This is a genomic window from Tumebacillus algifaecis (assembly GCF_002243515.1).
In the GTDB taxonomy this organism is placed as follows: Bacteria; Bacillota; Bacilli; order Tumebacillales; family Tumebacillaceae; genus Tumebacillus_A; species Tumebacillus_A algifaecis.
Genome location: NZ_CP022657.1, coordinates 1643358 through 1701028 on the forward strand (window position 1 = coordinate 1643358; position 57671 = coordinate 1701028).

57 protein-coding genes and 1 pseudogene (2 of these 58 cut by a window edge) are annotated in these 57671 nt (G+C 50.5%); 43 read left to right on the forward strand and 15 right to left on the reverse strand.

Features of this window, described 5'->3' with window-relative positions; translation table 11 throughout:
• The 5 genes from CIG75_RS07170 to CIG75_RS07190 all read left to right on the forward strand — a co-directional run.
• Positions 1–775, forward strand: partial view of an AAA family ATPase gene (locus CIG75_RS07170; RefSeq protein ID WP_094236028.1) — the 3' portion only. The gene continues 194 nt to the left of window position 1, outside the view; the window shows 775 of its 969 coding nt (coding positions 195–969); its start codon lies beyond the left edge, outside the window; its stop codon occupies positions 773–775.
• Positions 772–1929: a DUF58 domain-containing protein gene (locus CIG75_RS07175; protein WP_094236029.1), complete on the forward strand. Its 1158-nt coding sequence runs from the start codon at positions 772–774 to the stop codon at positions 1927–1929. Before CIG75_RS07170 ends, CIG75_RS07175 begins: the two co-directional genes overlap by 4 nt.
• Positions 1926–3203, forward strand: coding sequence for a DUF4129 domain-containing protein (locus tag CIG75_RS07180; RefSeq protein ID WP_094236030.1), 1278 nt, complete (start codon positions 1926–1928; stop codon positions 3201–3203). The genes CIG75_RS07175 and CIG75_RS07180 overlap by 4 nt, the downstream gene beginning before the upstream one ends.
• Positions 3204–3306: 103 nt before the next feature.
• On the forward strand, positions 3307–3810 hold the full coding sequence (locus CIG75_RS07185) for a GNAT family N-acetyltransferase (protein ID WP_094236031.1): 504 nt from the start codon (positions 3307–3309) through the stop codon (positions 3808–3810).
• 120 nt (positions 3811–3930) lie between these two features.
• Entirely contained in the window at positions 3931–5112 is a 1182-nt protein-coding gene (locus CIG75_RS07190) for a thiolase family protein (RefSeq protein ID WP_094236032.1), read from the forward strand.
• A 242-nt stretch (positions 5113–5354) separates the two neighbouring features.
• Here CIG75_RS07190 and CIG75_RS07195 read toward each other — a convergent pair whose 3' ends face one another.
• Entirely contained in the window at positions 5355–6080 is a 726-nt protein-coding gene (locus tag CIG75_RS07195; protein ID WP_094236033.1) for a hypothetical protein, read from the reverse strand.
• Between the two features lie 113 nt (positions 6081–6193).
• Here CIG75_RS07195 and CIG75_RS07200 point away from each other — a divergent pair.
• A pseudogene (locus CIG75_RS07200) lies at positions 6194–6717 on the forward strand (D-glycero-alpha-D-manno-heptose-1,7-bisphosphate 7-phosphatase).
• Positions 6714–8105 carry a class II fumarate hydratase gene (locus CIG75_RS07205; protein ID WP_094236034.1) on the forward strand — a complete coding sequence of 464 codons (1392 nt, stop codon included), beginning with the start codon at positions 6714–6716 and terminating at the stop codon, positions 8103–8105. The pseudogene CIG75_RS07200 and the gene CIG75_RS07205 overlap by 4 nt, the downstream one beginning before the upstream one ends.
• A 67-nt stretch (positions 8106–8172) precedes the next feature.
• On the opposite strand, the gene CIG75_RS07210 is transcribed toward CIG75_RS07205, so the two are convergent.
• Complete coding sequence (locus CIG75_RS07210; protein WP_322348605.1) at positions 8173–9096, reverse strand: proline dehydrogenase family protein; 924 nt, start codon at positions 9094–9096, stop codon at positions 8173–8175.
• Between the two features lie 219 nt (positions 9097–9315).
• Between CIG75_RS07210 and CIG75_RS07215 the strand changes: the two genes are divergently transcribed.
• From CIG75_RS07215 to CIG75_RS20645, 6 genes are all read left to right on the forward strand, one after another.
• A complete protein-coding gene (locus tag CIG75_RS07215; RefSeq protein WP_094236035.1) occupies positions 9316–9654 on the forward strand; it encodes a hypothetical protein in 339 nt (112 codons plus the stop codon).
• 102 nt (positions 9655–9756) lie between these two features.
• The gene (gene pruA / locus CIG75_RS07220; RefSeq protein ID WP_094236036.1) at positions 9757–11307 is read left to right on the forward strand and encodes an L-glutamate gamma-semialdehyde dehydrogenase; all 1551 of its coding nucleotides are present in this window, start codon (positions 9757–9759) and stop codon (positions 11305–11307) included.
• 219 nt (positions 11308–11526) lie between these two features.
• Positions 11527–12570, forward strand: a complete 1044-nt coding sequence (hemE, locus tag CIG75_RS07225) for a uroporphyrinogen decarboxylase (protein WP_094236037.1) — start codon at positions 11527–11529, stop codon at positions 12568–12570.
• A complete protein-coding gene (gene hemH / locus CIG75_RS07230) occupies positions 12567–13502 on the forward strand; it encodes a ferrochelatase (protein ID WP_094236038.1) in 936 nt (311 codons plus the stop codon). Before hemE ends, hemH begins: the two co-directional genes overlap by 4 nt.
• A 6-nt stretch (positions 13503–13508) precedes the next feature.
• Positions 13509–14969: a protoporphyrinogen oxidase gene (hemY, locus tag CIG75_RS07235; protein ID WP_094236039.1), complete on the forward strand. Its 1461-nt coding sequence runs from the start codon at positions 13509–13511 to the stop codon at positions 14967–14969.
• Between the two features lie 211 nt (positions 14970–15180).
• Positions 15181–15345 (forward strand): hypothetical protein, encoded by a 165-nt coding sequence (locus CIG75_RS20645; protein WP_157729435.1) that lies wholly within the window; start codon positions 15181–15183, stop codon positions 15343–15345.
• A gap of 259 nt (positions 15346–15604) precedes the next feature.
• On the opposite strand, the gene CIG75_RS07240 is transcribed toward CIG75_RS20645, so the two are convergent.
• A complete protein-coding gene (locus CIG75_RS07240) occupies positions 15605–16402 on the reverse strand; it encodes a carbon-nitrogen family hydrolase (RefSeq protein WP_094236040.1) in 798 nt (265 codons plus the stop codon).
• Between the two features lie 233 nt (positions 16403–16635).
• Here CIG75_RS07240 and CIG75_RS07245 point away from each other — a divergent pair, with 233 nt between their 5' ends.
• Positions 16636–17319 (forward strand): DUF421 domain-containing protein, encoded by a 684-nt coding sequence (locus CIG75_RS07245; RefSeq protein ID WP_227874418.1) that lies wholly within the window; start codon positions 16636–16638, stop codon positions 17317–17319.
• A 43-nt stretch (positions 17320–17362) separates the two neighbouring features.
• On the opposite strand, the gene CIG75_RS07250 is transcribed toward CIG75_RS07245, so the two are convergent.
• From CIG75_RS07250 to CIG75_RS07260, 3 genes are all read right to left on the reverse strand, one after another.
• On the reverse strand, positions 17363–18025 hold the full coding sequence (locus tag CIG75_RS07250) for an oxidoreductase (protein WP_094236042.1): 663 nt from the start codon (positions 18023–18025) through the stop codon (positions 17363–17365).
• A gap of 64 nt (positions 18026–18089) precedes the next feature.
• Positions 18090–18965 (reverse strand): metal-dependent hydrolase, encoded by an 876-nt coding sequence (locus CIG75_RS07255; protein WP_094236043.1) that lies wholly within the window; start codon positions 18963–18965, stop codon positions 18090–18092.
• 359 nt (positions 18966–19324) lie between these two features.
• Positions 19325–20284 carry a restriction endonuclease PLD domain-containing protein gene (locus CIG75_RS07260; RefSeq protein WP_094236044.1) on the reverse strand — a complete coding sequence of 320 codons (960 nt, stop codon included), beginning with the start codon at positions 20282–20284 and terminating at the stop codon, positions 19325–19327.
• A gap of 618 nt (positions 20285–20902) precedes the next feature.
• Here CIG75_RS07260 and CIG75_RS07265 point away from each other — a divergent pair.
• Positions 20903–22018 (forward strand): DNA cytosine methyltransferase, encoded by a 1116-nt coding sequence (locus CIG75_RS07265; protein WP_094236045.1) that lies wholly within the window; start codon positions 20903–20905, stop codon positions 22016–22018.
• Between the two features lie 42 nt (positions 22019–22060).
• On the opposite strand, the gene CIG75_RS07270 is transcribed toward CIG75_RS07265, so the two are convergent.
• From CIG75_RS07270 to CIG75_RS07290, 4 genes are all read right to left on the reverse strand, one after another.
• Positions 22061–23677 (reverse strand): AlwI family type II restriction endonuclease, encoded by a 1617-nt coding sequence (locus CIG75_RS07270; protein WP_094236046.1) that lies wholly within the window; start codon positions 23675–23677, stop codon positions 22061–22063.
• Entirely contained in the window at positions 23670–24167 is a 498-nt protein-coding gene (locus CIG75_RS07275; RefSeq protein WP_094236047.1) for a hypothetical protein, read from the reverse strand. The genes CIG75_RS07270 and CIG75_RS07275 overlap by 8 nt, the downstream gene beginning before the upstream one ends.
• Positions 24168–24945: 778 nt before the next feature.
• Entirely contained in the window at positions 24946–26976 is a 2031-nt protein-coding gene (locus CIG75_RS07285; RefSeq protein ID WP_094236049.1) for a Z1 domain-containing protein, read from the reverse strand.
• A gap of 21 nt (positions 26977–26997) precedes the next feature.
• Positions 26998–27438, reverse strand: coding sequence for a hypothetical protein (locus CIG75_RS07290; protein WP_157729436.1), 441 nt, complete (start codon positions 27436–27438; stop codon positions 26998–27000).
• Positions 27439–27977: 539 nt separating this feature from the next.
• On the opposite strand from CIG75_RS07290, the gene CIG75_RS07295 reads away from it, so the two are divergent.
• The 6 genes from CIG75_RS07295 (at position 27978) to CIG75_RS07320 (ending at position 35633) form a co-directional block, all read left to right on the forward strand.
• Positions 27978–29885: a hypothetical protein gene (locus CIG75_RS07295; protein ID WP_094236051.1), complete on the forward strand. Its 1908-nt coding sequence runs from the start codon at positions 27978–27980 to the stop codon at positions 29883–29885.
• Positions 29875–30732 carry a hypothetical protein gene (locus CIG75_RS07300; RefSeq protein WP_094236052.1) on the forward strand — a complete coding sequence of 286 codons (858 nt, stop codon included), beginning with the start codon at positions 29875–29877 and terminating at the stop codon, positions 30730–30732. Before CIG75_RS07295 ends, CIG75_RS07300 begins: the two co-directional genes overlap by 11 nt.
• Positions 30732–31529 (forward strand): DUF6339 family protein, encoded by a 798-nt coding sequence (locus CIG75_RS07305; RefSeq protein ID WP_094236053.1) that lies wholly within the window; start codon positions 30732–30734, stop codon positions 31527–31529. The genes CIG75_RS07300 and CIG75_RS07305 overlap by 1 nt, the downstream gene beginning before the upstream one ends.
• 897 nt (positions 31530–32426) lie before the next feature.
• Entirely contained in the window at positions 32427–33158 is a 732-nt protein-coding gene (locus CIG75_RS07310) for an HNH endonuclease (protein WP_094236054.1), read from the forward strand.
• Positions 33159–33584: 426 nt separating this feature from the next.
• Complete coding sequence (locus tag CIG75_RS07315; RefSeq protein WP_094236055.1) at positions 33585–34901, forward strand: helix-turn-helix domain-containing protein; 1317 nt, start codon at positions 33585–33587, stop codon at positions 34899–34901.
• A gap of 219 nt (positions 34902–35120) precedes the next feature.
• A complete protein-coding gene (locus CIG75_RS07320) occupies positions 35121–35633 on the forward strand; it encodes a hypothetical protein (RefSeq protein ID WP_094236056.1) in 513 nt (170 codons plus the stop codon).
• Positions 35634–35920: 287 nt separating this feature from the next.
• On the opposite strand, the gene CIG75_RS07325 is transcribed toward CIG75_RS07320, so the two are convergent.
• Positions 35921–36907, reverse strand: a complete 987-nt coding sequence (locus CIG75_RS07325; RefSeq protein WP_094236057.1) for a CobW family GTP-binding protein — start codon at positions 36905–36907, stop codon at positions 35921–35923.
• A 159-nt stretch (positions 36908–37066) separates the two neighbouring features.
• Here CIG75_RS07325 and CIG75_RS07330 point away from each other — a divergent pair, with 159 nt between their 5' ends.
• Together CIG75_RS07330 and CIG75_RS07335 are read left to right on the forward strand one after the other, a co-directional pair.
• Complete coding sequence (locus CIG75_RS07330) at positions 37067–37426, forward strand: DUF6864 domain-containing function (RefSeq protein ID WP_094236058.1); 360 nt, start codon at positions 37067–37069, stop codon at positions 37424–37426.
• Between the two features lie 166 nt (positions 37427–37592).
• The gene (locus tag CIG75_RS07335; protein ID WP_094236059.1) at positions 37593–38303 is read left to right on the forward strand and encodes a hypothetical protein; all 711 of its coding nucleotides are present in this window, start codon (positions 37593–37595) and stop codon (positions 38301–38303) included.
• A gap of 250 nt (positions 38304–38553) precedes the next feature.
• On the opposite strand, the gene CIG75_RS07340 is transcribed toward CIG75_RS07335, so the two are convergent.
• Positions 38554–38994, reverse strand: a complete 441-nt coding sequence (locus CIG75_RS07340) for a peptidylprolyl isomerase (RefSeq protein WP_094238366.1) — start codon at positions 38992–38994, stop codon at positions 38554–38556.
• A gap of 191 nt (positions 38995–39185) precedes the next feature.
• Between CIG75_RS07340 and CIG75_RS07345 the strand changes: the two genes are divergently transcribed.
• The 10 genes from CIG75_RS07345 (at position 39186) to CIG75_RS20655 (ending at position 47332) form a co-directional block, all read left to right on the forward strand.
• Positions 39186–40157 (forward strand): S-layer homology domain-containing protein, encoded by a 972-nt coding sequence (locus CIG75_RS07345; RefSeq protein ID WP_094236060.1) that lies wholly within the window; start codon positions 39186–39188, stop codon positions 40155–40157.
• A gap of 303 nt (positions 40158–40460) precedes the next feature.
• Positions 40461–40766, forward strand: a complete 306-nt coding sequence (locus tag CIG75_RS07350) for a 2Fe-2S iron-sulfur cluster-binding protein (RefSeq protein ID WP_094236061.1) — start codon at positions 40461–40463, stop codon at positions 40764–40766.
• An 89-nt stretch (positions 40767–40855) separates the two neighbouring features.
• A complete protein-coding gene (locus CIG75_RS07355; protein ID WP_094236062.1) occupies positions 40856–41272 on the forward strand; it encodes a hypothetical protein in 417 nt (138 codons plus the stop codon).
• A complete protein-coding gene (locus CIG75_RS07360) occupies positions 41253–41717 on the forward strand; it encodes an SRPBCC family protein (protein ID WP_094236063.1) in 465 nt (154 codons plus the stop codon). Before CIG75_RS07355 ends, CIG75_RS07360 begins: the two co-directional genes overlap by 20 nt.
• Before the next feature lie 80 nt (positions 41718–41797).
• A complete protein-coding gene (gene megL / locus CIG75_RS07365; protein ID WP_094236064.1) occupies positions 41798–42988 on the forward strand; it encodes a methionine gamma-lyase in 1191 nt (396 codons plus the stop codon).
• A 193-nt stretch (positions 42989–43181) separates the two neighbouring features.
• Complete coding sequence (locus tag CIG75_RS07370; protein ID WP_157729437.1) at positions 43182–43739, forward strand: GNAT family N-acetyltransferase; 558 nt, start codon at positions 43182–43184, stop codon at positions 43737–43739.
• Between the two features lie 242 nt (positions 43740–43981).
• Positions 43982–45844: an ABC transporter ATP-binding protein gene (locus CIG75_RS07375; RefSeq protein WP_094236066.1), complete on the forward strand. Its 1863-nt coding sequence runs from the start codon at positions 43982–43984 to the stop codon at positions 45842–45844.
• Positions 45831–46514, forward strand: coding sequence for a sulfite oxidase-like oxidoreductase (locus CIG75_RS07380; protein WP_094236067.1), 684 nt, complete (start codon positions 45831–45833; stop codon positions 46512–46514). Before CIG75_RS07375 ends, CIG75_RS07380 begins: the two co-directional genes overlap by 14 nt.
• Before the next feature lie 175 nt (positions 46515–46689).
• Positions 46690–46845 carry a hypothetical protein gene (locus CIG75_RS20650; RefSeq protein WP_157729438.1) on the forward strand — a complete coding sequence of 52 codons (156 nt, stop codon included), beginning with the start codon at positions 46690–46692 and terminating at the stop codon, positions 46843–46845.
• 307 nt (positions 46846–47152) lie between these two features.
• Positions 47153–47332, forward strand: coding sequence for a hypothetical protein (locus CIG75_RS20655; RefSeq protein WP_157729439.1), 180 nt, complete (start codon positions 47153–47155; stop codon positions 47330–47332).
• Between the two features lie 112 nt (positions 47333–47444).
• Here CIG75_RS20655 and CIG75_RS07385 read toward each other — a convergent pair whose 3' ends face one another.
• On the reverse strand, positions 47445–47759 hold the full coding sequence (locus CIG75_RS07385; RefSeq protein WP_094236068.1) for a YolD-like family protein: 315 nt from the start codon (positions 47757–47759) through the stop codon (positions 47445–47447).
• Positions 47760–47961: 202 nt separating this feature from the next.
• Between CIG75_RS07385 and CIG75_RS07390 the strand changes: the two genes are divergently transcribed.
• On the forward strand, positions 47962–48633 hold the full coding sequence (locus tag CIG75_RS07390) for a DUF2225 domain-containing protein (RefSeq protein ID WP_094236069.1): 672 nt from the start codon (positions 47962–47964) through the stop codon (positions 48631–48633).
• A gap of 43 nt (positions 48634–48676) precedes the next feature.
• Here CIG75_RS07390 and gabT read toward each other — a convergent pair whose 3' ends face one another.
• Positions 48677–50035, reverse strand: coding sequence for a 4-aminobutyrate--2-oxoglutarate transaminase (gene gabT / locus CIG75_RS07395; RefSeq protein ID WP_227874378.1), 1359 nt, complete (start codon positions 50033–50035; stop codon positions 48677–48679).
• A 279-nt stretch (positions 50036–50314) separates the two neighbouring features.
• On the opposite strand from gabT, the gene CIG75_RS07400 reads away from it, so the two are divergent.
• From CIG75_RS07400 to CIG75_RS07425, 6 genes are all read left to right on the forward strand, one after another.
• Positions 50315–51187: a DUF72 domain-containing protein gene (locus CIG75_RS07400; RefSeq protein WP_094236070.1), complete on the forward strand. Its 873-nt coding sequence runs from the start codon at positions 50315–50317 to the stop codon at positions 51185–51187.
• 21 nt (positions 51188–51208) lie between these two features.
• Positions 51209–51469 (forward strand): hypothetical protein, encoded by a 261-nt coding sequence (locus tag CIG75_RS07405; RefSeq protein ID WP_094236071.1) that lies wholly within the window; start codon positions 51209–51211, stop codon positions 51467–51469.
• Positions 51470–51679: 210 nt separating this feature from the next.
• Positions 51680–52132, forward strand: a complete 453-nt coding sequence (locus CIG75_RS07410; RefSeq protein WP_094236072.1) for an RrF2 family transcriptional regulator — start codon at positions 51680–51682, stop codon at positions 52130–52132.
• 48 nt (positions 52133–52180) lie between these two features.
• The gene (gene nifS / locus CIG75_RS07415) at positions 52181–53365 is read left to right on the forward strand and encodes a cysteine desulfurase NifS (protein ID WP_094236073.1); all 1185 of its coding nucleotides are present in this window, start codon (positions 52181–52183) and stop codon (positions 53363–53365) included.
• Between the two features lie 47 nt (positions 53366–53412).
• Positions 53413–53835 (forward strand): Fe-S cluster assembly scaffold protein NifU, encoded by a 423-nt coding sequence (nifU, locus tag CIG75_RS07420; protein ID WP_094236074.1) that lies wholly within the window; start codon positions 53413–53415, stop codon positions 53833–53835.
• A gap of 60 nt (positions 53836–53895) precedes the next feature.
• Positions 53896–54261 (forward strand): hypothetical protein, encoded by a 366-nt coding sequence (locus tag CIG75_RS07425; RefSeq protein WP_094236075.1) that lies wholly within the window; start codon positions 53896–53898, stop codon positions 54259–54261.
• A 292-nt stretch (positions 54262–54553) separates the two neighbouring features.
• On the opposite strand, the gene CIG75_RS07430 is transcribed toward CIG75_RS07425, so the two are convergent.
• The gene (locus tag CIG75_RS07430) at positions 54554–54973 is read right to left on the reverse strand and encodes a hypothetical protein (RefSeq protein ID WP_227874419.1); all 420 of its coding nucleotides are present in this window, start codon (positions 54971–54973) and stop codon (positions 54554–54556) included.
• Between the two features lie 226 nt (positions 54974–55199).
• On the opposite strand from CIG75_RS07430, the gene CIG75_RS07435 reads away from it, so the two are divergent.
• The 3 genes from CIG75_RS07435 to CIG75_RS07445 all read left to right on the forward strand — a co-directional run.
• Positions 55200–55394, forward strand: a complete 195-nt coding sequence (locus tag CIG75_RS07435) for a hypothetical protein (RefSeq protein ID WP_094236077.1) — start codon at positions 55200–55202, stop codon at positions 55392–55394.
• 106 nt (positions 55395–55500) lie between these two features.
• On the forward strand, positions 55501–56283 hold the full coding sequence (locus tag CIG75_RS07440; RefSeq protein ID WP_094236078.1) for an enoyl-CoA hydratase/isomerase family protein: 783 nt from the start codon (positions 55501–55503) through the stop codon (positions 56281–56283).
• Between the two features lie 95 nt (positions 56284–56378).
• Positions 56379–57671, forward strand: partial view of a long-chain-fatty-acid--CoA ligase gene (locus CIG75_RS07445; RefSeq protein WP_094236079.1) — the 5' portion only. The gene runs 228 nt beyond the window's last position; only the first 1293 of its 1521 coding nucleotides appear in the window; its start codon is at positions 56379–56381; the stop codon falls past the right edge of the window.

The following is a 57671-nucleotide window of genomic DNA, read 5'->3' on the forward strand; positions in this document are numbered from 1 at the left end:
TACCCGCATTCAGTGCACGCCAGACCTCTTGCCGTCCGATGTGGTTGGGACGACCGTGTTCAACCAAAAGAGCGGCGAGTTCGAGTTCCGCGAAGGGCCGTTGTTCTCGCAGTTGGTGCTGGCCGATGAGATCAATCGCGCGATCCCGCGCACCCAGTCGGCCTTGCTGGAAGCGATGGCAGAAGGCCAGATCACGTCGGACGGTGTATCGCGCAGACTGGACCGCCCATTTTTTGTGATCGCCACGCAAAATCCGATCGAATCGCATGGCACGTTCCCACTGCCGGAAGCACAGCTTGACCGCTTCCTGATGCGCATTTCGCTTGGCTACCCGACGCACGAAGAAGAGCGCACCATCTTCCGCCTGTCCCGTCAAGAAGCGTCCCGCACCGCGATGGAAGCGGTGGTGACGCCAGAAGATGTGATCGAAGTGCAAGACGAAGTGCGCCTCGTCCACATGAATCAAGAGGTGGAAGACTATCTGATTCAGCTGATTCGCAAAACGCGCAACTGGGAAGGCGTCGCCTTAGGCGTTTCGCCGCGCGGTCTGATCGCACTTGGGGCAGCTGCGCAAGCGCTCGCTGTGATTCGCGGCCGCGACTACGTATTGCCCGATGATATTAAATACCTTGCACCAAAAGTCCTCGCCCATCGCCTCGTCTTGGATTCGTCGATGCGGATGAAGCAAAAGACTGCCCACGATGTGCTGGAGGAAATTTTGAACGACGCCTCGGTGCCGGTCGAAGATGATGCGGCACAGGCTGCGGCAAGATGAGCGCCCTGCTTTGGGTCGTGGCACTGGTCGCTGTCATCTACGGCTACTCCAAACTGTGGGAGCGCTACACGGCAGGCAAGATCAAGCTCACGATCCGAATTGACGAAGAGATCATCTATGACGGAGAAGAGGTCGAAGTCTGGACGGTGCTGGAAAATGAGTCTTGGCTACCGATCCCTTGGCTCGAACTGCTGATGGGACTGCCCTCTTCCTTGCGGGTCATCGAAGGGGCAGAGGAAAAAGAAGAGATCGCCTATCGCACGTTTCTCCTGCCGAGACAGCGGGTGCAACGGATGCACAAAGTACGCGTCAAACGCGGCACGCACCGCTTGGTCAACGCGGAAATTCAATATGGTGATGGCATCGGCTTGAAAGGGATGTTCGAACAACTTCATCTGTTTGGCCGCATCCAGGTCCGCCCTCGCGTCGCTGAAGAATTTGACATCGATCTGCGCTTGCAGGAGTTGGTCGGGGAAAAATCGGTCGTGCGCTGGTACCAAGAGGACAGTTCGCGGCTGATCGGCATCCGCTCCTATATGCAGGGCGACCCGTACAAAGCGATCCATTGGCGCGCGACCGCGCGGACGGGGGAGTTGATGGTCAAGCAATTCGACACCACGTCAGAGACCGATTTTTACGTCGTGATGAACGTGCAGTTTTTCGCTACCTATTGGTGGGGCACGATCAAAGAGGTGGTCGAGCAACAGTGCCGCATTGCCGCGAAACTTTTCCAGCGTGCGGAAGAGCAGGCGTTTCCTTTCGGCCTCTATACCAACGCTTCTTGGTCGGGAGCAGGCTCCTTGCATATTCCGTTGCAAAGCCTCCCCGGACAGATGGATGCGGTGTTGGCCGCACTGGGCGACTTGTCATACAAACCGAATTCGCCTTTTGAAGACATCTTGCGCAACTTGCGCGGGCGCTTGCACAATCGCTCGACGCTGGTTGTGATCACCCCGTACTGGGATGACCGCATCGCGAGGGAGGTCGAGATGTTGCGCTCGGAGGGCCATCAACTGCTGCTGATCGCGAGTGATCACATCGCCGATCAACTGCCCGGCCTGTCGCCATCGATCCCGGTCGTGCCCCTGCATGTTGAAAACGCCGAAGTGGAGCAACTGGAAGGGCAAGGCGGAAGCGAGGAGGTGCCAGCATGAACAAAGCGATTCGCAAGGTGATCTTGTTCGGTCTGGCCAGCCAAGCGTTTGCCGTGACGACGATGTTCACCATCTTGAGTGGTCTGCTCGAACACGGTACGCGCTACATTCCAGCCTTTGCCGGGACGGCGGTCGCGCTGATTCTCGTCGCTATGCTCGTCTATCGTCGCAACAACCTCACGGAGCGTCGGACCTTTCTGATTGCAGGCATGGTGACGATGGGGCTTGGTGTGGCTGGGATGGCCTGGATCGACTCCGCCCAGCTGCTCTTCCCGTTGCTGATCTTTGGCGGCCTGGGCGCGTTCATGCTCCTGCGGATGAGCCAAACGATCGACGACATGCGCTACATCCGGCAGTCCCTGCTCGACCAATACAAGCTCGATCTCCAGTTGATCTTCGCCTTTATCGTCTTCACGATCTTTTTCCAAGATGACTCCACTTGGCAGACGAAAATGGTGCCCTTTTTTGTCATCTTCCTGTTCCTGCGAATGACGGCGCTTTCGATGGCCTCTCGCCTGCAACGTGGCGTCAAAGGAAACACGACGCGGCTGGAAACCCTGCAAAACAATCTGCCCGCCCTCTTTGTCGGTGTCATCCTGATCGCCGCGTGGGTACTGAACACGATCGGCGTTCCCGTTTTCAGATGGTTCGTCGGCATCGCCATGACTGTGTTAGGACCGATCTTTTATGCGGTTGGCCATATCGTCGAATACTTGGCCAACTGGCTGAGCGGTCATAAAAATCCCGACGGCCAGAAAGTGATCGACGATCTCATAGAAGGCATTGGCGTACCGCCAGACGAGGATTTTTACTTTGATAGCGACGCGTGGAACCCCTTCAACGAAACGACCCTGTTCGTGCTGGCGGCGATTGGGCTGGCGATCCTGATTCTGTATTTCTTCCGGCGGATGAAGCGGGCACAGCAGTTGCAGGCGGCGATCGGCATCGTCGAGATGCGCGAATTTATCCACAGCGACAAGCCGCAAAAAGGTAACGTGCAGGCTGCACCCGCATCCGGTAGGCTGACGGAGATGCGCAAGATCTATCGCCGTTTCCTGCACGCGATGAAACAGACTGGGCACAAGCGGAACAAAGGTGAGACTGCGCTCGAATACATTCAAAAAATCTCGAGCCAACAGCCCGACTTACAGTCCTCAATGCAGGAGTTGACCGACTATTATATGCAGGAGCGTTACGGAGATCGCTCGGTGCAAGACCAACTTCCGCGTGCCGACTCGCTCAGCCGCGAATTGTCTGGCCCTGACAAGAAATAAATAACAAACGGTAGGAACCTGCAAGGGCTCGACATCGTTCGGGCCCTTTCACATTGTTTCTGTCCGCGCTTCTGTCCGCACCTAGTACAAGGAGGTACACGCGATGCAATACCGACTGATCACCGCTCTCGACCAACTCACCCAAACCGCCCTCACCGAACTTTCTACTCTGATTAAAGAAGCGTGGCGTAAAGTCTACATCAACCTCGGAGTCTACAGCGATGCCTACGAACGCGATGAATCATTCTGGGGCTGCTCGATGATCGAGAAAGAGCTGAAAGCTGGCCACCGCTGGCTTATCGCTTATGAAAACGATCGGTGCATCGCCGCTGTGCTGCTTGAACAAACAGAGCCAGCCCTGATGCTCCGCCTGTTGGGCGTGCATCCCGATCACCAAGGACGAAGCCTCGGCGCCGCTTTGATCGGCCAAGCGGAGCAGATCGCTCGGTCGGAAGGCAGCCCGAGCCTGACCCTGTTCACGTCAAGCCTGCTCACCACCTTGGTAGCGTTTTATGAACGACTCGGCTTTCAAATGTTCAAACGAGAATCGGTCACCAGATTTGGACTCAACTATGATCGCGTGTTCCTGCAAAAATTATTGAACTAACCAGTCTAAAAGCTTATGATGAAAGTATTGAAAACAGATTTCGCACGTTAAACAACAGGTTCCAACGACTCCCCCGAGGGAGCGATTTTCATATCAGGACATAAAAGGAGAGAGCTGCTCATGAAAAACGTCTATCTTGTCTCGGCAGTCCGTTCCGCGATCACATCGTTTGGCGGCTCGTTCAAGGAAATGTTGCCGTCCGACCTGGCTTCCCAAGTGCTGAGCCGAGCGGTTGAGCGTGCAGGCATCGAAAAGTCGCAGGTCGAGGAAGTCATCCTCGGCCACTGCATCCAGCGCACCGACGAGCCGAACACCGCCCGCACCGCCGCATTGAAAGCGGGCTTCCCCAATACGGTGCCGGGCTACACGATCCAGCGCCAGTGCGGTTCTGGCATGCAGGCGATCCTGTCTGGGATGCAACAGATTCAAACAGGTTACGCCGACATCGTCCTCGCGGGTGGTGTCGAGGTGATGTCCTCATCGCCGCATGTGCTCAAGCAAAACAGATGGGGCCAGCGTCTCCAGCACAGCACCCTTTTTGACACAGTCTGGGAAGTGCTGACCGACCCGCTCACTGGCGACATGATGGGGCACACGGCGGAGAACCTCGCTGAAAAATACAATATCTCCCGCGAAGAGCAGGACCTGCTCGCGCTCGAATCACACCAAAAGGCGCTCGCCGCTCTCGAAGCGGGTCGCTTTGAAAAAGAGGTCGTGCCGATTACCGTGCAAGCTGGGCGCGGCAAGACGATCGAAGTCACCCGCGACGAACACCCGCGTGCTGACATATCGGCAGACAAACTGGCCAAACTGCGCCCTTCCTTTCAAGCGGATGGTGGAACGGTCACCGCAGGCAACTCATCGGGCCTCAACGACGGGGCTTGTGCGGTCGTCCTGATGTCCGAAGAGAAAGTGCATGAGCTTGGCGTCACACCGCTTGCGAAAATCGTCGCCGGTGCAGTCGCAGGTGTTGAACCAGAGTTGATGGGCTATGGCCCGGTGCCTGCGGTGCAAAAGTTGCTCGGACAGACGAGTCTCACCGCCGCGGACATCGATCTCTGGGAGATCAACGAAGCGTTCGCCGCCCAATATATCGCCGTCGAAAAACTGCTCGATCTCGATCGTTCGAAGGTGAACGTCAACGGTTCGGGCATCTCGCTCGGTCATCCTGTCGGGGCAACGGGCGCGCGCATCGTTACGACTCTTGCTCACGAACTGCACCACCGCGGTCTCACCCGCGGCATTGCCACCTTGTGCATTGGCGGGGGCATGGGCCTCGCGCTCATGATCGAACGCACGTAAACGGCCTAGAACTGCGGAATCTGGCCGCTAAACTGCACCACGGCTTGTCTGAAGCCTCGGCTACCGTCTACAGCGGCAGGGCAACGGTCACCTACCCAGAAACGAAGACAAAAAAACAGCACCGCAAAGAGACCCCCTCGATGATTGGCGGGTCTCTTTTCATCTGACTTGTTAGCAGCTACACAATCTTGGCACAGATCAAAAAGATGCCGCACTTCCGAATGGATCGTGGATGCCAGCCATCACTGCTTTTTGAATTTGAGATTGTTGTACTTATGTACGACATCACCACTCACCCCATCGACAAACACTTTCCACTCTGCTGGCACGCTCATGTCACGGATAGTCACGACATAGACCAGTGTCACTACATCGGGCTCTGGATAGGGAAAGTAAAACAACTGTGCCATCGGTTTGCCATCCGTCTGTTTCGGTTTCACCTCTTCGATCGCCTTTTTGATCGCCGCGTCCGAATCGAGCGTCGGCTTTCGAATTCGCTCCGTATGCTTGGCGAGATCGGGCGTGAACTCACCGTTGACCGAGCGCACCACTCCACTCTTATCGATGTGCACGATCAACTCATCGCCCCATACTGGGATGTTGTTGCAGATGTGGGTGAGGCGAACATGTCGGATGCCCATCTCATCGGTATGAACGGTTTTCAACCGAAATGTCTTTTTGGCCGAGTCGAAATGATAAAGCGCCTTCACAGAGTCCATAAATTTCAACGCTTGCTCTAGTGGCTCGCCCTTGAGCGGCTTAGAGAGCTGGCCAGAGATGATGCTTGGCGTACCGAGTGATGGATTCCACTGCACTTGAATCGTGCCGCCGCTTTGCTTGGTCAACTCCTGAATTTGGCGATGCTCGGCCTCGCTCAGCTTCGGTTGCGTGGCAGCTGCGGTCAGAGGGGTGAAGATTACGGTCAAAGCGAGCGCAGCGCTAAGCAGTTGTTTCGACTTGAGTGCCATCTGTCAGCATTCCCTCCTTTGACTGATTCTGTCAGCGTTAGCCTGCCCAAGCAAACGAGGGACTACGCATCTCTGAAGGGGGAAACCTATAGGAGGAAGGGGGTACATTCGCAATGGCAGACAAAGCCGTATTTCTCGATCGCGATGGCGTGATCAACGACCACGTGACCTATGTGAACACGCCTGACGATCTGATCTTATTTCCTGACGTCGGCAAAGCGATCAAAAAGCTGAACGATGCGGGCTATAAAGTGTTTGTCGTCACCAACCAAGGGGAGTCGGGCTTGGTTTCATGAAAGAAGAAAACTTGCGCGCTGTGCACGACAAGATGGAGCGCGAACTGAAAGCGGACGGAGCGATCCTTGACGAGATCGCCTACTGCCCGCACAAGCCGAAAGCAAACTGCCTCTGCCGCAAACCGGAGCCGAAAATGATCATCGACCTCGCTGAAAAATATGACATCGACCTGAAAAAAAGCTACATGGTCGGTGACCGCGACACGGACGTTTTTGCAGGACAGAAAGCAGGAGTGAGCACCATTTTTCTTGGTGAGCCTTTTGCCCAAGCTGACTTCAGCGTCAAAACGTTGGTCGAGGCGGCCGACCTGATCTTGCAGCAAGAGGGGGTAGGGGAATGAACGAGCAGTTTCGTGTGTCCCGCGATTCACTCGGCGAGGTCAAAGTTCCAGTCGATGCTTATTATGGCCCGCAGACGGAGCGTGCCAAGCACAATTTCCCGATCTCCGGACTGCGCCTGCCGCGTCGTTTCATCCGCGCTCAAGGGATCATCAAACTCTGCGCGGCTCGTGCGAACCACGCTGTTGGCGCACTTGATGGCGAAGTAGCTGGCGCGATCATCTCCGCCGCGCAGGAAGTGATCAACGGCGATTTTGACCATCAATTTGTCGTCGATGTATATCAGGCTGGGGCGGGAACATCACAAAACATGAACGCCAACGAAGTGATCGCCTCCCGCGCTTCCGAACTGCTCGGCGGCGAACGCGGTGACACGTCCCGCGTTCATCCGAACGACCATGTCAACATGGCGCAGTCCACCAACGACACGATCCACGTCGCCTTGAACATCGCGGCGTTTGAAGGCATCTATCACGATCTGTTGCCTGTGCTGAAGCGCTTCGAAGACACACTGCGGACGAAAGCGGCAGAGTTCGATCCGATTGTCAAATCGGGCCGCACCCATCTTCAGGACGCGGTGCCGATTCGCTTGGGTCAAGAGTTCGGAGGCTACGCACAGGCGGTTGAAAACCGTCGCCTGCTGCTGGAAAAAACGGCTCGATCGTTGTTGGAAATCGGCTTGGGCGGCAATGCAGTGGGCACGGGGATCAATGCGCATCCCGAATATTCGGAGACGGCGATCCGCATGATCGGGGAGTACACCGGAGTCGGCTTCGTACCGCCACAAAACTTTTTTACCTTCGTCCAGAACCCGGAAGCGGCAGTGGGAGTGAGCGGTGCGCTGCGTGCACTTGCCATCACGATCAACAAAATTTCCAACGATCTGCGCCTGCTCGCATCTGGCCCGCGCACCGGATTTGCAGAGCTCAAGCTACCTGCGGTCCAGCCTGGCTCTTCGATCATGCCAGGGAAAGTCAATCCGGTGATGGCGGAGATGATGAACATGATCTGCCATCAGGTGATCGGCTTTGACGCCTGTATCGCATCGGCTGGTGGACAGTCCCAATTGGAGTTGAACGTCATGATGCCAGTGCTGGCCTACAACCTGCTCCAAGCGATCCACATCTTGGCGAACGGGATCAGCGCCTTCAACGAGAAGTGTGTCCGCGGTCTCGAAGCGGACGCCGAGCGCTGCCAACACTTTGCCGAAATGAGCACCGCCTTAGCGACCTCGCTCAATCCGCTCGTCGGCTATGACCGTGCAGCCGAGATCGCGAAGACGGCGTACCGCACCGGGCGGACGGTTCGCGAAGTGGCCAAGGAACAAGGGATAGATGAAGCTGCTCTGCAAGAGTTGCTCGACATTCGCAGCCTAACTGGGAATCATTGATCGGTAGTAGGTGTAAGCAGAACAAGAGCCCGTCCAAGTTGGACGGGCTCTTGTTGATCGTGGTGATCTATTTGCGGAACATGTTTTTGATGATGAAGAACGCATTGGCCGGACGTTCGGCAATGCGGCGGGAGAAGTAGCCATACCAGTCGTTGCCGTATGGTACATAGACGCGCATCGCGTAGCCTTCTTTCACCAATTCGCGCTGTGTCTCCGGGCGCACACCATAGAGCATTTGGAATTCAAACTGCTCATTCGGGATGTTGTGCTGTTTCACAAATTGTTTCGTGTGGTTGATCGCGTTGTCATCGTGCGTCGCAACCGCAGCAAAATGACCGGATTGCAGATGCATGTCGATGATCTTCAGGTAGTTGGTGTCCACTTCCGCCTTGTTCGGGAAGGCCACCTTCGGCGATTCCATGTAAGCGCCTTTGACCAGACGCAGGTTCATCGTTTCATATTCGTTTTCCAGACGTTTCATGTCGTCAACCGTGCGGTACAGGTACGCCTGAATGACGAGGCCGACATGTTTGCCATATTCACGCTTCAACTCATCGAAGATCTCCATCGTCACATCAAGATGCGCGTAGTCTTCCATGTCGATGCGGACAAAATTGTCATACTGACGTGCTTTGTCGAGGATCAGATGCATGTGTTTCAAACACAATTCCTTGCTCAGGTCCAGACCGAGCGAAGTCATTTTCAGCGACAGGTTGGATACGACACCGCTTTCATGGATCGCATCCAATACGTCCAAGCAGGCTTGCGTCGAAGCTCTTGCTTCGGCCTCGTCAAACACGAACTCGCCCAGATGGTCGAGCGTCACGACCAAGCCTTCCTTGTTCAGCAACCGTACCTGTTCGATCGCTTCTTTCAAGGTTTCACCTGCCACAAAGCGAGCTGCACCCAGTTTCATCCCATACTTTTTAATAAAACCGCTGACCAGCTTATTTTCAGCGACAGAAAGAACGATCTTACGGCTAAATGACAAAGAAATCGACCCCACTTTTGAAATTAAGGTTAGAAACCTATGTAAGAGAATATAGCAGACCACAAGTCTTCAATTCAGTATAGCACAAATTGACTTCTCGCAAGCAAGATATGTCGAAATTGTGTCGAGCCTATTTTGCCAGAAAAGCGGGCAGTGCGGGCGTTCGTCACATATGCTAGCGGTGTCCGAACACTGAAATGTGGAAGGGAGATACGCCAGATGAGCCAATCAAGTGCGCACCGCGTCTTAGGCGCAGGACCTGTGATCACCACGGCACCCGGTGCGGTTCCGCCGATCATCGTGTCGGGCTACCCGCTGGTCATGCAGCCGTTGCAATTCCCGCTCCAACCAGCACTCTACCCGAGCGTTTATAGTTTCCCGACAACCTATTATCCGCAGCATATGTGGCCCCGAACGGAGGAGTCCCGTTTCTTTCCGGTGCCGATTCCGCCGCTGTTTCCACCCGTTTACGGTCCGATCCCACCACTGATCGCCCCCTTGCCGCCGCCGATCTATCCTTATCCGGCACCGCCCTTTGCGTTTCCTATCGTCTTTTAACTTGATCAAAGGGGGAAAGAGAGAACTTGCTTCCCCCTTTCAACTTCGATACAATTATCATTGGCATCAAACAACCAATAATTACATATGGGGGAATTGAAGATGGGCGTTAACGTTTTCAAGAACGAACCATTTACCGATTTCAGCAATCCTGAGCAAAAGCGTGCGATGGAAGCTGCACTCGATCTGGTAGCATCACAACTTGGCGGTGAGTATGACCTGGTCATCAACGGCAAGCGCATTTCGACCGAAGGCAAGTCCGTTTCGATCAACCCGTCGAACAAAGACCAAGTGATCGGTCACATCGCGAAGGCTGACCAAGCTCAAGCTGAGGAAGCGATGCAATCCGCTCTGTCCGCTTTTGCATGGTGGAAAGCAGTTCCGGCTAAAGAGCGCGCGCGAGTGTTGCTTCGCGCATCGGCGATCATGCGCCGCCGCAAGCACGAGTTCTCCGCATGGCTCGTATACGAAGCGGGTAAAAACTGGGGCGAGGCTGATGCTGATACGGCAGAAGCGATCGACTTCCTCGAATTCTATGCGCGTGAGATGGTTCGCCTCGCAGAAGATCAGAACCTGACTCGCATGGAAGGCGAAGACAACGAGCTGTCCTATATTCCGCTGGGCGTCGGCATCGTCATCCCGCCGTGGAACTTCCCGCTCGCGATCATGGCTGGTATGACGGCTGCGGCTGTCGTTTCTGGTAACACTGTCGTCCTGAAACCGGCAACTCCGACTCCGGTCATCGCAGCGAAATTTGTGGAGTTGCTCGAAGAAGCAGGTCTCCCGGCTGGCGTTGTCAACTTCGTTCCGGGCTCCGGCGCTGTGATCGGCGACTATCTGGTTGACCATCCGAAGACTCGCTTCATCTCCTTCACCGGTTCTAAAGAAGTCGGCGTTCGCATCTACGAGCGCGCAGCAAAAGTACATCCGGGCCAAATCTGGCTCAAGCGTGTCGTTGCAGAGATGGGCGGCAAAGACGCACTCGTCGTTGACAAAGGCGTCGATGTGAAAGAAGCGGCTCAAGCGATCGTTGCATCCGCATTCGGCTTCTCCGGTCAAAAGTGCTCGGCGTGCTCCCGTGCGATCCTGCACGAAGACATCTACGACGAAGTGTTGGCACACGTGGTCGAACTGACCAAGAAGCTGACCGTCGGTCCGTCACACGAATACAACATCGGCCTCGGCCCGGTGGTGGACGAGTCTGCCTACAACAACATCCTCAACTACATCGAGATCGGCAAAGGCGAAGGCCGCGTGCTCGCAGGCGGCGGCAAAGCGGAAGGCAACGGTTTCTTCATCGAGCCGACCGTCATCGCAGACGTTGACCGCAACTCGCGCGTCGCACAAGAAGAGATCTTTGGTCCGGTGCTTGCTGTGATCAAAGCGAAAGACTTCGACGATGCGCTTGACATCGCGAACTCCACCGAATTTGGTCTGACCGGCGGTGTGTTCTCCAACGACCGCTTCAACTTGGCGAAAGCTCGTGAAACGTTCCATGTCGGCAACCTGTACTTCAACCGCAAGATCACAGGCGCGCTCGTCGGCGTGCAACCGTTCGGCGGTTTCAACATGTCGGGCACCGACTCCAAAGCGGGCGGCTATGACTACCTGCTGCAATTCACCCAAGCAAAAGTTGTGGTGGAGCGCTACTAATTGCAAAATGAGCAAGAAAAATACCACTCGGGACTTCGGGTGGTATTTTTTGCTCATTTTGTGATGCAAAGCGGGCACCTGGGAGCAATTCAAGGTGCCCGCTTTCTTATGTGACACAATTCCTTCATTTGATTCTCGAAGCCCGTTGCGCTAGAATGACAATGACCAAATTATGCTGTTTCAACCAATACATATCTCTCATGAACTGGGTGACTAAACATGACCTTTAACGATACGTTTTTACGAGCAATTCGCAATGAAAAAGTTGACCATGTGCCGGTCTGGTACATGCGTCAAGCGGGCCGCTACCAAGCATCTTACCTCAAAATTAAAGAAAAGCACTCTCTGATGCAGATCTGCGAAATCCCCGATCTCTGTGCGGAAGTCACACTCTCTCCGGTGCGCGATCACAACGTCGATGCGGCGATCTTGTACTCTGACATCATGATTCCGGTCAAGCCGATGGGCGTGAATGTGGACATCGTGGCTGGCATTGGACCTGTGATCGACAACCCGATCCGCGTATTGAAAGACGTGCAAGCGCTCCGACCACTCGAGCCGGAAGCAGACCTGCCGAAAACGATGGAAACGATCCGCATTTTGCGCGGCGAACTGAACGTACCGCTGATCGGCTTTGCAGGTGCACCATTCACCCTCGCTTCCTACATGGTCGAAGGCAAACCATCCCGCGACTACCATAAGACCAAGCGTATGATGTACGCCGCTCCGGACGTGTGGTTCGCCCTGATGGACAAGCTCGGCGAGATGGTCGTCACCTACATGAAAGCGCAAGTGGCAGCAGGTGCCCAAGCGATTCAGATCTTCGACTCCTGGATCGGTGCCCTGTCCCCGCGCGACTACGAGCACTATGTGTTCCCGACGATGAAGCGCATCTTCGAAGGACTGCGCGACGTTCCTGTTCCGAAAATTTACTTTGGCGTCAATACGGGCCATCTGCTCAACCTGTGGAAACAGCTGCCGATCGACGTGATCGGCGTTGACTGGCGTGTGCCGCTGAACGTGGCGAGCGAGCGCGTCGGCAATAGTTTCGCGCTGCAAGGCAACCTCGACCCGGTCTACCTGTTGGCACCGTTTGAAGTCCTGCAAGAGGAAGTCAAACGCATCATCGACCTCGGCCTCGCGCACGGCGGCGGCTACGTCTTCAACCTCGGGCACGGCCTGTTCCCGGAAGTGTCAGAAGAGGTGGTCACCAAGTTGACCGCCTTCATCCATGAGTATTCTGCAGGGAGACTGCGTGGATGAGTAAAAAGGTGATCGGAATTTTAGCGATGGCGTATGGGACCCCATCTTCTGTCGAGGAGATCCTGCCGTACTATACCCATATCCGTCGCGGACGCCCGCCGGAACCGCAACAACTGCAAGAGTTGACTGAGCGCTACGAGGCGATCGGCGGTCTTTCGCCGCTCAATGAGATCACCGCTGCGCAGGCGCAAGGTTTGGAACGCACCTTACACGAACTGAATCCAGCGGCCGACTACCGCGTCTACACGGGCATGAAGCACGCACATCCGTTTATCGAAGAAACGGTACAGCAGATGGTCGCAGATGGCATCGAAGAAGCGATCGGCGTCGTCTGGGCTCCGCACTACTCGACGATGAGCATTGGCACCTACATCAAAAGCGCCGAAGAAGCGCGTGAAAAGTGGGGGGGACCACAGGCGATCTCCTATGTGGAAAGCTGGCACGTCCAACCGCTCTTCATCGACTCGACTGCGAAACGGGTAGCGGCGGCGCTCGCCCAGTTCCCAGCCGAGGAGCGCGCTTCCGTTCCGGTCGTCTTCACCGCGCACTCGCTCCCCGAGCGAATTTTGCAACTGGGTGATCCGTATCCGCGGCAGATCGAGGAGACGGGGGCTGCTGTGACCGCACAGATCGGCCACAACAACTGGTTCACCGGCTGGCAAAGCGCCGGAAGAACCCCTGAGCCGTGGCTCGGCCCGGACATCCTCGACGTGATTCGTGAGCAGCATGCCCAAGGCGTCACCTCCATCGTCATCTGCCCGGTCGGTTTCGTCTCCGACCATCTCGAAGTGCAGTACGACATCGACATCGAGGCCAAACAACTGGCCGACGAGCTCGGCATGAAGCTGGTGCGCGTGGCAAGTCCGAACGACGAACCGCTGTTTTTACAGGCGGTAGCGACTGCCGTGCTCGAACAAGCCAAAAAGGGATGAAGCCAGATGGAACAACAACAGGTCAAAACGGTCGTCGTGATCGGCGGCGGCATCACTGGGATGAGCACCGCCTACTATCTCGAACAGAAAGCGCGTGAACAAGGCATCGCCCTGCAAGTCTACCTGCTTGAAGCGGACGACAAGCTCGGCGGTAAAGTGCAGACGGTGCGTCGCGACGGATTTGTGATCGAAGCAGGTCCCGACTCCTTTCTGGCCCGCAAACCGGCGGGGGTTAAGCTCTGCCGCGAACTGGGCATCGACGATGAACTGGTTGGCACCAACCCGAATGCTCGCAAGACCTACATCCTGCACCAAGGCAAATTGCATCGCATTCCGCAGGGGCTGAACATCGGTGTACCCACCCAGTTCGTACCGTTTGCAACAACGGGGCTCCTCTCCTGGGGCGGCAAACTCCGCGCCGGACTCGACCTGATCAAGCCGAAAAGCGAGCGCAAGGGCGACGAGTCGCTCGGTGCCTTTTTAGAGCGGCGGCTGGGCAATGAAGTGGTCGATCGTCTCGCGGAGCCGTTGTTGGCGGGCATCTACGCCGGAGACTTGCGTAAGCTGTCGATGCGAGCCACCTTCCCGCAGTATGAACAGCTCGAACAAAAATATGGCAGTCTGATTCGCGGCATGCTTGCCCAAGCCAAGGAGGCCAAAGCACAAGCGAACGCCGCCACGCAAGCGGAAGGGGCCGCCGCCGTGCGCCCGCTGCCAAACTCTGTGTTCCTGACCTTCAATACGGGTCTGCATCGCTTGATCGAACGTCTCGAAGCGGCTTACGAGCACACCGAAGTACGCAAGAACACACGGGTCGAGCAGGTGGAAGCGCGAACAGAAGGTGGCTACTCTGTCCGCATGGATAACGGTAGTACGCTGGAAGCGGACGCAGTGGTGATCACCACGTCGACCTACGATGCGGCGGGTATTCTGCCGTCCTCCTTCAGCGCCAAGACGCAGCTCACCCATGTGCCGTACGTGTCGGTGGCAACGGTCGTCTTCGCCTTTGATCAAGGCGTGATCGACTTCCCGTTTGACGCCAGCGGATTTGTCGTGCCGAAAAAAGAAGGCCGCACGATCACGGCAGCCACGTGGACCTCATCCAAATGGTTGCACACCGCCCAAGACGGTAAAGTGTTGATGCGCTTTTACGTCGGGCGGGGTGGTGATGAAGCGATCGTCGATGAGCCAGATGAAGAGATCATCCGCCGCGTGCGCATAGACCTAAAGGAAACGATGGGCATCACCGCCGATCCGTCGTTCTCGATCGTCACCCGTTGGCGGCGCGCGATGCCGCAGTATACGGTCGGTCATCTCGACCGCATCAAGACATTTGTCGAGCAGGCGGAGAGCGAAATGCCCGGCGTTTACTTTGCCGGGGGAGGCTATACCGGGCTTGGCATCCCCGATTGCATCGCACAGGGGACGACTACGGCTGAGCAAGTATTGGCCGCTTTCAAACGATAGACAGATCTACCGAAAAGGGCTGACGCGATCAGCCCTTTTTGCATATTTGGAGCACAAAATACAAATCTTATCGATGACAGAGAACCTGCCAAACGTGAAAAAATTGGCAACAAAATATTCAACAAATGTTCAGAAAATTCCGCTTGTTATTTGCTGATAATTCTGTATAATCAGTAATAACATTTAATTGAATGAAAGGAAGGGATCAAAGATGTCCCAACACCATGAGCAATGCGCTTTGTGTCAAGCCGAAACTGACTATGTGCCGGGAACACCGTCCTACGAGCGCCGCAACTATGTTGAAACGGCAGGACAGCTTTGTGCCGAGTGCTATGAAGAGATCGCACAGAACAAAGAGTGGCATAACCTCCTGTAGAGACGAGTGAACGGGCCGAATGAACAAAAGACCTCCCGATTGAAAACGGGGGGTCTTTTGTGTTTGACTCAGCTTAGCACCCTTGATAATCGGGAACGAGCAGGAAGAACAGAACGAAGATGATCAGGAACACGACTGCCCAACGGGTGTAAGTACCGAAAGTACCGTCCATGTGAGTTCCCCCTTTCCGAGGTAGAGTTGTCCAATCCTCTACCTATAGGAAATGCAAGGTCGTCCTGTTCGGTGCGTACAGAACCGTCTATTTTTGACTGTACAGCTCTGGACGACGATCTTCAAAGATCGGAATGCGGCTGCGAATCTCCGGCACGACCCCGAGATCGATCGTCACATGATGAATGCCTTCCGTTTCATCTGCCTCCAGCAGAATTTCGCCCCACGGATCGATCACCATCGAGTGGCCGAAGAACTCAGTTTCTCCGGCGCGTCCAACTCGGTTACAGGAGACGACAAACATCTGATTTTCAATCGCGCGGGCGATCTGCAGATGACGCCAGTGGTTCAGGCGCGGGTGCGGCCACTCGGCAGGTACAAACACCACCTGTGCGCCAGACAGCGAGAGTGTGCGCGACAGTTCGGGGAAGCGCAGGTCATAGCAGATCATCGACCCGATCTCGACACCATCGAGCGAGAAGCGCCCGATCTGCTCGCCGCCTTGCAGGTACTTTTCCTCATCCATCAAGCGGAACAAGTGAATCTTCGAATAGTCACCGACCACAGCTCCTGTGCGATCGAACAGGTAGGTCGTATTGTATACTTCGCCATCCCGCACATCAGCGACCGAACCGGCCAGAATGTTCACGCGATGTTTCGCGGCGAGAGCACCGATCATCTCACGCGTTTGTGCCCCATTTTGGTCGGCGATCTCCCGAATGTTGTGCAGCGAGTAGGCGGTGTTCCACATCTCCGGAAGTACGATCAGATCGGTGCCCTGCGCAGCCGCCTGGTCGATCCACTCGGTCGCTTTGGCAAAATTCGTTGCCGGGTCGCCCAACGCAATGTCCATTTGCAACAAGGCGATACGTACAGGTTGTTTCATTGATATTCCTCCGCTCCATCAAAAAATAGTCAGTGCTTATAGAGTAGCACGAAGCCACAAAAAAACCCACCCTCCAATCGCGCAGAGCGACTGCTGAACCGACCGATCCAAGATGCCCTTCGTGCGAAGCGGACGTTGAGGACGATTCTGGGAAGCGGGGAAACAGCTTGCAGGCCCGATACAATGCTGGAAAATGGGGCAGAGTAAGGGCAAAGGAGTTGAGCCCGTTGCATGTGGAGACCTTTTTGCGACCGATCGCCGCATTTTTTGCCCTGTTGCTCATCTCGCGGGTGCTGGGGAAAAAGCAAATTCGGCAAATCACAGCGTTCAACTATATCTCAAGCATCGCCTTTGGCGCCTGTACCGCGATGCTGGCCTTCAACCTGACGCTTCCATTCTGGCCGCAACTGGCTGGGATGTTCACGTGGGGAGCATTGAGCTACATCACCGAGCAAGTCGCCCAAAAGTCCCGTCGCATCCGACTCCTGCTCGAAGGGGAGCCAACTGTGGTGATCAAGCAGGGCAAGATCTTAGAAAAGTCGCTGGGCAAAGAAAAGATGAACGTGGAAGAGCTGATCATGTTGCTCAGGCAACAGCAGATCTTCTCCTTGACCGAGGTGGACTACGCCATTTTGGAACCGGACGGCCAACTGAGCATTTTGAAAAAGATGAACAACCAGCCTGCGACCAAACAGGACCTGCAAACGGGCAGTCCCAAAGCGGCTGCATTCGGTGTGCAAATCGTCTCAGACGGTCAAGTTCTCACGCACAACCTGCAAACGATCAAACGAGACCAAACATGGCTGGACCAGCAACTCCGGCGGCAAAAGATCCCTTCGCTGCATTCTGTGTTCTACGCGGAAGTGCAAAAGGACGGAAAGCTGTATGTGGATAAGCGGAAGGATCAACCCTATTAGAAAGCCGAACTCGGTGCCCGACGCACCGAGTTCGGCTATTGCATCAGGGTCGAGCAGCGCCTAGCGTGGCGATGCGATCCGATTCATAGATGTGCACACCACCAGGACCTGCTAGCGCCGTTTGGAGCATCGCAGCGGCCACAGTCCGCCCGTGAATGGGCCTGTATTTGCGCGGGAGCAGTGGGGTGAGTGATTTCGACATCACCGTGCCGAACTGCTCGCCGAGGCGGAATTCCTTGCGGTCGCCAAGAAGTATGGAGGGGCGAAAGATGTGCAAAGACGGGAGGTCGAGCGTGCGGAGGTCCGATTCGATCTGGCCTTTGACCTGATTGTAGAAGAAGGAAGACTTCGCGTTGGCACCTATGGAAGAGATGATGAGGTACTTCTCTACGCCATGCGTTTTCGCGAGGCGTGCCAGTTCGAGCGGGTACTCGTAGTCCACTTTACGAAAAGCTTCTTTGGTCTTGGCCGTTTTGATCGTGGTGCCAAGGCAGCAGAAGAGGTCGCTGACGTGGATGTGCTCGCTGTAGGTAGGGAGGTTGTCGAAGTCAACGACGACCTGTTCCAGTTTGGGATGCGACTGCGGGAGAGGCTTGCGAACGAACAGGGTGACTTTTTGGTAGGAATCGCTGTGAAGCAGTTGGGTCAGTAGTTCGCCTCCGACGAGGCCGCTGGCCCCGACGAGCAGGGCGGATTTGGTTGACATGAGAATCACCTCTGGTTGTAGTATACAAGAAAGACGAGCGCCGTGTCGGGCTCGTCTTTTTGTATTAGTGGTTGCCTTTATCGATGAACTCAAACAAAAAAGACTGCCCGTTGCGGAAGAATCGCGGATCATAGATGCCAAGTTGCTTCTCATCATCGACCACGACGACAAACGGAGACCATTGTTGCAAAGTCTTGGCCGCTGGATTCTGGGCAAAGAGGTCATCCAAATTCGCGTTTGTAGCGGTAGGGAGTGTACGAATCAACACAGGTTCGCTCCAGACGGTGGCTTTGGAAATCTCCACGACGTTGCCACGCTTCCCGATAACTTGATAGTTCCAAGGAACAAACTCGGCCGCAAGCGCGACCTGCTCATAGCGGTCATCGACAGACTGGTAGATCGCGTACCCTTGGACCGATTGGATGAGGATGTGAGCCGCGATGAGGCACCAAGCGGCCTTGAAGACTTTGTGACTGGGTACATGCTTGCGTACTCGGTTGAAGATGAAAGCACCAAGGATGATCGCCCAGATGGTGAGGTCGATGATCGGGATCGTTCCGAAGGTTAGGCGTGCCTGGGAGAAGGGTTCGAAGTACCCAGTTCCCCACGCGTTAAAGATGTCCGATGTGTCGTGTATGAAGACGGCAAGCAGTCCCAGGTAGAAAATGCGCCTGTCCTTGGTCCGCCAGATCAGGAAGCACACGATCGAGAGCAACAAAGCCCACCCCGGCACGAGGAAGATGGAGTGCGTAATGCCACGGTGCCACATCAGGTACTGTCCTGCTGTATCCCACAATTGGGAGATGACGTCGATGTCGGGGATTTGACTGCCGACGAGGGAGGTGAGGAGGAAGGAGTGTTTGAGTTCTTTTGACATCTCCTCTTTGTTAATCGCTTTATATAAGAGAATTCCAAATAAAGTATGTGTGACTGTATCCATTACGTCCCCCTGATTCCTGTAGTTATCACTAGTTTAACAAAGAAAATTCGAGATTGGGAGTAAGGTGATACTGCTGCGCAATATTGGCCGAAAATTGACTGCTCCTGATGCCAAAAGGTTGACGAAAGAAGTCAGCACTTTCATAGAGAATCTAGATAGAGTGGGGGAATCAAGTCAATTTGCCTGCAAGTGTGCCACAGCGACTACTACCACAGGTTGCAAGCGATGAACGGTTTGCATAGTAAAAATTCAAAAAGCGTGTATACCTTTTACCATGAAGTAATTGGTCTACACGCTGAGCCGATCTTTCATAAGTAAGATCGGCTTGCATTGGTGATAAGGTAGTTATAGCGAAATTACTATTGCTCAGGTCTGCAATAATCTAGAAAGTACGTTTCTTCATCAATTTTGTAAAGGGCTACACTTGTACGGCCATATGCCAGCAAATCTTCGGTCCTAACCTTAGCGCCCAAATTGACGGCAAGGCGGTTTCTGAAGTATTTACCAAAAATACTATTGTTTCTAGTAGTGTGAATGGCTTTTTCAAGCCCTTCGTCACCTTGAGCCATTACACAGACAAAACTTTGACCATCATCTGTAATCATGGTGAACTCTCTGCCTCTAGGTGGAAAGAAATCAGTGTGAATGAAATGAGCAGTCCTTGGTACAGGCAAATAAGCTTGATTAGGTTCACGCCCGTCCCTTTGACCCCAATTTAGCCCACTTCTACTATGAACTTCTCGACGTCTACCACGGGTTATAAGTAAGGGAAGTTCGACAGATGGACGGTCTGTTAGGAGAATCGATTCCACCGATTTCACATCAATTTCAGTTGTTCTTGGATTCCTTTGATACGACATTTGCAGATGATCGAATACACTCGGATCTGTGCAATTAATTGATAGATGCTGCGGAGGGAAGGCCTCTAGAACGTGTTCTGCATTCGTTGGAACCATCATTTCCTGATAGCCTCTGAAACCGTTCCAAGTGAAGTTAGCCGAACCGGCAAAAGCTATCATTCCTTCAAAGTCAGACCAAATCAGCGCCTTGACATGTATTGGAGGTGTTCCAATGAAATAATTTACCTGCAATCGGCCATATTCATTAGTCATTCTAACGTATTCGTTATGTTCCCAAATTGGAATTGGTTGTGTCCTACTCATTCCTATTGTGAGTTCAAGGGACAGTCCATCAAACTGTTCAAGAATATGTTTTACAAAGGCAGAAGAGGAATACCCAGTTAAAACTTTTAGATTTCTATATCCTTCCGAATAAGGTGATTGAATAACATCATTGAAAAGATTGGGCCATAATACCATGAGCAACCTCCAATCAGTAATATCTATATTTATTGTAGCAAAATACAGATTAATTTTGGTAGATACTGTTCACCTTTTTTATACATAGTAAAATGGCGAGCCTATTTATGAGCAGTATAGATCGATCAATGATTCTAGGTCTGAATTTATCAAATGGTAAAAAGCTACTTGCCTGAGTTCTACAGATAAAAAAATCACTAGGGATAAGAGCAAGGCCATATTGGAACAAGATACTGAAAGAGTAATTCCACTGTGCCACATTTGATACATACCCTGAATCTCCTATATCTCTTGCTATCTGTTCATGAAGTGAAAAGAGAGGGAAGGGGACGATATTATTAGGCGACATGCTTTCTTCGAGTGATTGCGTAGTGCAAAGCGATACCAAACAGTTAATGTATTCCTGTATCCGTTTCTTCCACCTTTTTGTTCTAATTCTCACAATACAAAAGAGTCTCTGGATGGATTCCAAGTATGCTATGATACATGTAGAATGATAGGATTGGTGTCGGTCGATTTTGCCAGTATTGTTGGATAGAAGTCAGGTCAACGTTGCCGAAATAGAATAAGATTAATCACAACAAGTGAGATACAACACAACTGACTGAGGTGTGAGATATGATATTTAAAATGGGAGAGATCTTTAATGGTCCGGGCGGACTTGGGTATGGAGCCAAAACTGCTGATGTTAAGGGCTATCAAATTGATCACGTTTGGGCAAATGATTATGACGAGAGTGCATGTGCTACTTATCGTCGAAATATCTTTAATGGTGACCCGAATGCAAAGGTTTATCACTGTCCGGTACAAGAACTGAATATTGATGAACTGGAAGAGATTGATGCTTTTGCATTTGGCTTTCCTTGCAATGATTACAGCATCGTAGGCGAACAGAAAGGGTTTTCAGGTGATTTCGGTCCGCTGTATACCTACGGAGTAAAAGTGATCAATAAATTCAACCCGAAGTTTTTTGTTGCCGAGAACGTTGGAGGTTTGCAAAGCGCTAACGATGGGTCAGCATTTGTGAATATTTTGGCCGATTTAGCCACTGCTGGTAAATATGGATATCGACTTGTGCCGCATCTGTATAAGTTTGAGGAGTATGGCGTACCGCAAAGCAGGCACCGTATTATCATTGTTGGTATTCGAGAAGACCTTAATTTGGATTACAAAATACCGAGTCCCTTTACAAAAGATAACCCTAAAACTTCCAAACAAGCGATCGAAGTACCGCCAATCCCTGTTGATGCAGAAAATCATGAACTCACGCGCCATACAGCTAAAGTAGTTGAAATGCTAAAACACATCCCACCGGGAGAAAATGCTTGGTACGAAGGAATTCCTGAGCACTTACGTCTGAAAGTCAAAGGCGCGCGACTCAGCCAAATATACCGTCGTCTTCATCCTGATAAACCTTCATACACAGTGACCGGAAGTGGTGGGGGTGGTACTCACGTGTACCATTGGGAGGAACCACGTGCACTGACTAATCGTGAACGAGCGCGCTTACAAACTTTCCCAGATCATTTTATCTTTGAGGGACAGAAAGAAAAAGTTCGCCAGCAGGTTGGGATGGCTGTTCCGCCAGCTGGGGCGAAGATTATCTTTGAAGCGATCTTGAAGACGTTTGCTGAAGAACCGTATGAATCGCTAGAAGAGTCTCAGTGGTGGAAGGGACTCAAAATCGATCTGAAAGAATTGAAAAACGATAAACAATTACAACTAACCCTTTAATCTCTGTTATAGAAAAACAGGAGGCCGAATGAGCCTCCTGTTTTATTTTGTCACAGCTCGTAGCAACTGCTCGATAGTCTTATAGCCGCTATTGTTCACTGCTTTCAAGAACAAATCTACTCTTTTATCGGGTGAGAGCTCATGTTCTAAACAGTAATCAAGAAAACCAAGCAAAACAGACGCACTTAACATTACTCCCTTAATGATGCGTGTAGGGAAATGAGTTGTAGCTTTTTGGCTTATCTTTATTAGATTTTTCTCACCGCTGAAATTACCAGCTGTCACGTATCCGAAAAATTGAATTTCGCGGCCATCGTAGCCCTCATAATTTGGAATATACTCGGAAACCATGTGCGAGACAAGTGTAGCGGATAATGGGAATTTGTCTGTTCGGTAGTTTTTCGCATCGATCAGACCGCACGCTAGGTCTCCAAACTTCAACAGAATCTCGATCTCTGTTCGATCAGAGGTGTTAGGCTTAGGGCGCATTTCTAAATCAAAACCTATAGCTTTGAAGATCGCTCCTGTTTGGTCTTCAAAAAGCAAGTTGTCATTCTGGTTGAGGTATTGCTCGACGAAATCATTATTCAATTGCGAGTATGAATATTGATGAATTTCACTCGCTAAATTCACTACATCACGTGAGGGAAACTCTTTTGACAACACACTTTTCAATTCGCTGATCGAGAGGGTAGAGGGCACAGGATACGACTGAAGCAGCTTCTCGACCTTTTGAGCCACCTTCCCACGATTTGTTGCAGGGCTCAATCCACCATAGCTTGTTGCTTTGTAGCTGTTTACATCAAGACCGTTGTTTTCAGCCATCCGTTGTAATGAAATCATGTAGCGCTTGTTGAAAGGATATCGCTGGTCCCATTCATCAAGTTCTTCATTGAATTGTTTGCTCTTTGACGGATCTACACGTAGAGACTGGCCACGAATATATTCAACAAACTCGGTGTACTCGCACAGCAACATGAAGGTGTGTGCAACATCCGAATGTGCGTTTAGGAAATCGCGGGCCGCCCGATCAGAGCGTTCTCGATGGTCGTATTGTTCTGCGATTTCCTGGTGAATCCGGTCTTTTTCATTTTCCGAGGCTCTACGGAAATGTACAATCTTGTCTATCACTTTCGAAAGTTCATCATCCTTCTTCGCAGTCATCGCAAAATAGGTGATCTCTTCTTTGGTTAGGTAGTAGTCAAGTGCCGCTTGGTTGGTTAAACGGGCGATGAAACGGGCAGGACGTATTTGGAATCCGTCGTCAAATTTAGGGCGGAACCCTTTTTCTAAAAAGTATGCGTTTGGAATTTGTAAAGTCAGAATTTGTTTGCGAGTGTTCATGTAGACCGCTTTTTCTTCGAGAAGGGCTTGACCTACTTTGGTTGGAACCAAATACCCCTCGTCATTTGTGTAAATGTAGGCAAACGTTTTCAGCATTGCTGCCCAAGTCCTGCCGCCGGAGCCATCATTGCTTATGTGCTCGCGTTTGAGATTCTCATCAACGAGTGCCTGCTCATATGCCACATGAGCGTGTCGGTTGGCCGACCACTTTATAGTAAAATTCTTGGTTGCTTTTTGTAGCGCAACGAGAGCTTCTTGATGAAATCTTGGGTCGCGCTCTGGGCGGGTAATGAACCAAACTTTACGTTCAGACATTGCGATCCTCCTCTGTTATATATCTCTTGATAAAAGCCTGATAGGCGAGTACTTCCTTAGAATCGGAGTAATACACTTGCTCTTTTAAAAACACATCAATGTAAACTTTCACACCTATAAAAAAGTCTCTTTCCCGTTCGGCAAGTTCCTGAAACTCAAAAATATTTAACTCTGAGGCGATGATTAAGGTCTTTGCGGTTTGGTGGTCTAGTAGTCTAATAAAATCCAAAGGCTTCTTGCCTTTCTCGACTAACACGTTATTAAGTGCACTCCAGTAACGCAAGAATGTAGTTATTTGGATGTCTTCTAGGTTCTTAAAGCTCTTGTTGAATGCACCGTCATTACGGCCAGCTGCTCGGCTTAATTCGACTTGTAGAATTTTATTTTCTTTTATTTCTTTTGTCCAATTATCAAAAAATCGCTTTAGTACAACCTTATGCAGCAACTTTTGTAAATCACTTTTGTTAATCTCAGGTGGGCAGACAGACATCTTGTTCACACCCTTCGTATGTAATAATCATAGTGTAACCTTCAATATTGCATCGTATATCACCTTATAAGGTGATATTGATTGCGAAATTTGTAGTTATGATATTGGCACAAATTAACCAAGGGAAGTGTGTGTGATGAATGTGTGAACAACGGTTGTAAAATCTGAAATATAAATGGTTGAATATTCCCCACTTCAAAAAGGACAGTCTCTTCGAGAGGTGAGAAATCATGGAACGGGGAATTTTTTTGTAAAAAACGGATGAAATATTGTAGATGAGCATCACGGCTATTTCGAAAGGGTATGGCCGTGCTCGTAAGACTGTTCGCAGATGGTTACAGGAGGAATATTGGGTTACTGTATTTTGGCAATAAAAAAGCACTTGCCAACATCGATCTACAACTGTCCCTACGGTTTACGAAGACCATGGGGGAGCGAGAGGATGATGAAAGTGCCAAAACAACAGCGAAGGATGTTCGTTTACAGATATTGCAGAGGAATGAATGACAGTGAATTGGGGAACTGCCAAAAAGTATGAGGACAAGGGCGATTAGAACGAGTCGATGCTCGGGCGTCCCCCGGTATTATGGCCGTTTCTTGAAGTCATAGATACATTAATGAAAGAAGGAGCCCTTCCACTCAAGCAAAGTCATAGCGCTCGGCTCACCCCAACGAAACAAAAAGTTAGGAGCGCTTGGAAAATACGGGCGGTGAAGCACAAGCCGACTTTGGCACCGTGCAGGTTGTTAAGAATAGGTAACTGGTGGAGTGCAAAATCCTATGAGAGGTTCGTGATGAGAGCAAAGTTGCCGTCCGGGAAGCGGAACACCGGAATCCAAAAAGGATTTCCAGCCCAAGCAGCTGTTTTTTCTTGTCGGAGCATAAGTAAAGTTGGCAAGTCTGTATCGGCAGCTTGGAGATCCGCGCTTGTATAAACAGCTCTCAACTCATCTGGTCTACTCAGTTTACGCCCTCTCCGTACCAAAAGATACGCTTGTGTATACTCGTTTTTCAAGTGCTCTACTGCAAGTCTAATTCGCTCGTCGCTCCAAAGACCTTTAGATTCCTTATGTGTTTTTGTCCACTTAAGGAGTTGCTCAATGATATCAATAGAAACTTTATAGCCTTTGGTTTCTGTATACGATTGCAAAAGTTTATCGATTGATTCCGTGTTCGTTACAATCTCAGTGCCCTGATACTCTGGGCTGTGCGGAAAATAAGCCTTACCCGCTGCGAAAAAGCCCAATTCATTAGGGTCTAGCACGTTGGAACGAGTTGGTTTAATTGACGTATCCAGCCAAATACCTCGGAACCCTTTATCATCCTTGTGCTTCTGAATAATATCACGTAATTGTGTTTCAGACTCGTAGATTAGTTGGAATCGCTCAACTAAGTGGTCTGGCAAGAAAATTCTCGTAACATCCAAATCACGGGAGCGGTACCCGTACATCCTTGCATGTTGTAGTACGGTATCCATCTGAGGCTTTTTTGCTTGCCTTCCATAGTAAGTGACCAACAAACGTTCGATCGTCACACCACGTCCTAGCTTCGTTCCGCCGATTAGGATATTATATCGCGCGTCATAGCGAGGTTGACCATTTGCACCATCTGTGTTGATGACTTGGATAGCTGTATTGTTGATGTACAGCACGAGTTTCTGCTCGATTTCTTCAAAGTCAGGTACTTTCTGGACGTGAGGCTTGAGGTTTTCGTAAGCTTGTTTCAAGTCTTTGATGATACGAATTTTTTTTGGTGAATCTTCCTTGGAACGCAGCTGAAGTGCCAACTCTTCTGTGTACTTTTGAATGATGATTCGAATATGGTCATGGTCGGCTTTCTTAAGGCTTACATGACATAGGAAGGAGAAATGACGGCCTTCCCGTTTAAGAATCTTAATCGTTGATCCGACATAGAACTGACAGATAGCAAGCTTTAATCCTTGAGGGATTGTTTTATTCACATTGCTTACTTTTCCACTCAAACTGCTCAGTTCTTGCTCATCGACCCGTTGTAAGTAGTGACAATTCGCATTTTCTGAGAAAAAGTCCTCGCCGCCTACGTAGGCTTCTCCCGGTTCAGTCAGCACAGTAAACTCAGGACGATACGGTTTTTCCTGACCGAGCAAGAATAGCGATTGTGGTGTCGCGGTGACTTGAACAAATGTCCGTGATGAAAAAAGATCGCGCAACGCGCTTATCCGCCCATTTATACGGCTAACCTCGTCATCTTCCTTTGAGGCGTTCGTGTCTAGAGAAGCTTGATCTGCTTCATCATCGAAAATGATGGTGGGGTGTCTGAAGGCGCCAGTTTGTTGGATTACTTCAATCAAATTTTGGAGATGCACACCATTTTTTGTACATACAAAAAGCATGACGCCATCGGTGGCAAGGTTTTTTTTGATTGTGCCGACCGAGTTAGGGTCCCACTCTTCCTTCCCAGTGATCTTAATACCTGGCAACGACTTTCGGAGGCGACTAAGTGTTTGGTCATACAGCCACAAATTGTCAGATGTCAGCACAATGAAGCAACGGTAACTATTGTCAGCCGCCATGGCAATTGAGCCGATCAGCATGTTGGTTTTCCCGCTTTGAATCTTCCCGAAGATTAGACCACGTTTTTCACCTTTCTGCGTCGGTTCCTGTAAATTTTCCACGATTTCCACGGCGGTGTTCACGATATTATTGACACCGCTACGTGGCACTTTTTCTTCCTGCAAGATTTCTTCTAACTCGAATATGTGATTCCCGTCGACCACTACTGTACGTTTATGAGTGGGTTTCACTATTCTGCTAACAAATTGGTTTTTCATGTTCTTATCCCCAGACTATAATTAAAGTGTAAACAGTTTACGCGGGAAATCATTGTGACGAATGGACGTAGACATCTCACCAGCTGGTCCGGCTACCCAAAGACTCCGGTTATGCCCGGAATTCACTGATATCCACTTATCTCCCAAAACTTCGAAATCGATAATCTTCTTCAGTTCTTCGGCGCCTAGTACACAAATCGTGTGGTTGGCACACACCAATCCAAGAAAAAAATCTTTCCCTCGTACCAGTTCAGCGCGAATTGCATCCTCCTCGCGTTCGGAAAGTTGGAAGCGCCATGGCGCTCGAGCATTCGTTCTGTATTTTAGCATCAATACAGACTTTTGATTAATAACGTATACGCTGTTTTGATCTGGCCGCTTGTATATGTGAACGGCCTCGCCGTGTTCAACAATTTGCGCGAGGGCCGCGCCATAAAATAGCTCTTGTTCCTGAATTTTCAATGGGTCCACACCTTTTTGATAATGATATACACCAAGCGAGTAAAATAGCTGATCCAACAATTCGAGGAAATGATTCATAAGTTAGCCTAATATCATTGTCGAAGTACATGTATGACACCAAATTCGGATGCAACACCTTGTCATTGACAGGTCTTCCAAAACCTCTGGTAACTTTTGAGTGGCATTAATTTCATGAGTTTTCTATTTATCTGATTGTTAACCCCTAACAAGAGTGCAATATAACATGATGTTTTCTTGAGTGGGCTATCTAGTGAATATAAACAATTAACCTTTTTATTTAATGGGAATATCTATGAAGTTATTCTATTGCATCTTAACACCAATCTCCCATGTGATTCAATAACTCTTTCAGTAAAAATAGTATTTAGGGTTGGTTTTTCTAAAAAAGTAGTTGATAAAAGGAAATTGCAAGATTATGTTGAATTACCTAATTGAAAATTAGATACAGTGAAATTGATTATTTTCGATTTATAAATTTCTGTATATCAAATTCAACTTACGTCAGAAAGGGGAACAATATGTACGGTTGGAAATTCCCTCTGCTTAATCACGGGCAAATAATTGGACTCAACGACTCCGGTGTGGAGACGTTCCGAAATGATTTGATCGATTCCCTTGCTCGAGAAATTATACAGAATTCGTGTGACGCTCGGGATGAACAAGCTGAGCATCCCGTTGAAGTACATTTTGAGCTGTTATCCTTACCGACTGAAAAACTCCCAGGTCGAGATAGACTTATCCAAGTCTTCCAATCGGCTCGACTGGTTTGGGCTCATCTCCCAGATTCCTGCAAGTTTTTTGATCATGCTTTGGATTTGATCCAACGACCTGAGATTCCAATGTTGAAGATCAGTGACTACCAAACAACAGGTTTAACTGGGGCGCGGGAGGAGATTTTCGGCAGCTGGAATGCATTGGTAAAATCGTCAGGCGTATCCGATAAACCATCTCAAGCAGGTGGGTCCTTTGGGATCGGGAAGAATGCTCCCTTTGCTTGTACTCGTTTTCGGACGATCTATTATGGAACAAAAGACACGGACGGCGTCACCGCTTTCCAAGGTGTGGCCAAACTGGTCTCTCATGAAGAAGAAGGGGAACTCACTCAAGGTACTGGTTTTTTTGGTCGGAGTGAACGAAATCTACCTTTACTTGAAGAGATCCATTTTGCTGAAGCAGGAGTGGATCCCTTGTTTACCCGAACGCAAACCGGAACGGATATATTTATACCTGGATTTCAAATAGAATTGGGTTGGGAAGTTCGCATCATCCGATCGGTGCTTGAGCATTTCTTTGTTTCCATTAAGGAAGGCCGTCTTGTTGTCTGTGTAGGGTCCACTAAGATCGATACTCAGAATCTGGAAATGCTACTCCATCAACATGTGGATGAAGAAAATTCAATGCTCGTATCCAGCTACTATCAAGCGTACAAGACACCCGTATTAGCGACTGGATTCGAAGAACCCGGGGACGTGGAACTGTACTTGTTGTCCGGTAAGGAACTACCCAAACGCATAGCTATGTTCCGTTCGACAGGCATGAAAATTCAAGATAAACGCTTCAACGCCATTATGCCGTTTTCTGGCGTATTTATAGCTAAAGGAAAAGGACTGAATGAGTTCCTCCGTAAGTTGGAACCCCCGAACCACCAAAGCTGGGAGTGGAGTCGGTTCAGTCTAGATACTAAGGAACAAAACCAAGCCAAGAAGCGTCTTGAACGAATGTATAATTGGATCAAAAATCATCTTCGCCAAATGGAAGCCCAGGAGGAAACCCAAACGCTTGAGGTCGAAGGCATGAGCCAATTTCTCCCAGATAATCATGATGAATCATTTCTGACTGAACGACAAGGGGACGGGATGCGCACCGTACCGACCGATATCTCTGTCCGTACTGTTCGACGCCAAGCTCATGGGGTGCAAATCGCCAAAGAAGAAGTTTCAGCGGCACAAGAAGATCTCATCGAGGACAAAGAACAGTCTAAAGATAACGGTCAAGAGATTGAAGTAACCGGAGGGACCGGGCCAAGCGGTGAGCAAGATGATTCAGATGAAAAAGGTGGTAATGACGGACAGGACGGGTCAAACCAAGGGTCAGGTGAGACATCGGGACGCAAAGTGCGGAAGATCAAGTCTCTGAAAAAAGTAGTCGTATTTTGCGTGAACCCAATGGAAGGTATCTACCAATTGATCGTCATGCCAGATGTAGACGGCGTGGCATCACTTAGTATCTCGGTGGTGGGTGAAGACAGTAAGGGACATGTACCGGTGCTTGAGGCGAAAATTAAAGAGACAGGCGATGCTATTGCGGTGGCTCCAAAAGGAAAAATTGGTCCGTTCTGGATGAAGTCCAATCAGAACAATACGCTGCTGATCCGAATGAACAACTCAACTCGTTATCGCCTTGAGGTGACCTTACATGCAAATTAAAGGAAGCCATTATCCGCATCCGGTTTTGTCCGATTTTTCAGAGGCACTGGTCGATTCGTTGTTTGATGCATCGTTTGATACTCAAGTGGACGGCAATATGTATCGGCTTCGGGTGGACTTCACTCTTGTCAATGAAGATCTGAATACCCTCATTCAAAAAGGAAAAGCAACTTATGCACTCCATCTTGAATGTATAGGCACCCGGTTACGTTCTCTTTACAGATCCCGAGAGGATAACTTGGTTGTGGAAGTGCCGGCTCAGGAACTTGATGGAAGAGTTGAAGTATGTGTGTTCATATTGGCGTCAGAGGACTTGGAATACACGAACCGGAATTTCGGTGAAGATTATAATGGTGTTACATTTTTCGTTCAAAAGGGTGACGTGTTGGCGGTCGGACCTGAATTTCGCTTCGTCCCGCCCAAAGACATTGATCCATTGCTTAAAGTACCGTCTATTTTTGCGGTACAAATGAACCCTCATTCTGATGCGCCAGATCTTGACGTCTCTTTGGCAACACCTAAAGTAGTAATTCTTCTCTCGCGCAAATTATTTACTGATTACCAAACACTGGCAAACGTCGAAGAGATGAAATCTGTACTAGCGACGTTGATTGTGTTACCTGCACTCACATATGTGTTGGAAGAGATGAACAACGATGACATGATCGATGAATATGAGCTACAACGTTGGTACCAAGTTTTACAAGATAGATTACGCGAACTGAATCTGAAAGGGTCCGGCCATTCAAACCTTTGGGTCGCACAACAACTGATCGGTGCTCCACTGAGCAATGCGTTGACCGATACAAAAAAACTTGTCATGGCATCTGGAGGTGGCAATGAGTAATGACCATACATTATCTGCGAGAAGCCCATTTGTCGCTACTGAAAACGGGGATTGAAGCAAACTTCCCCCGGTATCAAGCCCAGAGTCCTTGGCTTGATGACCTATTTGGTGGTGAGAGTTACAGCTTGCCATCAAACTTTTTGATGCCCGAGGTAAAGTTGCAATTGGGGAAAGAGGCGCACAACGATCTGCACAATTCGAAAATTGTCCACCAAGCGTTTCGAAACCTCACGTTGACAGAGGCATCTAATGAGCAACTTTGGGCATATCTGGCGCATGTGACTTTTTGGGAGTATATGATTTCACGGTGGCCGGCCGTGGCTCATGATGAGCAAGGATTTGACGATGATTCGGATGATGACGAAGAGAGCAAGACAAATCGCAAAAAAGATCCCTTTACTGTCGTTCGAAACCGCTACTTTTTCAACGGGGGTAGATCACTGGTTCGTCACGGCATTGCGAGGCTCTGGTGGTATGGTTTCGCAACGTATGATCCAAATCGAGGCAACCCGTATGAATTAACAGAGGTACTTTTGAAAAATCAGGATTTGGCCCAAAATTTAATGGAACGATCGTTCTCGCGAAATATAATGATCCTGCGAACCATTCTGTCATTGCTACATAAGGAAGGTCAGTCTGATGACCGTTGGTTCCAACGGAAGTACTATCGTGAAGTAATAAAGCATATCAATCACACTGGTGGTGTAACGGTTTTAGATGCATTGGATGTTCCAGATATTGAGACGGTTGTGAAGAATGGGATGGAGAGTGTGGCACTAAGTTTTACTGAAGGCTAACTATGAACTCGCAATGAAAAGCGTGCTATGGGATATCTCATAACACGCTTTTTCGTGGTCAGGGCCGATTCTTCATCTGGAAGAGGATGAGACCTAGAACCTTTCTTATAACTTCAGGGTCTATTTATCACATAATAGAAATGCGGAATGTCGCGGCGTAAAAGTGCAGACTTTGCACGCGACATTCTGGTATTAAAAAGGCACTTGCCAACATCGATCTACTAACTTACCCTACGGTTTGCGACGACCAAGGGAGGATCGAGAGGATGTTGAAAGTGCCTGAGCGACAGTATATCAAATTTTTGCGCGAACACGAAGGGGGTACGATAACCGAAATTGCATAACGAATGAACGTAAATTGGCGAACTGCCAAAAAATTTGCGGAAATAGACGATTGGAATGAAACGGTGGGAAAACGATTCGGTCGTTACCCAGCTTAGGTCCGTTTCTCGAAATCATAGATACGTGGTGATGAGATTTATCGTTTTTCTAGCGGTACGGTTCGTTTGGTGAACAAAGCGGCGACGTATAGTTTGATCAAAGGCGCAGCGAACAAGTACCGGATCATTGACGACCATATGATAAAACGGGTGATCGCGGGAGAAATGACTTAATTCTCCCACTTTTCCTTTCAGGGGTGGCACCGCTCACGCGGTCATCATTTCCGTCAACTCTTGGACAGCAAAGCCTATCAGTTTACGGACATAATAGGGCAATAGTAACCGAAAATTCCTTTTCCGTAATAACACATTAAGCCAATCGTGTAATTTTATGAATTGCACATACATCCAGAGAGGTTTATCCTCAATAAATGTGGAACTATTTTATATACGTATGCTTCAAGTACAGTTTTTTGGTGATATTGTTTGATTATTTTACTCAGAGAGGAGTCGTACTATGGTGGTTGAGAACAAATCAAAACGAAATCCACCGTGGCAAAGGGACGAGGTAATACTTGCATTGGATTTGTATTTTCGCAGACATCCCAAATTTTTAAAACAGAGTGACCCTTTAGTGGTTGAATTGAGCCAATTACTTAATAATCTACCCATCCATAAAGAACGATCAGCAACGTTTCGTAATCCTTCCTCAGTATTGAAAAAGCTATGGAACTTTGCACAGTATGACCCAACTTATCATGGAGTGGGTCTTATGCGAGGAGCGAGGATGGACAAAACAATTTGGGATGAGTTTGCGGGAGATCTTGAGTATTTACAATGTGTGGCACAGCGAATCAAAGAAGGGGCTGATTTAGAGCTATCTTCGGATGCGGGGGATGATGAAGAGACAGAGTTTCCAGAGGGAAGAGTGTTGTATCGATTACATAAATCTCGCGAACGGAATGGCAGACTAATAGAGCTAGCCAAAAAGAGGGCGAAAGATGAAGGGCGTCTATTTTGTGCAATTTGTGAATTTGACTTTGCGAAGGCTTATGGCCCGCTAGGTGAGGGGTATATCGAGTGCCATCATACTGTTCCAGTTTCTAAATACGATGAGAATTCAAAAACCAGACTTGAAGATTTAGCTTTGGTATGTTCGAATTGTCATCGAATGTTGCATCGAAAACGTCCGTGGCTAAATCTTACTGATCTAAAGGGAATATATCTTAGGGATGAGCGATTGAGATAGGAATAAGTGTTAGAGTAGGGTCTCAATTTGAGGGTGTGTCAAAAATTATGAGCAACTCCAAAATGCGAGCGTTTCTTGTGATAGCGATCAATTCGGTCAGAATAATGCCTCGCGGACAAAAGGATAGTTTATCCATAATTCTAATTTCGTGATGGTCTACTTGCGACCACGTCCATTACATTTCAGCAAAGCATCTTGAAAAGTGATTTATCACTCGAAAAGATGCTTTTTCCTTTCACCCCAATTAATTGCATCTTTAATGGGGTCCCTGTTTCGAATGATTTGGAAAATAAATATTAGATAAATGCAATGCTGTTGATGTACCGCAATGCGCGGCTCCTAAGAAATAAAAATATATACACAATATAAACTTTGAAAAAACAAATCAGTATGTTATCTTAGGTATATTGCAGAGGAGGTTTGTAGATGGGAAGTACGGTAGAGACATTAGGAGAAAAAATCAGGAGACTTCGTTTGGAAAGAGGAATGAGTCAAGCTGAGATTGCAGATGGCTTTGTAACGGTATCGATGATCAGTCAGATCGAACGAGATCGAAATACAGCATCTATAGAACTGTTACAGCATATTGCCAAAAAGCTTCAAATTCCTTTACACGTGCTTGTAAGAAGCGAAGTGGAGCAAATGGAAGCGATAAATCAACAAAAGCTCGTGAAAATTTATTTGCAAACTAATCAATCAGAACAAGCTGAACTACTTTTGGTTGAACTGCGAAGAAGGAATGATTTATCGCAAGCTGACATCATTGATCTAACAATCGATCACGCAGAGTGTATGATTCAACAGGGCAAATATGATCAATCTTTAGAATTTCTAACACCATTAGTTACTCAGATGGAGAATAACAATTTTGATGATGCCTATATCTTGGCGAAAATTCGAAACAAAATGGGGAACGCATACTATCACAAGCTTGAGTTTACTCCCGCCTATTATAATTATCAGAAGGCTTACGATCTCATTGGACGATTCGGCACTTTCGATCAACTTGCGGCATATATTTCATACAATGTTGGTAATACCTTGCGTCAAATGGGTCATGGACAAAAAGCACTACTATTTTTAGAAAGGGCATATTCGTATTTTCGTAATGTAATGGATATTCGTAAGCAGGCTGACACGCTTTTCACTCAAGGCCGAGCTTTTTACAACTCATATGATTTAAAACGATCGGCTGAATCCTATGAAGAGGCCTATGTGTTATACAAGGGCTTAAACTTGGTGGCTTGGGCAGTAAAGGTACAGCATAGCGTTGCGGTATTACTGAAAATGAATGAGGACATGCATGGAGCAATATCAGCTCTAGAAGAGTGTGCAGAATTTTATCTAAATGATGCGGACTATTTAAATTATATCTTGGTGCTGGCAAAACTTGCAGAAGTTCAAATGGAAAATGATCCGAAAATTGCCCTCGAGAAAATCGTTGCCGCAGAAAGGCTAATTGAGGAACATTGCTTGCAAAATAAGGTCGAGAGCGCTGTGCTATTTCGAGTAAAATCAAAGTATCATTTGCGTAATGAGGAATTTGGAAAGTGTCTAGAAGAAGTGTTAAAGTCAGCAGATTTATTTGCTAAAATGGGACTAGTTGCCTCTCAAGTTGACTCTTTGGAAGTTGCCGTTGATGCATATGAAAAGCTGGGTAATTTTGAGCAAGCGTTGAAACTTGAGCGTGAACGGAACCGACTCTTAAAAAAATTGAATCCGAAAGGTGAACTGATTGGATGAAAAAGTTACTTTTAACGGTACTCCTCGTATCAGGTTTTTTGTGTTTCTCTGGCGATCATGTAACCGTTCATGCTGCGTCCGAAACACCTGGACCGGGTCCCTTGGGTGTGTCGATTTTGAAATAGAAAGAGTTGTGAAGACTTCCACGACTCTTTCTATTTCATCCGCTACCTTAATGAAATATTTAGTAAAAACAACCAACTGGAGTGTTGTTTTATCATGAAACGCAAATTCTGGCTGTTTCTTTCTTTGCTGTTGCTTCCATGGTTTGTGAATGGGTGTGAAATATCCAAAGAGGATGTGCCGCAACAACAAAAACAGGTGACCGGGCCTGTCGTTCCCTTAGCTGAAGAAGGGCGAAAGTTTGCCATCGACGAAAAGTTAATGTCCGATGTCGAGGAAACGCAAATTGTATATACGCGCTTTCAGAAATATGGACCACAATACCTAATGGTACGTGGGGTGGACACAGACGGCAGGGAAAAAATCATCTGGTTAAGTGGCAACACCTCTACGGGAATTCGAGTGGTCAGTGAAACTTATATAGAAACCTTCCTAACCGAGTCGCGGATACGTGAAATGGTTAAGGATCAGGGGGAGATCGTCGATTTGTTCCTTGCTCCGAACGATCGTGTGGAAGGCAAGGGCAAGAATCAGCCGATTTGGTACGTAGAGTTTGGGAATGGACACGTGACTTATCTGAACCCTGAAACGGGCGAACAGTTGAAATAAGGAAAAAGCTCTCGTCGAATGTTCGCCGAAAGCTTTTTCCTTATCTCACCTAGTAGCAAGTGGAGTAAAGGGACTTTGTTGTAATCGTCGCCTTTGCTGAAAGAGAGGATACCCTTCACAGAACCGATCTCGCCTTTTCAGTAACCATTCATACACCGATAGGAAAATCGACACAAACATAATAAAGAGCCCCGATCACCACATTGATGATCGGGGCTCTTTAGCACGTATCTGATTCTGAGCAGATCAAGGTCTCGAACAATAGTAAGCATAATAATTTCTTTCAATTATCTCTCGCACGCTTGAATCCTTTGCGGTAGATCGGCCTTATCTAAATCATGCCCGATAAACACCGCAAACGCCCGGCCATTCCCATCGACATCTACAATCGCAGACATCGGCGCTCCTGGTTCGTAATGGAACTCATGCAGCATTCCATATTCGGCATCCTTATAAAACCCTTTGGCGCGCAAGATCGTCTCTGGCAAGGAGCGCAGGAAGTCGAAAAACTTCTCTTTATCCACCGCTCCTTGGAACTCATACGTCATCGTCTGCAAGTTGCCAAAACTCGTTCGTTCTCGCAACGTCGGCTTGACTTGCCCCACGTTGCGGCGGGTGAAGCCTTTTGGTTGCCTCACAGGTTTCGCTTTCGGCGTGGTTCGTACTGCGAACAGCGTGGAAGCATCCACCTCGCCTTTGATCACTCGATGCAGGGGCGCGTTCCGATTGAGCTCTTGCAATACGTTTTGCAAGGCCTCCCAGCGTTCGGGTTTCACCAGGTCTGTTTTGGAGACCAGAATCATGTCTGCATACTGCACTTGCTGGACCATCGTCCGTTCGTTGGCATCGAGTGTTTCCGGCGATAGGTCGAGCGGGAAGCGTTTGGCGCTGACAAGGGTATAGATGCCCGCCAGTTGCATTTTGTCTGCCAGCTCAGGCTCGACAAGCGCTTCGACGAGATCGACCGGAGAGGCGACCCCTGTGGTCTCCAAGAAGATCACATCGGGCTTGTATTGCTCGACCATTTGCACCAGCGTCACGCTGAGGCTACCGCGCAGGGTACAGCAGACGCACCCTTCCAGCAGGTCCATGACGGGCACTGCTGTGTTCTGAAGCAACAGGGTATCGACGCTTTCTGAACCAAACTCATTCATCAGCACAGCAGGTGTGCGGCCTTGCGCTTTCACGTGGCGGAGCAGGGTTTTCAACAGGGTAGTTTTTCCTGCGCCGAGGTAGCCTGTCAGTATGTAAACGGGAATCGGTGAGTGTGTCATGGTTATGCTCCTTTACAACAGGAATGATTACGATTTGAGTCTTGTTATCTCTTATTCTATAGGAGAGTGATGCAAAGGGCAATTTTCATCTGGCATATTGTAGGGGAGGGGGGCGTAGAATGTACTAGATTACTAGAGTGGTTGAAAGGAGAACGCTGCATGATTGTAACGATTGACGGCTTGGAAGTGATCGGGAACGGGTCGGTGCATGTGTTGCAGGATGAATCTGTTGTGTTTGTTTTTGACGACGGCGACGGGATTTTGCGAGTCAAGTTGACTTTTAAAGATCTTCGCAATAGCGAGACTGACATTACGTATGACGAGGTCAGTGAACAGGAAGTGATCTTAACTTTTATCAATTTTGCTGATCCAGAAGGTATTGGCAATGGGAAAAAGTTATTTGAGGTCGGGCAATTTCGAGATCGCAAGCTCTATTTGCGCTATTTTATCAAGGGAACAAAGGAGTCGGAAAATATGCTGCTCTACTATACCTGGTTTTTATGGCCCGCCGTGTCGTAAGGTGGGTTTTTTTGTAATCATACTTTCGAAAACACGTTATAATAGTTCTAGCAATCTATCAGTATTGTAAAAGAAAGGGTATGCGCATGTTTGAAGCGATGAAGCAGTTTTTGCTTGGGTATAAAAGAAAGACGATCGAATTGCGTCATCTTCAAGAGGGTAAGAAATGAAAAAATTGAAAGCAATCACGATTGCTGCTGTATTTGCTGGGACTGTTGGGATTGCTGTTTTTTTACTCGGACAAGATCAAGGTTTTACAGTCAAAATAAAAGAAATAGTACGTCCGACTACTGTTGACTTTGAGTTTGTAAAGGAGTCAGAATATCCGATTACTGTAGGCAACGCAAGTATGCAAACATATGACACTCTAGAGAGCATGTATAACAGAGCGGTCATTGTTGCTGAAATCAAGGTGCAAAATCAGGAGACGATCTATACCTCGGAGAATCCACCTTCTGTATTGACATGCTCTAACGCTGTTATCAAGCAAATTTTTAAAGGGGACAAGAGCCTCAAGACTGTGAAGATATCAGAAACCGGCGGTGTGGTGGACATGTCGAAGTCAAAGGGAAACGAAATGAGAAGCGATGGTAAACCTCTAAAATCGGAGCCATTTGTGGAAAGTACAATCGAAGGTTCACCCGTCATGAAAAAAGGGAACACCTATCTCGTATTTCTAAAAGAGAGTGCGCCTGGTGATCCCTATACGATCGTTGGAAGCGTTCAAGGTAAGATTCGGATCGATGATGTATCAAACAAAGGTGTTGTCACGATTGATCCGGAGCGTTTTGCAAAACAGATGGACCTGTTCTGGTTACAGCGCAAATTTGCAGGTAAGGACACAGTGGAAATTGCTCAGACTTTGAGGGGACTGTAAGAGATCGAGCAATTGCCGGGCTCTTTAGGGAAGCTCGGTTTTTTTTACTTTACGAAAGATGTGATCAGCGTGGCACCAGAACTCTGCAAGGAATTGTTTCGTCGTGTTGGTAATCGTAAGGTTGACATTGACCTGAAAGCACGAAATAAACTGACGGCGGTTGCTTTGACAGACTATTTTATGGTTACTCATGAACAGACGGAAATAAAAGGAGCCGACTCCCCACAGGGGCGGCTCCTTTTTCTTTTCCTTACGCTTCTACAATCTTCACGCTCTTCATTTTATCGCCTTGTGCGATCCCGTCGATCAGCTCTTCGCCGGACAGGATTTGCCCAAATACGGTGTGGTTGCCGTCGAGATGTGCGGTGGTCTTGCGGTCATGCACGATGAAGAACTGCGAACCGCCGGTGTTGCGGCCAGCGTGCGCCATGGACAGGGCGCCTTTTTTATGTTGGTGCGGGTTGCCTTCGACTTCGCATTTGATGGTGTAGCCAGGGCCGCCAGTACCAGTGCCTTGCGGGCAGCCGCCTTGCGCGACGAAGCCCGGGATGACACGGTGGAATTTCAGGCCGTCATAGTAGCCTTCGTTTGCCAGCTTTTCGAAGTTGGCTACAGTACCCGGTGCGTGCTCGTCAAACATTTCAAATTCCATGACGCCGCCACGTTCCAGTTCGATGATTGCTTTTTTCATTATGTAGTCACTACCTTTCATTATGTACTCACCTCCTATTATACACGAAAAGGAGCCTTTCCAAAAAGAGGACGGGGCTTACGGGCAGGGGCTGTGTTGGTGTAGGTCGAAAGTAGGGACAGAAAAGTCGGACTCGATTCGAAATTTGTACGTATGCATGGGGGCAAGGAAGTGACAAACAGGAGGAGATTATGAAGAAAATCATCAAAGCATTGCCTTTGTTGGCACTGGCGGCTTTCGCTTATCTGGCCACGCCACAGACCGCAGAGGCGGCAAATGGAACTCCATTCTCTGATATTGACGGGTCGTATGCAAAGAACGAAATCATCTCGATGTACAGCAACCACATCATTCAAGGATTTGCGGACGGAACTTTCCGCCCGAAACAGCAGGTCACGCGGGCGGAGTTTGTGGCGATGCTGATCAATGCGAAGAAACTGCCGCTGGCAGACCCCTATAAAGGAGTGTTTCGCGACGTCCCGCGGGGAGAATGGTATACCACCTACGCGGAGCTATCCTATCGGCTGGGCGTCACGAGTGGAACGGCCGACGGCGTGTTCCAACCGAACAAATCGTTAAGTCGGGAAGAAATGATCAAAATGACAGTAAATGCGCTCGGCAAGGAATCGGAGACTTCGCGGCGCATGAGCTACACTGACTACTCCCGCGCGATTGCGGGGTACAGTGACCGTGGCAACATCTCGTCTTGGTCGGTTAAAGCGATCGCGTATGCGACCAATGCGGGCATCATCCACGGCTCGGGCGGACAAGTGGCTCCAAAGCGGCTCGCGACCCGGGAGGAAGTGGCGACGTTCCTCTATCACGCGATCGTCGAGCGGCCGAAACCGCCGGCGGTGTACAACATCGCTTCTCGCAGCGGGATGGGCTTGAACTATCACACCAAGAAAGCGACAGAAGCCACCGCCTATACGTACTCGGGCAATCTGACCTATACGGGCATCCAACCGCGCGTCGGGATGGTCGCCGTCGATCCACAGCAGATTGCGCTCGGCTCCCATCTGTACATTCCAGGTTATGGGTATGGGATCGCCGGAGATACGGGCGGCGATATTAAGAACGCGCGCGTCGATCTGTTCCATCCTGACAATTACTCCGCTCGGTTGTTTGGGCGAAGGGCGATGGACGTCTACATTTTGGACTAGTGGCAGAGACGGCGTTCCGTTTGTGCGGTCGGTGGTGCGGGTGACTGCACGGCCGACCACCCTCGATGGCAAAAGTCAAACATTAGGCTGACCACTAGGTTCGGGGTCAATACAGCAGCGGTCGGCAGGGACTAGCCTGTGAGCAGTGACTCGAAGGTGAGTGGGTAGGGAGGGAGCGCTTGCTCGCTCCTCTTTTTTCAATTGGGAAATGACGATTCATCCGAGTAGAGTGGCACAATCGCTTTATTACTGGTACACTGAAGGATGTAAGCTTGAAACCAGAGAGAAAAGAGGTCCGATACCATGGCAGATACGGTGAAGGTTACCATTCATTTGGAAGAGACGAACGAAACGGTTACGATGGAAGTTGCGAAAGGCGCGAACTTGCTGGAAGAGTGCAAGAAGCGTCACATCGAGATGGAGTGGGGTTGCATGAACGCAGAATGCGGTCAGTGCTCTGTGAAAATCTTGAAAGGCGAAGAACATCTGAACGACCCGACAGAAGAAGAGATCGACTTCTTGCTGTTCCGCATCGATGATGGTCATCGTTTGGGCTGCCAGGTGGAGTGCAACGGTGATCTGGAAGTGGATCATCCGGCGCGCGACTAATTTCGCTGCACCTATCGTTGCTTACATAGAACATGGAGGAAGGCCGCACCGGTTTCGGGGCGGTTTTTCTGTGAGGAGGCATGGGAGATATGTTGTATCGCTATGAGAATAAGATGGGGTGGCTGCTCATTGTGCTGACCCTTCCGGCGCTGTATATGATCTTCGTTCAGGAGACGTGGAAGGAAGCTGTGATTCTGGTGTTGTTGTACCTGCTGTTGCTCGTACTGGTTTTTATGCGGCATTTTTTGCAAAAAGGGCTCCGGGTGACGGACGAAGGTTTGGTGGTCGAGCGCAGGCTGTTGGCACCGATCGTCTATCCGTGGGAAGGGCTGCGAGTCAAGTATCACCCGAAGGAGAAACGTTTGGCAGCCGGGCTTGAGTTGGCACAGGGGGAAGGGGGGCCGCGCTTTTTGGCTCTTACGAATGTGCGGGATGAGGACAAGCTGCGTGCGGAGCTAGAACACAGACTGGGGAGTCGATACAGCGATGGCGCGAGTCACCTGTGAAGTGGTGATCGCAGCTCCTGTGGAAGCAGTATGGAACGTGATGCAGAACCCATCGCGGCGCGGGGAATGGGATTTTCGCATCACGGGCGGGCGCTTCACCAAGGAAGGCTATCCGATGAAGGGCGCTGCGTTTGTGACGACAGGACGTTTGATGTGGCCTTATTCGTTTGAGATGGAATATTTGACGGTGACTCCTTATCGGCAGACGGTGGTCAGATTGGTCAAAACGCATGGCGTGCCGGTCGCATCGGGTGCCGGGTCGTGGACGTATCTGCGCGACGGAGCGAACACGGTGGTGCGGACGGCGTTTCGGTTTGAATTGAAGCAGCCGTGGCGATTTTTGTTCGATCCGTGGTTGATGCAGCCTGCGATGTACCTCGTGACACGGAGATCGCTGTGGAAATTGAAAAGATTGATCGAGTCGAAAAAAGTTCCTTTCGCCTGAGCGCGAAGGGGACTTTTTGTCATTTTCAGCATGGACGTACCAGTGTGCCCGCTTGTTCATAGACTGCCAGAAAGGGGGCGATGAATGTGAAGAAGGACGAAAAAGGGTTTTCGACGCGTTGCATTCAGCCAAACGGTGAACAGGTGGACGCTTTTGGATCGTTGGTGCCGCCGATCTACATGAGCTCGACGTTTGTGTTTCCCTCGGCCGAAGCGGGCGGGGCGAGATTTGCGGGAACAGAGAACGGGATGATCTATTCGCGCTTGGGCAACCCGACGGTGGAGGCGTTGGAACGGACGGTTGCTGAGCTTGAGGGCGGCGAGGCCGGAGTGGCCTTTGGATCGGGGATGGGCGCGATTTCGGCGGTGGTGCTGGCGATGGTGGAGTCGGGCGATCATGTGCTGTGTTCGGATGGATTGTATGGGTGTACGTTCGGTTTCTTGACGCTGTTGAAACGGAAGTTTCAGGTTGATTTTTCGCTGGCGGAGATGGTGGATGAGGCCGCACTACGCCGCGCGATGCGACCACAGACCAAGGTGGTGTTTGTAGAGTCGCCAATCAATCCGACGATGAAGTTGGTCGATTTGGAGATGGTGTCGCGAGTGGCGCATGAGTATGGCGCACAGGTGGTAGTGGACAATACGTTTCTAACCCCGTATTTGCAAAGGCCATTGGAGCTCGGGTGTGATGTGGTCGTGCATTCGGCGACGAAGTATCTGGGTGGTCATGGTGATTTGCTGGGCGGAGTGGCGGTGGGGCGAACGGATTTTATGGAGGAAATGCGGATGTCTACGCTCAAAGATCTGGGAGCGGTGATGTCACCGATGGATGCGTGGTTGATCTTGCGGGGGTTGAAGACACTGCCGCTTCGGATGGAGCGCCATTGTGCCAATGCGGAGCGGGTGGCGCTGTTTTTGCAACAACATCCGAAGGTGAACAAGGTGCTTTTTCCTGGGCTGGACGATTTTCCACAGCAAGAGTTGGCCGCCAAGCAGATGAAGGGGCCGGGCGGGATGATCTCGTTTGAAGTCGAGTCGCTGGAGGCAGGGGGTACGGTGATGAATGCGGTGCGAGTGGCGAAGTTGGCGGTGAGCTTGGGTGAGACGACGACGCTCATCTCCCACCCGGCCTCGATGACGCATGCGGTGATTCCAGCAGAAGTACGACAGCAGGAGATGGGGATTGCCGATGGTTTGATTCGGCTGTCGGTAGGATTGGAGGATGCTCAGGATGTGATTGCTGATTTGGAGCAGGCGCTTGGCAAGTTGTAAGACGGTCCTGCAGATCGGAAGCGGTCGCTTGAAGGCAGATGGCGAGTCGTTCGATCGGAGCTTTGTCGGAAGGAATGGGGGAACTCGGATGTGTTCGTTGGGGCTGGTGCTTGCACGCACTGGCCTTTCGTTTGACAAGGCGTGGGGAGGTTGGATACCATATAAAGGTTATTTTGAAAGGGGGATGTGCCAAATGGTGACCTTGCGACCTGTGGAAATGCAGGATGTGGATACGTTGTATCGCTTTCGGATGGATGAGGAAGTGATGTTTTGGGCTTCTGGTGGATTTGCCGAGGCGATGCATACGCGCGGACAGATTGAGGAGATGGTCAAAGCTCAAACGTCGGGTGATTCAGGGCGTGTGTTTGTGATCGAGGCCATTAAGAACGGGGAGCCTGTCGTCATCGGGCAGATCTCGTTTCGGGATTATAACCGCATCAATCGGAATGTGACGATCGGGATGTTGATTGGCGATCGCGATTTTTGGGGCCGTGGTTATGGAACGGATGCCCTCGAGCAGTTTGTGCGGATGCTGTTCACCCGCTATGCGGCCCATCGAATTTCGATGGACACGTTCGTTGATAACAAGCGGGCGATTCGCTGCTATGAGAAGTGCGGATTTGCTGTGGAAGGCGTGCGTCGCGAGGCGATGTGGACGATGAACGGACATCGAGATCAGGTGATGATGGGCTTGTTGCGTGCAGATTGGCTGAAGCGACAAGAGGATAAACCGTATTATTTGGAATCGTAAAGAGCAGGCGCAGGGGAGGAGCGTTTTGATTCTGCGGCGGAATCGCGAGGCTCCATTTGCAAAATGGGATCTGGTCGTCAGGAGGCAGTCTGACCGATCATGAGGCTTGGGAACGCTGTGTTTCGGTGCCTCTTCCCTGCGCATCTGTGTGGATCATGAAGACGCACCGCATGAATTTGATTTGTACCTTTATCACCTACTAGTAAGATTTTGTTATACTAGGTGGTACGGAGGTACTAGTCATGGGACGTTTTTATACAAATTATGATTGGGGACAAAACGGCAAGAAACCGGAGTTGAAAAAAGAGTCGCTGGTGCGAATCTATCGGTATTTTCTGCCGTACTGGAAGTTTTTGATTTGGGTGGTCACCTGCATTTTGGTGGCGGCGGGACTGGCCTTGCTACAGCCGTTGTTTATCAAATGGATCGTGGATACGGCGATCCCAGATGGGGACCTGTGGCTGCTCAACCTGCTGGCCGTCTCGATGGTGACGGCAGCGATTTTGCAGGGATTGGTCGGTGTGATGCAGACCTACCTCAACACGCGGATCGGGCAGGGTGTGATGTTCGACATACGCAACCAGATGTACGGTCATCTGCATCGGATGTCGATTCGCTTCTTTACCTCGACGAAGACGGGGGACATCATGTCGCGGGTCAACAACGATGTGAACGGGCTGCAACAGGTGGTGACCGATACGATCGCCCAATCACTGAACAACGTGTTGATTTCGGTGACGACGCTGATCACGATGTTTCTGCTCGACTGGCGTTTGGCGCTGGTTTCCATCCTCTTGCTCCCGTTGTTCATCTTGCCGACGCGCAAGGTGGGGAAACTGAACTATGATGCGAAAAAACAGACGCAGGTGCGCATGAGCGAGCTTTCGTCGCTAATGCAGGAGACGTTGTCCGTGTCGGGTGCGCTTTTGGTCAAATCGTTTGTGCGGCAAGATGATGAAGTTCGCAAATTTGCAGGGATCAATCGCGAACTGATGCGTCTGCAGATCAGGCAGAGCATGATCGGGCGCTGGTTCTTTATGTTTGTCGGGATCATCTCGACGGCGGGGCCAGCGATCATCTACTGGTATGGCGGGCATTTGGTCATCGATGAGAACATCACGCTCGGCACGGTGATCGCCTTTACAGCATTTCTGAATCGCCTGTACGGGCCAGTGGCAGCGCTGGCGAACATTCAGGTCAACATCTTGGGCTCGGTCGCGCTGTTTGAGCGGCTGTTTGAGTATTTGGATCTGCCCCTCGAGATTGAGGAAAAGCCAAATGCGCGCAAACTACAGGATGTGCAGGGGCGCATCGACTTTCAGCACGTGACGTTCCGCTATCAGGCGGAGCGAGATGTGGTTCGCGACCTGTCGTTCACGATTGAGCCCGGTCAGGTGGTGGCGCTTGTCGGACCGAGTGGGTCGGGCAAGACGACAGTGTCCAATCTGATCCCGCGGTTGTATGATCCGACAGAGGGCCGCGTACTGCTCGATGGGCAGGACTTGCGTGACCTGGAGCTGAAGTCGATCGGGGAGCAGATCGGTATGGTGACACAGGAGACGTTCTTGTTCCATGCCTCGATTCGGGACAACCTCCGCTATGGCAAGCCGGATGCGAGCGATGAGGAAGTGATCGCAGCCGCCAAAGCTGCACACATTCATGAGCTGATCCAGTCGTTGCCAGAAGGGTATGACACGGTGGTCGGCGAGCGCGGGCACAAGCTGTCTGGCGGCGAGAAACAGCGGATGGCCATCGCGCGTGTGCTTTTGAAAGGGCCGAAAATTTTGATTCTCGATGAAGCGACGTCGGCGCTCGATTCCCATTCGGAACATGGGATTCAGATGGCGCTCGATGAGTTGATGAGCCAAAGGTCGCGGACATCGCTGGTGATCGCACACCGCCTGTCCACGATTCTAGCGGCAGATCAGATTCTGGTGCTGGAAGAGGGGCGTTTGGTGGAAGCAGGGTATCATGAGGAGCTCTTGGCGCAAAATGGTTTGTATGCCAGCTTGTATCGGCAGCAGTTTGAAGGCGATGGGGACTTGGCGCTGGATGGTAAACGGAGAGCTGTGCGAATAGGAGTGAAACAGGGTGAATTCGAATGATAACAAAGATCGAGTGCCGCCAGGGCAGTATTTGACCGAAAAGTGGCCGGTACTGCATGCGGGCACGGTGCCGCGAATCGACTTGGATACGTGGGAATTTCGCATTTTTGGCCTTGTGGATCAGGAAAGGGTGCTGACGTGGGAAGAGTTTAATGCGCTTCCTGCTTACCGTTCGACGTCAGATATTCACTGTGTGACAACCTGGTCGCGGCTGGATAACACGTGGGATGGAGTGGCGTTTCGCGATGTGATGAATCTTGTCCAGGTCCATCCGGACGCGAAGTTTGTGGTGATCCATGCCGAAGAGGGCTGGAAGACCAATCTACCACTTGCCGACCTGTTGCTCGATGATGTGCTGTTTGCCCATTCGCATGATGGAGAAGTGTTGACGCCCAACCACGGCTGGCCGTTGCGTTTGGTCGTGCCGCACTTGTATTTCTGGAAGAGCGCGAAATGGGTGCGCGGGATTGAGTTTGTGGCCGATGACGTACCGGGCTTCTGGGAGGAGCGCGGGTACCATCTGTATGCCGACCCGTGGCTGGAACAGCGTTACCGAGATGATCCGGAGTGGGAGTACGGCGAAAAGAACACCGATCAGTATTATGAGCAGGTGGCGCGGCGGATTCGCCTGCATGAGCAGAAAAAAGCGCAGCAAGGGCAGCAGGAGTAGCTTGAACTGACTGTCTGTCTGGCGAGAGTTAGCGAAAGATCTTGTCCCGATCGGGGCAGGGTCTTTTTGTGTTGGCAGGATCAGTTCTGAATGGCGAGTCCTGCTATTTTGTGATGAAAGTCGAAGCGAGTGGGCATACGAAAGTGGAAGTGATTTTGAGGAGGGGCTGAGACGGATGAAAAGCAAGCAAAAGGTGGGGCTCGGCTTGCTCGTGTCGGGGATTGCTACGATCACCCTGCTGATCTTGTTAAATTTGTTTGGGTCGCATGTCTCCGATACGGTGGGATTTGGTGTGTTGATCGGATTTTCGTACGCAGCTTTATATAAGTAGCTTCTAATTCTAATAGCTTCTGATCGAGTGTAGCAACGAATGGTTGTGCGGCTGGGATGAGCCGATTAGCTTTGGGTAACAAAACAGCCTGCACGATGTTCGCGGGCAGGCCGTTTCTCATTATTATCATACTGCCTTACAGCAGGCTAAAGGTGATCGAGTAGAGAAGCGAGACGGCCATCGCGATGGCGAGAACGAGAGATACGGTGCGGACGAATTTTTGGTTCATATGGGATTACTCCTTTCACAGACTGTCCCTGCTAGTATAACATGAGAGGGAAAGTGCGTAAAAGGACGGTGGAAAAACTTGACGATCGTGCCAAACCGTGTGTTTGGTAGCGGTACGATCGACCAGTGTGACATTCCGAACAGCTGTGGGACGAGCGATGGTGGTCTTTCTGCTGTTGTATGCCAGAGGATAGGGTGCTACTGGCCGCAAGCGCAACAGCAAGCGGTGGAGCTGCTCTGTGTCAGTTGGGGGCAGTAGGTGTTGGTGGCGTTGCTTGTGATGTAGGGGCTTGCCGTTCGAACGCTCATTTAGAGAGAAGGTAAAACGCGGCCTGCCGATCGTCGGCAGGCCGCTTTGTATATGGTATGGATTAGAAAACGCGTACGATGTTTTGGATCGGGAGCAGAAACTTGCCCCATTCATTGCTGATCTGCAAGCTTCGCGTATCCGGCTTGTAGGCGACAACCCGACCTTCTACGGTGTGCTCGCCATCCGATTCACCGACGACAAATCGCAGTGCTTTGCGGTGCACCATCGCTTCCTGAACCCGGTATTCGATCTCTTCCTGCATGTCTTCGGTCATGACCGGCAATTGGCACGGCACCGTCTCTCGTTCCAAGAGGCGGGCACGGTGTTCAGGCAGTATCATGCGGTGACCTTCCCAAAGCTTGTTTCCACGGTTCATACGATTCGATCGCTCCCTATACTTAAAGTGTGACAGTAGACGTGTGATTATTTTTACGAACGTTTGTTCTCATTATACGCGATTCCTGTAGCGAATACAAATCCTTTCGCACGTCAACGAGAAGAGTATATTGTCGAACGGTGTCATTCATGAGACTATAGGGACATAAGTCCTGAATTTTTCATGAGTGGGGTGAGTAGTCATGAATTTTACAGATGCCTTCTATGACCGGAAGATTACGTGCCCGCTATGTTCGCAGGGTTATACTACGAAAAAAGTCCTGTCCAAAGCGATTAAAGCGCTACATGTGGAAGGTGACTTTTACGCAACTTATAGCATCGTGAATCCTAATTACTATGCGATCAATGTATGTCCTGACTGTGGATACGCTTTCTTGGACAAAACGAAGCCGAAGATCACGTCCTATAAACGCGAGCTCTACCGTCAGCAAGTCGGATCGCGTTGGGTGTCTCGCGAGTACGGCGGTATGCGTTCGATCGAACAGGCGTTGGTCTCCTTCAAGCTGGCCTTGTTTTGCGCACAATTTATGGGCGAGCCGGAGCGCACCATCGGCGGGCTTTGTCTACAAGTGGCTTGGCTGTACCGGGAGATGGACGATCTGGCGCAGGAGCAGCGTTTTTTGCGTGAGGCACTTCATTTTTACACGCATGCTTATGAATACGACCGGATGATCGATACGGATGGGCGCATCATCTATCTGCTTGGCGAGTTGCACCGCAGACTCAGCGAGCAGAAGGAAGCGGTGAAATATTTTCAACAGGTAATCAGCGACAAGCAAGCGCTGCCGAAGTATGTGAAGCTCGCTCGCACCCAATGGGCGCTGATGCGAGAAAAGCAACAGGTGACCAGTTGAAGACGAGAAAGGAGACACCGCAGGGGTGTCTCCTTTTATGCATCTATCGCGTTGTGTACATCTCGGCCGTGACTTCCATCACCGCCTGTTCGATGACGTCAAGCGCTTCGTCCAGTTGCTCAGGTGTGATCACGAGCGGGAGCAGGAATCGAATGACATTGCCGTACAAGCCAGCTTTAAAGATGATGACACCGCGTTGCAGGCATTTTTGAATGATGGCGGCCGTTTCATCGGTCGCAGGTTCACGTGTCTCGTGATCGCGTACCAGCTCAAAAGCGGTCATCGCGCCAACGCCGCGAATTTCGCCGACCAAAGGTGAATTGGTAGCGAGTTTTTGCAGGCGTTGCTGCAACTGATGGCCGATCTGCACGGCGCGGTCGCCCAAGTTTTCTTGGTCGTAAATGTCGAGTACGGCGAGGGCTGCCGAGCAAGCGACCGGGTTGCCGACATACGTGCCACCAACAGCACCGTCGCCCGCTGCGTCCATCAACTCCGCGCGTCCGATCACGCCGGAGAGCGGAAGACCTGCGGCGATCGATTTGCCGACGGTGATCAGGTCAGGTTCGATGCCAAAGTGGTCGGAGGCGAAAAATTCGCCAGTGCGGCCAAAGCCAGTTTGCACTTCATCGGCGATCAGCAGGATGCCATGTTCGCGGCAGAAGTCTTGAACCAATTGCAAAAAGCCTGGCGGTGGCACGATAAAGCCAGCCTCACCTTGGATCGGTTCGAGGATGACCGCTGCTGTTTCTGATGGTGCTACTTGAGTGGTGAAGGCGCGTTTGAATTGTTCAAACGCAGCGCTGCAGACCGCTTCGTCATTCGGGAAGCCTGGCCAGCGGTAGGAATAAGGGAAGGGCACGCGGAATACGTCAGGTGCGAACGGGCCCATGCCTTCTTTGTAAGGTTTGACTTTGCTGGTCAAGGACAGCGCCATCAATGTGCGGCCATGAAAAGCACCTTCAAAACAGATAATCCCGCGGCGACCTGTTGCTTTGCGTGCAATTTTAACCGCGCTTTCAACCGCTTCTGCTCCTGAATTGAGGAAGCAAGCTTTTTTCGGGTCGGAACCGGGGGCGCGGTTGCATAATTTTTCGGCAAGAAGGATATAGGATTCGTAAGGCACCACCGTCAAGTCGGTGTGTGTGAAATTCAACGCGGCTTCGCGGATCGCATCCACGACGAGCGGATGGCTGTGGCCCACATTTAAGACACCAACACCGCCGGCCAGATCGATAAATGTGTTGCCATCGATATCTGTGATCAGCGCCCCAGTGGCTTCTTTGATGATGGTGGGTATCAACGTGCGGTCTACTTTGGCTTTGGCGACAGAAGTTTCCATCCGTTGTAAAAGATCTTGCGAGCGAGGGCCCGGAAGTTCAGTGACCAGTTGAATATGCTTCACGACATGTCCTCCTTTGATACCTCTGATTGGTTAATGAACTGATTGAATTAAATGTAGGTAAAGTTAGATTGTTCAAAGTCTACACACTATTCTTATATCTGAAATCTAAATATGTCAAGTGAATCTAATCAATTGACCAACTGAAGGGATTTACTTACAGATAACCGTGTACTTTACTCAGAATAGAAGTAGAAGTAGAAGTAGAAGTAGAAGTAGAAGTAGAAGTAGAAGTAGAAGTAGAAGTAGAAGTCAGGGAACTGTTTTGGAGGTGGAACCCAAATGAGGCAAGTTTTATGCGGGACGTGTGCCTGGGGCGACCATGAAGATTTCTATCCGAAGAAAGTGAAACCGAATGAACGGTTGGAATACTATGCGAAATATTTTCCACTCGTCGAAGTGGATTCCAGTTTTTATGCCATCCCCAACCCGAAGTATGTGGAACGCTGGGCTGCGACGACCGGGTCGGCTTTTACCTTCAACATGAAGGCGTATAAAGGCATGACGGGCCATGAGCGAACGCTCGACCCCAAGCAACGGCAGGAGCTGTTTCCGCTGTACCGCCATGCGATTCAACCGATGGTCGAGGCGGGGAAGCTCGGAGCACTCCTGTTTCAATTGCCGCCGTGGTATGTGCTGAATCGGGAAAATGTTGATTATCTGCGCAGGTGCCGAGACTTTTTTCACGACTTGACCGTGGCTGTTGAATTTCGGCATCGCTCTTGGTTCGACGGGGAGATGCGGGAAAAGACGCTACAGTTTTTGCGCAGGGAGGAGATTGTCAATACGATCGTCGATGAGCCGCAGGTAGGCGACGCCAGCATCCCCGCGGTGGTGGAAGTTACGGAGTCATCGCTTGCTCTTGTGCGCTTTCACGGACGCAACGAGGAAACGTGGTATATTAAGGATGCGAAACATGCAGGCGAGCGTTTTCGCTATCATTATCGCAAGGAAGAACTAGCGGAGTGGGTGCCGCAGGTTGCGGAGTTGAAAGGAAAGGCACAGCGCGTACATCTGTTGATGAACAACAACTTTTCTAACTATGCGGTGCAAAACGCGTTTGATATGATGGAACTGCTCGGACAGGAAGTCGAGCGAGCGCCGCTGAGTACCGACCAGCTCGATCTGTTCTCGTCGGCGGAGGATTTTAGTTAAGGAAAAGGTGGGATTGGGACGATGAGACCGATCAGTGTACAAGTGCGCGGACTGTTGGGGCGCGAGGAGATTGAGCGTTACAATGACCTGTGGGAGGTCGGCAAGTTTTTAGAAAGCGAAGGGCGGTTCGATCTGGCGCGCAAGATTCAGCGTGAGATCGATTTGCTGGCTGAGCCGGCGGTGGAGAAGTTGATGCGCTATGAAAATCGCACAGGACAGGCCCCGGTTGTGGCCGCACCTGTGATCATCGACAACCGCAAATCTGACAAAGAAAATAATTGAAAATCCTTCTCAATTAGCTATTGACAAACTGGAAAATGGATTGGAGAAGTCTTGACATTCCTCTCTTCCCATGACTATAATAATCTTGACCAAATCAATCAGGATTCACGATTCCTGATTTGTTTTTTGCACATAATCCTGACTTAATCAGTCAAGATTAGAGATGGTATACGTAAGCGAATAGCTGCTTGTCCCAAGGAGGTGCGTACATTGAAGCTTTCATCGCGCGGTCATTACGGCTTGATGGCCATGACCTATCTTGCGCAAAAAGCGGATGAAGGTCCTACTCCGATCAAGCAGATCGCTTCTGCGGAACAGATTCCGGAGCAATATTTGGAGCAGATCTTTGCGGAACTTCGGAAGGCGGGGCTTGTCTCCAGTGTACGCGGTGCTCGAGGAGGTTACCGACTGGCTCGATCTCCAGAGGAGATCAACGTCGGTCAGGTAGTCAAGGTGCTGGAAGGGGAAATCGCCCCTGTCGAGTGTCTGCATTCCTCTGAGGAGGACACGGAGCTATGTTGCTCCAAGACCGATAACTGCACGACCAAGGTCGTCTGGGAGAAGTTGCGAGATACGATGGTTGCCGTGCTAGACGACATCACGCTCCACGATATCGTCACGGGCAGTGCCAAACTCTATACGCAGAAGCAATCTGCGGAGTAATTGAGAAAGCAACCTTAGTAACACATAGTTGTGAAGGAGATGACAGTTTTGCGTAAAGTCTATCTGGACCATGCGGCAACCACTCCGGTTCGCCAAGAAGTTCTCGATGCGATGATGCACGTATTTAAAGAGGTGTACGGCAATCCGTCGTCCATCCACCAATTTGGCCGTCCGGCTCGCAAGCTGATGGAAGAAGCGCGCGAGAAGGTGGCAAAGGCGATCAATGCCGACCCGAAAGAGATCGTCTTCACCGGTTCCGGCACAGAGGCTGACAACATTGCGATCGTTGGCGGCGCGCGTGCGAACAAGAAAAAAGGCAACCATCTGATCACGACTGTCGTTGAGCACCATGCTGTGCTCGATGCGTTCAAGGCGCTGGAAAAGGAAGGCTTTGAGGTGACCTATCTGCCGGTTGACGCAGAAGGCCGCATTTCGGTAGAAGACTTCAAAAACGCGCTGCGCGACGACACTGTGCTCGTTTCGATCATGCACGGCAACAACGAAGTCGGCACGATCATGCCGATCGAAGAAATCGGTGCGACCTGCCGTGAGCGCAAGATCCTGTTCCACACCGACGCTGTACAAACGGTCGGTAAGATCCCGGTTGACGTCAAAGCGATCAACTGCGATTTCTTGGCATTGTCCGGTCATAAGATCTACGGCCCGAAAGGTATCGGCGTCCTGTATATGCGTCGTGGCGTCCGTACCCAGCCGCTGTACTTTGGTGGCGGTCAAGAGCGCAAACTGCGCCCAGGCACAGAAAACGTGGCGAACATCGTAGGTCTGAGCGTCGCGATCGAACTGGCTGTGGCCGAGATGGCAGAAGAGTCTGCTCGTCTGTCTGTGCTGCGCGACAAGCTGATCGACGGCATTCTGAACAACATCGAAGAGACCCGCCTGAACGGTCCGCGTGAAGGTCGTCTGCCGCACAATGTAAACGTTTCGATCGAGTACATCGAAGGAGAAGCGCTGTTGCTCTCTTGCGACATGAAGGGCTTTGCAGCATCTTCCGGTTCTGCTTGCACCTCCGGCTCCCTCGATCCGTCCCACGTGCTGATGGCGATGGGCTTGACTCACACCACCGCACACGGTTCGCTGCGCCTGTCGCTGGGCAAATCGACCAGTGAGGAAGATATCGATTACGTCATTGAGCAATTGAAACCGATTGCTGACAGACTGCGCGCGATGTCGCCGGTTTGGGAGAAATTCCAAAAAGGCTTGCCGATCACGTAAGCATAAGTCACGAATCACAAAACAAACACTCTGAGGAGGTTTTCAATATGTACAGCGATAAAGTCATTGACCATTTCACCAACCCTCGTAACGTCGGTGAGATCGAAGATGCTTCTGGCGTTGGCGAAGTAGGTAACATGAAATGTGGGGACATCATGAAGATGTACCTGAAAATCGATGATGCAACCAACATGATCGAAGATGTAACGTTCAAGACCTTTGGCTGTGGTGCAGCGATTGCAACTTCGTCGATGTCCACCGAAATGATCAAAGGCAAGACGATCTCCGAAGCGCTCGAACTGACCAACCGTGCGATCGCAGACGCACTCGACGGCCTGCCGCCGGTGAAAATGCACTGCTCGGTTCTGGCAGAAGAAGCTTTGAAAGCGGCTCTGCTCGACTACCAAAAGAAATCTGGTAAAAACCTCGGCCTGAACGAAGACGATTTCGAAGACTGGGACGAAGCGTAAGATCACACAGGACTCCCTCCAACATGTTTGGAGGGAGTTTTTTAAAGAGAGGTGTCTACCATGTCTGATGAGCAGAAAAAAGAGGAACAGTGGGTCAATCCACTGCTCCCCGATGGCAAAAAGGAATACGTGGTCGATCTGCAGATCACCCAACTGGATGAGGACAACTGGACGCTGAAGCTGTCCACCGACCAGATCCAACAGATCCACACGGCGCTTCAGCACTCGATCATCGAAAACCAGCGTGAAATGACCAAACTCAAGCGCCAAGCTCAACGTTGGGCGGAAACGGGCACCGATCTGGAAAAGCTCGGTGTCGGCAAGAACAAGCATCTGTACAAAGCCACGAAAAAAGAGAACGAGAAATTGGAGTTGTTGAAAAACAAACTGACCGACTTCTTGTTTGAACAAAAGCGGATGCTGTAACAACGCTTGCAGAGGGAAGCGTTCGCAATCTGTCCGTTGCGTCAACTGCAAGCGATGAGCGAATAGGCGAAGTCCCCCTTACAGAGGCTACTTGTGATGAGTAGTGATCGTGAGGGGGATTTTCTGTATGTTACGAATCGGCAACGAGAGATGGGGAAAGTGAGTCGAACAACACCAGTGAAGGCTTTCCTCTCGGTTGACTGTGTATTGTTAAGCGTTCTGCTGAGTATCAAAAAAGCGGTACCTCCCGTCAAGAAGTACCGCCACGTTATTTACGTGATTCGAGAAAGAATCAGACCGCAGCGGCCTGCTGCAAATACGCTTTCAATTCATCGTCATCGATGCGATTGGCATACTCGCGGAACGATTCGTCGGGCAGGCGTTTGTCGAGATAAGAACGCACGATGTTGGCGATCGTATGCTGGACTTGTTCGCCTGGCACTTTCAGTACGATTTTGCGGTTAAATTTCGCATTCGCACCGAGCCCGCCGCTGATCGACACGTCAAAAGCATCGACCATTTGACCGTCTCGGCGCACCAAAGCCCCAGCCAGACCGATGTCTGCGATCGCCTGTTGACCGCATTGGTTCGGGCAACCGTTGACATGGAGGCGGATCGGAGTGTCAAATTCCGGAAAGGTCGCATCGAGATACTGCGCGATGCCTTTCATCTGCAGCGTAACGGTGAAGATCATGAAGGACTTCGAGGCCATCTTTTTCAAGCTTGAGTTGTTCTTCTTTGTTCAGTGCCAACTGACTCCACTCCTTCTCGCGCTAAGTTTAATTCCGTGTATACATATAAGAATTATATGTATTGTAGGAATCATTGTAAAGACAATTCCCTGCAATATTCAGTCTAAAATGGCTTGTCAACGTATCGAGAATGTCCGAAAATGAGTAAAGAAACACAATTTTACTGCAAAGGGATGACAGGGTGACATGAATGAAAAGGCCATTCCAACTTGGCTGCTAGCAGTACCGGTTATCGGATTGGGAGAACTGACGTATTTACTGTACGGACGCTTAGGGGTCGGTTGGGTGACAAAAGCCTCATTTGGTGCGACCGTGCTTGCTGCTGTTGTATTTCTCATCATCTATTTGATGCGCGTGAAACATAATCGAAAGAAAAGTTAGAAAATATGACTGCTTAGTATAAAAATCAGAAGGAACTCATATCGGTAGTGTAGAAGTCATAATAGCAACGTTCGAAACCTGAACGTTCTCTAGGAGGCACTACACGATGAGTGAACGCCTTTTTACCCGATTGACGAAGGAAAACGGGATTGCGATTTTGACGATCGACAACCCGCCGCTAAACGTGTTGAGTGAACGAGTCGGCCTTGAGATCCGCGATTGCGTGACTGAGGTTGAGCATGATGACGAAGTGGTGGTATTGATCCTCACAGGTGCCGGACGCGCTTTTATAGCCGGTGCGGACATCAAGGAGTTTCCTACCAAGATGGCGCGCGGCGAAGCGAAAAAGATGGCGCTTGAGCATTTCCACACCTACAACCGACTGGACTTTTTGCCCAAACCGACGATAGCTGCCTTAAACGGCGTGACGCTTGGCGGAGGCTTGGAACTTGCGATGGCGTGTGACATTCGCATCGCGGGTGAGGGAGTGAAACTGGGACTGCCAGAGATTAAGCTCGGACTGTTTCCAGGTGCCGGCGGAACGCAGCGGTTGCCGCGTCTAGTCGGCGAAGGAAGAGCCAAGGAACTGATGTTCATGGGTGACCCGATCACCGCAACGGAAGCATGGCAGATCGGTTTGGTCAATAAGGTCGTCCCGGACGACGAAGTGCTGGAGCGTGCGCAAGAGATGGCCAAAGTCTTGGCTACGCGCACTCTGACAGCGCTTTCTCGCATCAAGAAAGCGGTCGATAAGGGACTTGAGATGGACCTGACTGGCGGAGTGCTGTACGAAGCGGAACTGCTGGATGAGGTGTTCCAGACGGAAGATATTGTGGAAGGCTGCAATGCGTTTTTTGAAAAGCGTGAACCGATCTTTAAACATCGGTAATCGGTGTCTCCCCCCTGCCGTGCAAGTTGTGCGGCAGGTTGTATCCAAAATCGACCGACTGTTTGGTTGGAAAATGAGGCGAAGAGGTGATCCCTGTGAATTTGAGTACAAATTTGCGTCAAACTGCACAGACCACGCCGGATGTAACGGCTCTGCTTTATCTGGATCAAAAGATCTCCTATCGTGAGCTCAATGCGGACGTGGATCGTTTTGCAGCCGGGTTGGCTGCGCGAGGCATTGGCAAAGGGTCGAAAGTTGCGCTGTTGCTCGGCAACTCGCCCGATTTTGTGATCGCATATTACGCGATCGTGCGTCTGGGCGGTGTCGCTGTGCCGGTCAATCCGCTGTATACGCCAGGTGAGATTCAGTTCATCCTTGCGGACTGCGGAATCGAAGCTGTGATCGCGGTGGGGCAGATGGCACCGCTCGCGCCCATGGTGCTGAAGATGCTCCCGACTTGCAAAAACGTGATTTTGGTCGGGGCGGACTTGGAAATGGAAGGCGTATCGACATTCGAAGCGGTGCTGAACACGGGCGGTGAAGTGCCGACTGTCGATGCTACTCCGGATGACATCGCCGTGATTCTCTATACGTCCGGTACAACAGGACATCCGAAAGGTGCGCTGCTCTCCCATCGCAACCTCTGTTCGAATGCGAACAGCGTCGGCGACTTCTTAAACATGAGCGAAAAAGATCTCGTGGTGGCCGTGTTGCCGATGTTCCACGTGTTCTGTATGACCGTTTGTCTCAACGCACCGTTGTATCGCGGGGCGACGATTCTGGTGATGCCGCGCTTCTCGCCGACCGAGACGGCGAAAGCGATTCAGTTCCATCAGGCGACCATGTTTGCCGGGGTGCCGACGATGTTCAACTTCTTGTTGCAGCATCCGGAAGTGGTGAAAGAGGATCTGTCTTCGTTGAAACTTGCGATCTCCGGTGGGGCGGCGATGCCAGTGGCAGTTCTGGAAGGATTCGAGAAGAAATTTGATGTGATCGTTTCCGAAGGATATGGCCTGTCCGAAGCGTCTCCGGTTGTTACCTTCAACCCGCTCGACCGTCCGCGCAAAGCGGGCACGATCGGCGTGGTCATCCCGTGCGTGGAAGCGCGGGTGGTTGATGAGATGGGCAATGATGTCGAGCCAGGCGTGGTCGGTGAACTGATCTGCCGCGGTGACAATGTGATGATCGGCTATCTGAATCGTCCAGAAGAAACGGCGCTGGCGCTTCGCGATGGCTGGTTGTACACTGGCGATATGGCGACGATCGATACGGAAGGATATTTCTCGATCGTAGACCGCAAGAAGGATATGATCATCGTCGGCGGTTTCAACGTCTATCCGCGCGAGGTGGAAGAAGTTCTGTTCCATCACCCGAACGTTCGAGAGGCG

Bases quoted from the DNA above. Each gene is read 5' to 3' on its own strand.
- CIG75_RS07175 (WP_094236029.1), top strand. From the start codon at position 772: ATGAGCGCCCTGCTTTGGGTCGTGGCACTGGTCGCTGTCATCTACGGC.
- CIG75_RS07180 (WP_094236030.1), top strand. From the start codon at position 1,926: ATGAACAAAGCGATTCGCAAGGTGATCTTGTTCGGTCTGGCCAGCCAA.
- CIG75_RS07185 (WP_094236031.1), top strand. From the start codon at position 3,307: ATGCAATACCGACTGATCACCGCTCTCGACCAACTCACCCAAACCGCC.
- CIG75_RS07190 (WP_094236032.1), top strand. From the start codon at position 3,931: ATGAAAAACGTCTATCTTGTCTCGGCAGTCCGTTCCGCGATCACATCG.
- CIG75_RS07195 (WP_094236033.1), bottom strand. From the start codon at position 6,080: ATGGCACTCAAGTCGAAACAACTGCTTAGCGCTGCGCTCGCTTTGACC.
- CIG75_RS07205 (WP_094236034.1), top strand. From the start codon at position 6,714: ATGAACGAGCAGTTTCGTGTGTCCCGCGATTCACTCGGCGAGGTCAAA.
- CIG75_RS07215 (WP_094236035.1), top strand. From the start codon at position 9,316: ATGAGCCAATCAAGTGCGCACCGCGTCTTAGGCGCAGGACCTGTGATC.
- pruA (WP_094236036.1), top strand. From the start codon at position 9,757: ATGGGCGTTAACGTTTTCAAGAACGAACCATTTACCGATTTCAGCAAT.
- hemE (WP_094236037.1), top strand. From the start codon at position 11,527: ATGACCTTTAACGATACGTTTTTACGAGCAATTCGCAATGAAAAAGTT.
- hemH (WP_094236038.1), top strand. From the start codon at position 12,567: ATGAGTAAAAAGGTGATCGGAATTTTAGCGATGGCGTATGGGACCCCA.
- hemY (WP_094236039.1), top strand. From the start codon at position 13,509: ATGGAACAACAACAGGTCAAAACGGTCGTCGTGATCGGCGGCGGCATC.
- CIG75_RS20645 (WP_157729435.1), top strand. From the start codon at position 15,181: ATGTCCCAACACCATGAGCAATGCGCTTTGTGTCAAGCCGAAACTGAC.
- CIG75_RS07240 (WP_094236040.1), bottom strand. From the start codon at position 16,402: ATGAAACAACCTGTACGTATCGCCTTGTTGCAAATGGACATTGCGTTG.
- CIG75_RS07250 (WP_094236042.1), bottom strand. From the start codon at position 18,025: ATGTCAACCAAATCCGCCCTGCTCGTCGGGGCCAGCGGCCTCGTCGGA.
- CIG75_RS07255 (WP_094236043.1), bottom strand. From the start codon at position 18,965: ATGGATACAGTCACACATACTTTATTTGGAATTCTCTTATATAAAGCG.
- CIG75_RS07260 (WP_094236044.1), bottom strand. From the start codon at position 20,284: ATGGTATTATGGCCCAATCTTTTCAATGATGTTATTCAATCACCTTAT.
- CIG75_RS07265 (WP_094236045.1), top strand. From the start codon at position 20,903: ATGATATTTAAAATGGGAGAGATCTTTAATGGTCCGGGCGGACTTGGG.
- CIG75_RS07270 (WP_094236046.1), bottom strand. From the start codon at position 23,677: ATGTCTGAACGTAAAGTTTGGTTCATTACCCGCCCAGAGCGCGACCCA.
- CIG75_RS07275 (WP_094236047.1), bottom strand. From the start codon at position 24,167: ATGTCTGTCTGCCCACCTGAGATTAACAAAAGTGATTTACAAAAGTTG.
- CIG75_RS07285 (WP_094236049.1), bottom strand. From the start codon at position 26,976: ATGAAAAACCAATTTGTTAGCAGAATAGTGAAACCCACTCATAAACGT.
- CIG75_RS07295 (WP_094236051.1), top strand. From the start codon at position 27,978: ATGTACGGTTGGAAATTCCCTCTGCTTAATCACGGGCAAATAATTGGA.
- CIG75_RS07300 (WP_094236052.1), top strand. From the start codon at position 29,875: ATGCAAATTAAAGGAAGCCATTATCCGCATCCGGTTTTGTCCGATTTT.
- CIG75_RS07305 (WP_094236053.1), top strand. From the start codon at position 30,732: ATGACCATACATTATCTGCGAGAAGCCCATTTGTCGCTACTGAAAACG.
- CIG75_RS07310 (WP_094236054.1), top strand. From the start codon at position 32,427: ATGGTGGTTGAGAACAAATCAAAACGAAATCCACCGTGGCAAAGGGAC.
- CIG75_RS07315 (WP_094236055.1), top strand. From the start codon at position 33,585: ATGGGAAGTACGGTAGAGACATTAGGAGAAAAAATCAGGAGACTTCGT.
- CIG75_RS07320 (WP_094236056.1), top strand. From the start codon at position 35,121: ATGAAACGCAAATTCTGGCTGTTTCTTTCTTTGCTGTTGCTTCCATGG.
- CIG75_RS07325 (WP_094236057.1), bottom strand. From the start codon at position 36,907: ATGACACACTCACCGATTCCCGTTTACATACTGACAGGCTACCTCGGC.
- CIG75_RS07330 (WP_094236058.1), top strand. From the start codon at position 37,067: ATGATTGTAACGATTGACGGCTTGGAAGTGATCGGGAACGGGTCGGTG.
- CIG75_RS07335 (WP_094236059.1), top strand. From the start codon at position 37,593: ATGAAAAAATTGAAAGCAATCACGATTGCTGCTGTATTTGCTGGGACT.
- CIG75_RS07340 (WP_094238366.1), bottom strand. From the start codon at position 38,994: ATGAAAAAAGCAATCATCGAACTGGAACGTGGCGGCGTCATGGAATTT.
- CIG75_RS07345 (WP_094236060.1), top strand. From the start codon at position 39,186: ATGAAGAAAATCATCAAAGCATTGCCTTTGTTGGCACTGGCGGCTTTC.
- CIG75_RS07350 (WP_094236061.1), top strand. From the start codon at position 40,461: ATGGCAGATACGGTGAAGGTTACCATTCATTTGGAAGAGACGAACGAA.
- CIG75_RS07355 (WP_094236062.1), top strand. From the start codon at position 40,856: ATGTTGTATCGCTATGAGAATAAGATGGGGTGGCTGCTCATTGTGCTG.
- CIG75_RS07360 (WP_094236063.1), top strand. From the start codon at position 41,253: ATGGCGCGAGTCACCTGTGAAGTGGTGATCGCAGCTCCTGTGGAAGCA.
- megL (WP_094236064.1), top strand. From the start codon at position 41,798: ATGAATGTGAAGAAGGACGAAAAAGGGTTTTCGACGCGTTGCATTCAG.
- CIG75_RS07370 (WP_157729437.1), top strand. From the start codon at position 43,182: ATGGTGACCTTGCGACCTGTGGAAATGCAGGATGTGGATACGTTGTAT.
- CIG75_RS07375 (WP_094236066.1), top strand. From the start codon at position 43,982: ATGGGACGTTTTTATACAAATTATGATTGGGGACAAAACGGCAAGAAA.
- CIG75_RS20650 (WP_157729438.1), top strand. From the start codon at position 46,690: ATGAAAAGCAAGCAAAAGGTGGGGCTCGGCTTGCTCGTGTCGGGGATT.
- CIG75_RS07385 (WP_094236068.1), bottom strand. From the start codon at position 47,759: ATGAACCGTGGAAACAAGCTTTGGGAAGGTCACCGCATGATACTGCCT.
- CIG75_RS07390 (WP_094236069.1), top strand. From the start codon at position 47,962: ATGAATTTTACAGATGCCTTCTATGACCGGAAGATTACGTGCCCGCTA.
- CIG75_RS07400 (WP_094236070.1), top strand. From the start codon at position 50,315: ATGAGGCAAGTTTTATGCGGGACGTGTGCCTGGGGCGACCATGAAGAT.
- CIG75_RS07405 (WP_094236071.1), top strand. From the start codon at position 51,209: ATGAGACCGATCAGTGTACAAGTGCGCGGACTGTTGGGGCGCGAGGAG.
- nifU (WP_094236074.1), top strand. From the start codon at position 53,413: ATGTACAGCGATAAAGTCATTGACCATTTCACCAACCCTCGTAACGTC.
- CIG75_RS07425 (WP_094236075.1), top strand. From the start codon at position 53,896: ATGTCTGATGAGCAGAAAAAAGAGGAACAGTGGGTCAATCCACTGCTC.
- CIG75_RS07430 (WP_227874419.1), bottom strand. From the start codon at position 54,973: ATGGCCTCGAAGTCCTTCATGATCTTCACCGTTACGCTGCAGATGAAA.
- CIG75_RS07435 (WP_094236077.1), top strand. From the start codon at position 55,200: ATGAATGAAAAGGCCATTCCAACTTGGCTGCTAGCAGTACCGGTTATC.
- CIG75_RS07440 (WP_094236078.1), top strand. From the start codon at position 55,501: ATGAGTGAACGCCTTTTTACCCGATTGACGAAGGAAAACGGGATTGCG.